Source organism: Eoetvoesiella sp., from assembly GCF_035555955.1.
Taxonomy (GTDB): domain Bacteria; phylum Pseudomonadota; class Gammaproteobacteria; order Burkholderiales; family Burkholderiaceae_B; genus Eoetvoesia.
Map to the genome: position 1 here is coordinate 1 of NZ_DATMGA010000013.1, position 57,055 is coordinate 57,055.

At 62.2% G+C, this 57,055-nt stretch carries 54 protein-coding genes (1 of these 54 cut by a window edge); 15 read left to right on the plus strand and 39 right to left on the minus strand.

What is annotated here, in order from left to right:
• Position 1: 1 nt before the first annotated feature.
• From VNT00_RS03075 to VNT00_RS03120, 10 genes are all read left to right on the plus strand, one after another.
• Entirely contained in the window at positions 2–1,186 is a 1,185-nt protein-coding gene (locus VNT00_RS03075) for an ABC transporter substrate-binding protein (protein ID WP_325584403.1), read from the plus strand.
• An 80-nt stretch (positions 1,187–1,266) separates the two neighbouring features.
• Positions 1,267–2,097 (plus strand): VOC family protein, encoded by an 831-nt coding sequence (locus tag VNT00_RS03080; protein ID WP_325584405.1) that lies wholly within the window; start codon positions 1,267–1,269, stop codon positions 2,095–2,097.
• A 178-nt stretch (positions 2,098–2,275) separates the two neighbouring features.
• Positions 2,276–3,130, plus strand: a complete 855-nt coding sequence (locus VNT00_RS03085) for a fumarylacetoacetate hydrolase family protein (protein WP_325584407.1) — start codon at positions 2,276–2,278, stop codon at positions 3,128–3,130.
• 22 nt (positions 3,131–3,152) lie between these two features.
• Positions 3,153–3,959 (plus strand): IclR family transcriptional regulator, encoded by an 807-nt coding sequence (locus VNT00_RS03090; RefSeq protein WP_325584409.1) that lies wholly within the window; start codon positions 3,153–3,155, stop codon positions 3,957–3,959.
• 84 nt (positions 3,960–4,043) lie between these two features.
• Complete coding sequence (locus VNT00_RS03095; RefSeq protein WP_414650875.1) at positions 4,044–5,582, plus strand: bifunctional 3-(3-hydroxy-phenyl)propionate/3-hydroxycinnamic acid hydroxylase; 1,539 nt, start codon at positions 4,044–4,046, stop codon at positions 5,580–5,582.
• A gap of 166 nt (positions 5,583–5,748) precedes the next feature.
• On the plus strand, positions 5,749–6,924 hold the full coding sequence (locus tag VNT00_RS03100) for an ABC transporter substrate-binding protein (protein WP_325584413.1): 1,176 nt from the start codon (positions 5,749–5,751) through the stop codon (positions 6,922–6,924).
• A gap of 157 nt (positions 6,925–7,081) precedes the next feature.
• Positions 7,082–7,591: a MarR family winged helix-turn-helix transcriptional regulator gene (locus VNT00_RS03105; protein ID WP_325584415.1), complete on the plus strand. Its 510-nt coding sequence runs from the start codon at positions 7,082–7,084 to the stop codon at positions 7,589–7,591.
• Positions 7,592–7,886: 295 nt separating this feature from the next.
• Positions 7,887–9,575 (plus strand): FAD-dependent oxidoreductase, encoded by a 1,689-nt coding sequence (locus tag VNT00_RS03110; protein ID WP_325584417.1) that lies wholly within the window; start codon positions 7,887–7,889, stop codon positions 9,573–9,575.
• A 141-nt stretch (positions 9,576–9,716) separates the two neighbouring features.
• Positions 9,717–10,781 (plus strand): maleylacetate reductase, encoded by a 1,065-nt coding sequence (locus VNT00_RS03115; protein WP_325584419.1) that lies wholly within the window; start codon positions 9,717–9,719, stop codon positions 10,779–10,781.
• 206 nt (positions 10,782–10,987) lie between these two features.
• Positions 10,988–11,548: a cupin domain-containing protein gene (locus VNT00_RS03120; RefSeq protein ID WP_325584421.1), complete on the plus strand. Its 561-nt coding sequence runs from the start codon at positions 10,988–10,990 to the stop codon at positions 11,546–11,548.
• 7 nt (positions 11,549–11,555) lie between these two features.
• Here the strand turns inward: VNT00_RS03120 and VNT00_RS03125 are convergent, their stop codons facing one another.
• The 11 genes from VNT00_RS03125 to mdlC all read right to left on the minus strand — a co-directional run bounded on the left by VNT00_RS03125 (position 11,556) and on the right by mdlC (position 23,916).
• The gene (locus VNT00_RS03125) at positions 11,556–12,263 is read right to left on the minus strand and encodes an ABC transporter ATP-binding protein (protein ID WP_325584423.1); all 708 of its coding nucleotides are present in this window, start codon (positions 12,261–12,263) and stop codon (positions 11,556–11,558) included.
• Positions 12,256–12,987 carry an ABC transporter ATP-binding protein gene (locus tag VNT00_RS03130; RefSeq protein ID WP_325584425.1) on the minus strand — a complete coding sequence of 244 codons (732 nt, stop codon included), beginning with the start codon at positions 12,985–12,987 and terminating at the stop codon, positions 12,256–12,258. The genes VNT00_RS03125 and VNT00_RS03130 overlap by 8 nt, the downstream gene beginning before the upstream one ends.
• Entirely contained in the window at positions 12,980–13,897 is a 918-nt protein-coding gene (locus VNT00_RS03135) for a branched-chain amino acid ABC transporter permease (protein WP_325584427.1), read from the minus strand. Before VNT00_RS03135 ends, VNT00_RS03130 begins: the two co-directional genes overlap by 8 nt.
• Positions 13,894–14,769, minus strand: coding sequence for a branched-chain amino acid ABC transporter permease (locus VNT00_RS03140; RefSeq protein WP_325584429.1), 876 nt, complete (start codon positions 14,767–14,769; stop codon positions 13,894–13,896). The genes VNT00_RS03135 and VNT00_RS03140 overlap by 4 nt, the downstream gene beginning before the upstream one ends.
• Before the next feature lie 12 nt (positions 14,770–14,781).
• Positions 14,782–16,002 (minus strand): amino acid ABC transporter substrate-binding protein, encoded by a 1,221-nt coding sequence (locus tag VNT00_RS03145; protein WP_325584431.1) that lies wholly within the window; start codon positions 16,000–16,002, stop codon positions 14,782–14,784.
• 20 nt (positions 16,003–16,022) lie between these two features.
• Complete coding sequence (locus VNT00_RS03150) at positions 16,023–17,141, minus strand: alcohol dehydrogenase catalytic domain-containing protein (RefSeq protein ID WP_325584433.1); 1,119 nt, start codon at positions 17,139–17,141, stop codon at positions 16,023–16,025.
• Between the two features lie 363 nt (positions 17,142–17,504).
• Positions 17,505–18,590: a TRAP transporter substrate-binding protein gene (locus VNT00_RS03155; protein ID WP_325584435.1), complete on the minus strand. Its 1,086-nt coding sequence runs from the start codon at positions 18,588–18,590 to the stop codon at positions 17,505–17,507.
• A 58-nt stretch (positions 18,591–18,648) separates the two neighbouring features.
• Complete coding sequence (locus tag VNT00_RS03160) at positions 18,649–19,983, minus strand: TRAP transporter large permease (protein WP_325584437.1); 1,335 nt, start codon at positions 19,981–19,983, stop codon at positions 18,649–18,651.
• The gene (locus VNT00_RS03165; RefSeq protein WP_325584439.1) at positions 19,980–20,540 is read right to left on the minus strand and encodes a TRAP transporter small permease; all 561 of its coding nucleotides are present in this window, start codon (positions 20,538–20,540) and stop codon (positions 19,980–19,982) included. Before VNT00_RS03165 ends, VNT00_RS03160 begins: the two co-directional genes overlap by 4 nt.
• A 275-nt stretch (positions 20,541–20,815) precedes the next feature.
• Positions 20,816–22,267: an aldehyde dehydrogenase gene (locus VNT00_RS03170; RefSeq protein ID WP_325584440.1), complete on the minus strand. Its 1,452-nt coding sequence runs from the start codon at positions 22,265–22,267 to the stop codon at positions 20,816–20,818.
• Between the two features lie 35 nt (positions 22,268–22,302).
• Entirely contained in the window at positions 22,303–23,916 is a 1,614-nt protein-coding gene (mdlC, locus tag VNT00_RS03175; protein ID WP_325584441.1) for a benzoylformate decarboxylase, read from the minus strand.
• 99 nt (positions 23,917–24,015) lie between these two features.
• Between mdlC and VNT00_RS03180 the strand changes: the two genes are divergently transcribed.
• The gene (locus tag VNT00_RS03180) at positions 24,016–24,978 is read left to right on the plus strand and encodes a LysR family transcriptional regulator (protein WP_325584443.1); all 963 of its coding nucleotides are present in this window, start codon (positions 24,016–24,018) and stop codon (positions 24,976–24,978) included.
• Here VNT00_RS03180 and VNT00_RS03185 read toward each other — a convergent pair.
• From VNT00_RS03185 to VNT00_RS03265, 17 genes are all read right to left on the minus strand, one after another.
• Positions 24,956–25,846, minus strand: coding sequence for a beta-keto acid cleavage family enzyme (locus VNT00_RS03185; RefSeq protein ID WP_325584445.1), 891 nt, complete (start codon positions 25,844–25,846; stop codon positions 24,956–24,958). The genes VNT00_RS03180 and VNT00_RS03185 overlap by 23 nt on opposite strands.
• Positions 25,847–25,991: 145 nt before the next feature.
• Positions 25,992–27,140 (minus strand): FAD-dependent monooxygenase, encoded by a 1,149-nt coding sequence (locus VNT00_RS03190; RefSeq protein WP_325584447.1) that lies wholly within the window; start codon positions 27,138–27,140, stop codon positions 25,992–25,994.
• Between the two features lie 247 nt (positions 27,141–27,387).
• A complete protein-coding gene (locus VNT00_RS03195) occupies positions 27,388–28,557 on the minus strand; it encodes an ABC transporter substrate-binding protein (RefSeq protein WP_325584449.1) in 1,170 nt (389 codons plus the stop codon).
• A 203-nt stretch (positions 28,558–28,760) separates the two neighbouring features.
• Positions 28,761–29,936 (minus strand): ABC transporter substrate-binding protein, encoded by a 1,176-nt coding sequence (locus VNT00_RS03200; protein ID WP_325584451.1) that lies wholly within the window; start codon positions 29,934–29,936, stop codon positions 28,761–28,763.
• Positions 29,937–29,979: 43 nt separating this feature from the next.
• Positions 29,980–30,921 carry a fumarylacetoacetate hydrolase family protein gene (locus VNT00_RS03205; RefSeq protein ID WP_325584453.1) on the minus strand — a complete coding sequence of 314 codons (942 nt, stop codon included), beginning with the start codon at positions 30,919–30,921 and terminating at the stop codon, positions 29,980–29,982.
• A gap of 19 nt (positions 30,922–30,940) precedes the next feature.
• Positions 30,941–31,318: a YciI family protein gene (locus tag VNT00_RS03210; RefSeq protein WP_325584455.1), complete on the minus strand. Its 378-nt coding sequence runs from the start codon at positions 31,316–31,318 to the stop codon at positions 30,941–30,943.
• A 1-nt stretch (position 31,319) separates the two neighbouring features.
• Positions 31,320–32,240 carry a VOC family protein gene (locus tag VNT00_RS03215; RefSeq protein ID WP_325584457.1) on the minus strand — a complete coding sequence of 307 codons (921 nt, stop codon included), beginning with the start codon at positions 32,238–32,240 and terminating at the stop codon, positions 31,320–31,322.
• 90 nt (positions 32,241–32,330) lie between these two features.
• Positions 32,331–33,215: an NAD(P)-dependent oxidoreductase gene (locus VNT00_RS03220; protein ID WP_325584459.1), complete on the minus strand. Its 885-nt coding sequence runs from the start codon at positions 33,213–33,215 to the stop codon at positions 32,331–32,333.
• A 91-nt stretch (positions 33,216–33,306) separates the two neighbouring features.
• Positions 33,307–34,215, minus strand: a complete 909-nt coding sequence (locus VNT00_RS03225; RefSeq protein ID WP_325584461.1) for a LysR family transcriptional regulator — start codon at positions 34,213–34,215, stop codon at positions 33,307–33,309.
• A gap of 107 nt (positions 34,216–34,322) precedes the next feature.
• On the minus strand, positions 34,323–35,039 hold the full coding sequence (locus VNT00_RS03230; protein ID WP_325584463.1) for an ABC transporter ATP-binding protein: 717 nt from the start codon (positions 35,037–35,039) through the stop codon (positions 34,323–34,325).
• Positions 35,040–35,049: 10 nt separating this feature from the next.
• Positions 35,050–35,805 (minus strand): ABC transporter ATP-binding protein, encoded by a 756-nt coding sequence (locus tag VNT00_RS03235; RefSeq protein ID WP_325584465.1) that lies wholly within the window; start codon positions 35,803–35,805, stop codon positions 35,050–35,052.
• Positions 35,802–36,797 (minus strand): branched-chain amino acid ABC transporter permease, encoded by a 996-nt coding sequence (locus VNT00_RS03240; protein WP_325584467.1) that lies wholly within the window; start codon positions 36,795–36,797, stop codon positions 35,802–35,804. The genes VNT00_RS03235 and VNT00_RS03240 overlap by 4 nt, the downstream gene beginning before the upstream one ends.
• On the minus strand, positions 36,797–37,714 hold the full coding sequence (locus VNT00_RS03245) for a branched-chain amino acid ABC transporter permease (protein ID WP_325584469.1): 918 nt from the start codon (positions 37,712–37,714) through the stop codon (positions 36,797–36,799). The genes VNT00_RS03240 and VNT00_RS03245 overlap by 1 nt, the downstream gene beginning before the upstream one ends.
• Positions 37,715–37,928: 214 nt before the next feature.
• Entirely contained in the window at positions 37,929–38,249 is a 321-nt protein-coding gene (locus VNT00_RS03250; RefSeq protein ID WP_325584471.1) for a non-heme iron oxygenase ferredoxin subunit, read from the minus strand.
• 13 nt (positions 38,250–38,262) lie between these two features.
• A complete protein-coding gene (locus VNT00_RS03255; protein ID WP_325584473.1) occupies positions 38,263–38,733 on the minus strand; it encodes an aromatic-ring-hydroxylating dioxygenase subunit beta in 471 nt (156 codons plus the stop codon).
• A gap of 3 nt (positions 38,734–38,736) precedes the next feature.
• A complete protein-coding gene (locus tag VNT00_RS03260) occupies positions 38,737–39,999 on the minus strand; it encodes an aromatic ring-hydroxylating dioxygenase subunit alpha (protein WP_325584475.1) in 1,263 nt (420 codons plus the stop codon).
• A gap of 100 nt (positions 40,000–40,099) precedes the next feature.
• Entirely contained in the window at positions 40,100–41,086 is a 987-nt protein-coding gene (locus VNT00_RS03265; RefSeq protein ID WP_325584477.1) for a 2Fe-2S iron-sulfur cluster-binding protein, read from the minus strand.
• 164 nt (positions 41,087–41,250) lie between these two features.
• On the opposite strand from VNT00_RS03265, the gene VNT00_RS03270 reads away from it, so the two are divergent.
• Positions 41,251–42,168, plus strand: coding sequence for a LysR family transcriptional regulator (locus tag VNT00_RS03270; RefSeq protein ID WP_325584479.1), 918 nt, complete (start codon positions 41,251–41,253; stop codon positions 42,166–42,168).
• 107 nt (positions 42,169–42,275) lie between these two features.
• Here VNT00_RS03270 and VNT00_RS03275 read toward each other — a convergent pair whose 3' ends face one another.
• From VNT00_RS03275 to glcD, 5 genes are all read right to left on the minus strand, one after another.
• On the minus strand, positions 42,276–43,439 hold the full coding sequence (locus VNT00_RS03275; RefSeq protein WP_325584517.1) for an ABC transporter substrate-binding protein: 1,164 nt from the start codon (positions 43,437–43,439) through the stop codon (positions 42,276–42,278).
• 195 nt (positions 43,440–43,634) lie between these two features.
• Positions 43,635–44,744, minus strand: a complete 1,110-nt coding sequence (locus VNT00_RS03280) for an aromatic ring-hydroxylating dioxygenase subunit alpha (RefSeq protein ID WP_325584481.1) — start codon at positions 44,742–44,744, stop codon at positions 43,635–43,637.
• Positions 44,745–44,920: 176 nt separating this feature from the next.
• Complete coding sequence (gene glcF, locus VNT00_RS03285; protein ID WP_325584483.1) at positions 44,921–46,138, minus strand: glycolate oxidase subunit GlcF; 1,218 nt, start codon at positions 46,136–46,138, stop codon at positions 44,921–44,923.
• A gap of 9 nt (positions 46,139–46,147) precedes the next feature.
• Positions 46,148–47,215 carry a glycolate oxidase subunit GlcE gene (gene glcE, locus VNT00_RS03290; protein WP_325584485.1) on the minus strand — a complete coding sequence of 356 codons (1,068 nt, stop codon included), beginning with the start codon at positions 47,213–47,215 and terminating at the stop codon, positions 46,148–46,150.
• Entirely contained in the window at positions 47,215–48,714 is a 1,500-nt protein-coding gene (gene glcD, locus VNT00_RS03295) for a glycolate oxidase subunit GlcD (protein WP_325584487.1), read from the minus strand. The genes glcE and glcD overlap by 1 nt, the downstream gene beginning before the upstream one ends.
• 166 nt (positions 48,715–48,880) lie before the next feature.
• On the opposite strand from glcD, the gene glcC reads away from it, so the two are divergent.
• The 3 genes from glcC (at position 48,881) to VNT00_RS03310 (ending at position 51,864) form a co-directional block, all read left to right on the plus strand.
• Positions 48,881–49,696: a transcriptional regulator GlcC gene (glcC, locus tag VNT00_RS03300; protein ID WP_325584489.1), complete on the plus strand. Its 816-nt coding sequence runs from the start codon at positions 48,881–48,883 to the stop codon at positions 49,694–49,696.
• 109 nt (positions 49,697–49,805) lie between these two features.
• The gene (locus VNT00_RS03305) at positions 49,806–50,546 is read left to right on the plus strand and encodes a TetR/AcrR family transcriptional regulator (RefSeq protein WP_325584491.1); all 741 of its coding nucleotides are present in this window, start codon (positions 49,806–49,808) and stop codon (positions 50,544–50,546) included.
• 346 nt (positions 50,547–50,892) lie between these two features.
• Positions 50,893–51,864 carry a LysR family transcriptional regulator gene (locus VNT00_RS03310; RefSeq protein WP_325584493.1) on the plus strand — a complete coding sequence of 324 codons (972 nt, stop codon included), beginning with the start codon at positions 50,893–50,895 and terminating at the stop codon, positions 51,862–51,864.
• Between the two features lie 27 nt (positions 51,865–51,891).
• Here the strand turns inward: VNT00_RS03310 and VNT00_RS03315 are convergent, their stop codons facing one another.
• The 6 genes from VNT00_RS03315 to VNT00_RS03340 all read right to left on the minus strand — a co-directional run.
• Positions 51,892–52,761, minus strand: a complete 870-nt coding sequence (locus tag VNT00_RS03315) for a polysaccharide deacetylase family protein (protein ID WP_325584495.1) — start codon at positions 52,759–52,761, stop codon at positions 51,892–51,894.
• Between the two features lie 67 nt (positions 52,762–52,828).
• Positions 52,829–53,467, minus strand: a complete 639-nt coding sequence (locus VNT00_RS03320; protein WP_325584497.1) for an isochorismatase family protein — start codon at positions 53,465–53,467, stop codon at positions 52,829–52,831.
• Positions 53,442–54,470 carry an ABC transporter permease gene (locus tag VNT00_RS03325; RefSeq protein WP_325584499.1) on the minus strand — a complete coding sequence of 343 codons (1,029 nt, stop codon included), beginning with the start codon at positions 54,468–54,470 and terminating at the stop codon, positions 53,442–53,444. Before VNT00_RS03325 ends, VNT00_RS03320 begins: the two co-directional genes overlap by 26 nt.
• On the minus strand, positions 54,467–55,432 hold the full coding sequence (locus VNT00_RS03330; RefSeq protein WP_325584501.1) for an ABC transporter permease: 966 nt from the start codon (positions 55,430–55,432) through the stop codon (positions 54,467–54,469). Before VNT00_RS03330 ends, VNT00_RS03325 begins: the two co-directional genes overlap by 4 nt.
• Complete coding sequence (locus VNT00_RS03335) at positions 55,429–56,937, minus strand: sugar ABC transporter ATP-binding protein (RefSeq protein ID WP_325584503.1); 1,509 nt, start codon at positions 56,935–56,937, stop codon at positions 55,429–55,431. Before VNT00_RS03335 ends, VNT00_RS03330 begins: the two co-directional genes overlap by 4 nt.
• A 14-nt stretch (positions 56,938–56,951) precedes the next feature.
• On the minus strand, positions 56,952–57,055 hold the 3' portion of the coding sequence (locus tag VNT00_RS03340; protein ID WP_325584505.1) for a sugar ABC transporter substrate-binding protein. The gene runs 880 nt beyond the window's last position; the window shows 104 of its 984 coding nt (coding positions 881–984); its start codon lies off the right edge, out of view — the gene reads right to left on this strand; the stop codon is at positions 56,952–56,954.

Here is a 57,055-nt window from a genome sequence, read left to right on the forward strand (position 1 = left end):
AATGAAACGCATCATCAAGACGGCCCTTGCGGCAGCATGCCTGGCAACCGCCGCGACCAGCCTGGTTGCCGCGCCCGCCTCGGCGGCCGAGCCCTTCAAGATCGGGCTCATCGTTCCCATGACCGGCCCCTTCGCCTCCACGGGTAAGCAAATCGACGTTGCCGTCAAACTCTATATGCAGCAGCACGGCGACGTGGTCGACGGCCGCAAGATCCAGGTCATCCTGCGCGACGACGGCGGCCTGCAGCCTGAAAACACCAAGCGCATCGCCCAGGAAATGGTCATCCAGGACAAGGTCAATGTGCTGGCCGGCTTCGGCCTGACCCCCCTGGCCTTCGCCGCCGCCCCGGTGGCCACCCAGGCCAAGGTGCCCATGATCGTCATGGCCGCGGCCACGTCGTCCATCGTCAAGAAGTCGCCGTACATCGTCCGCACTTCCCAGACGCTTCCGCAAAACACCGCGCCGCTGGCCGACTGGGCAGCCACGAAAGGCAATATCAAAACCGCCATCACCCTGATCACCGACTACGGCCCCGGCCATGACGCCGAGAAAGTCTTCATCAAGCACTTTACCGATCACGGCGGAAAAATCCTCGAAAGCATCCGTGTCCCGCTGCAAAACCCCGACTTCGCGCCGTTCCTGCAGCGCGTGAAAGACGCCAAGCCCGATGCCGTGTTCGTCTTCGTGCCCTCCGGCCCCGGCGCCGCCCTGATGAAGCAGTTCAAAGAAAAAGGCCTGGCCCAGGCCGGCATCAAACTGATCGGCACGGGCGACGTGCTGGACGACGACCTATTGCCAGCCATGGGCGACGAAGCGCTGGGCGTCGTCACGGCGCAGCACTACTCCGCCGCGCACAACTCGCCCGAGAACAAGGCCTATGTCGCCGCGTTCGAAAAGCTGACCAACAACAAGATGCGCCCCAACTTCATGTCGGTGGGCGGCTATGACGGCATGCATCTCATCTATGCCGCCCTCAAGAAAGCCGGCCCCAACGCCACGGGCGACCAGCTTCTGGCGGCCATGAAGGGCATGAGCTGGGTCAGCCCGCGCGGCCCGGTCAGCATCGATCCGCAAACCCGCGACATCATCCAGAACGTGTATATCCGCAAAGCCGAAAAGGTCAACGGCCAGATCTACAACGTCGAGTTCGAAACCATCCCCAACGTCAAGGATCCGGGGGTCTAACCCGGCTTGACCGGCGTGCCGGCAACGCGCAGTGCTTCCTGGCGCGTTGCCGGCGCCCAAACAACTTCCAGGAGAGCAGTATGAGCAAGCTGACGGCCCGGCTGGATCATCTGGGGGTCAATACCCCCAGCCCGGACTCCCAGGCCTCTTTTTATGCCAGCGCCATGCAAATGCGCACGACACCGCTGGATGACGGCGGCTTCATGTGCGAAGGCCGCGAACGCCGCATGGTGTTCACGCCCGGCCAGGCCAATACCCTGCGCTATTTCGCGCTTCAACTGCCCTCCGCCCAAGACTTGAAAACCTTGCGGCAACGCATTGCCGCCGCGGGAGTCGCCATCCAGCCCTCCCCTTCGCCATTTTTCGACGAGAGCGCGTTCTTGGTCGTCGACCCCGACGGCAACCGCATCGTCCTGGGCTACGACCCGCAAGACCGCCTGCGCGACGCGGGCCTGCCCGCCCGGCTGCAGCATGTGGCCTTCGGCACCACCGGCATCGACGCCATGCTGGCCTTCTACCAGAACGTGCTGGGCCTGCGCGTGAGCGACAACGTCTACGCCGACGACAACAGCCTGCGCTCGTGCTTCCTGCGCGCCGGCACCGAACACCACATCATCGCCATATTCGTGGCGCCCAAGAATTCCTTCGACCACCACTGCTACGAGGCCGGCGACTGGGATCTCATTCGCGACTGGGCCGACTACCTGTCCACCCACGACATCCCGCTCGACTGGGGCCCTGGCCGGCACGGCCCGGGCAACAACCTGTTCTTCATGATCCGCGATCCCGACCGCAACTGGCTGGAAATCTCGGCCGAACTCGAAGTGGTCAACGAAGACCGGCCCACCGGAAGCTGGGTGCACCAGGAAAAAACCCTCAATAGCTGGGGCAAGGCCTACCTGCGCAGCTGACACGCTTTTGCGGCCCGTACGCCGCCGTTTCATGCGGGCCGCCCGCATGGAACGGAGCCGTGCCCTGAAACACGGCATTCAATATATACGCTTATATATCCATCGCAAACGACACCGTAAACACCACGATCACCGCAACATCCACGCCATACTTTCGCAATTTCAAGGATCATCCATCATGCATCTGCTATCTTTCGTCGGCCGCAACGGCCAATCCGGCTACGGCGCCCAGCTCGACAACCAGCGCATCGCGCACCTCAGCGCCGTGCTGGGCAACCGCTACCCCGACCTGAAATCCCTGCTCGACAGCGGCCTGGCCGACGCCCAGGCGGCGCTGGCCACCGCGCCCGTGCTGTCGCGGCACGAAGTGCACCTGCTGCCGGTCATTCCCAACCCCAATAAAATCATCTGTGTGGGCCTGAACTACGAAACCCACCGCAAGGAAACCGGCCGCCCGGTCGAACAGCACCCCTCCATCTTCACCCGCTTCGCCGCCAGCCAGATCGCCGACGGCGACCCGATCATCCGTCCCCATGTGTCCACACAGCTCGACTACGAGGGCGAGCTGGCCCTGGTCATCGGCCGCCCCGGACGCTATATTCCCGCCGAGCGCGCTCTCGAACACGTGGCCGGATACGCCTGCTACAACGACGGCTCCATCCGCGACTGGCAGCGCCACTCGCACCAGTTCACGCCCGGCAAGAACTTCGTCGGAACGGGCGCTTTCGGCCCCGCGCTGGTCACCCGCGACGAAGTGCCGAACATCGAGGCGCAAACCCTGACCACCCGCCTCAATGGCGAAATCATGCAGCAGGCCAAGATCTCGGACATGATCTTCTCCATCGGTGAAATCATCGCCTACGTATCGTCGTTCACGCCGCTGGAAGCCGGCGACGTCATCGCCACCGGAACGCCCGGCGGCGTCGGCGCCAAGCGCGAACCCCAGGTGTGGATGAAGCCCGGCGACATCGTCGAGGTCGAAATCACCCAGGTCGGCCTGTTGCGCAACCCCATCGTCGACGAACTGGCCTGACGGCCTTTTCCGGAACAGCAATATGACTGCCGAACGCATCAGCTCCGTCGAGCGCATGCTGGCCATCCCCCGGCTGTTCACTGAAGAACGGCCGGTGTGGAGCGTCGAGGACGTCGCCAAAGAGCTGAACCTTTCCATCAGCACGGCATATCGCTATTTCCAAAGCCTTACCAAGTTCGAGTACCTGGACGAAGTGCCCAACGGCGGCTATTGCCTGGGCTCGGCGTTCATCGAGTTCGACCGCAGCATCCGCGTCACCGACCCGTTGTCCAAGGTTGCCGGCCCCATCATCTCGGGGCTGGCCTCGTCCATGCATCCTGGAACCTCGCTGATACTGTGCCAGGTCTACCAGAAGAAAGTCATGTGCATCCACCAGGAAACCGTGGCGCCGTCCAGCGCGGGCATCAGCTACGAGCGCGGCAAACCCATGCCGTTCTACCGCGGGGCCACCTCCAAGGTCATACTGGCCTATATGTCGTGGCGCCAGCAAAAACGCGAATACGAAAACCAAACCGAAGAACTGCGCCGGGCCGGCATGGGCGACGACTGGAAATCGTTCAGCGCCGGCTTGCGCACCATACGCAAACGCGGCTATTGCGTGTCGCGCGGCGAAGTCGACCCCGGCCGCATGGGCATCGCGGCCCCTATCTTCAATGCCGACGGCCGTGTCATGCGCAGCCTGAGCGCTGTGGTCTGGGAAAAATACGTCGACCAGGCTGGCGAAGACCGCCTGGTCACGGGCATCGTGATGGCGGCGGCGCGAATTTCCGAAGCCCTGGCCCGCATCGAAAACAGCCCGCGGCCCCAACAGCCCGGCGCCGAAAAGTAAAAACAGCTGGAGAATCCATTTATGCAGCCCCAAGGCGCAACCCCCGTCCCTGTCACCATTGTCGGCGCCGGGCCCGTAGGCCTGATGCTGGCCAATCTGCTGTGCGCGCAAGACATCCCGGTGGTGCTGCTGGAACGCAACCTGACCACCGTCAAGGCGCCCCGCGCTGTTTCCATCGACGACGAGTCCCTGCGCTCGCTGCAAATGGCGGGCCTGGCCGACAACGTGCGCGGCATCTGCGCCATGGACTACGGCTCGGTCTATCTCGGCCCCGACCGCCGGCCCTTCGCCTCGGTGTCGCCCACGGCCGCCGAGTACGGTCACCCGCGGCGCAGCGCCTTTGCGCAGCCCGAGCTGGAGGCCATGCTGGCCGACTCGCTGCGCCGCTACCCGCACCTGGAACTGCGCTTCGGCCACGAGGTTCTAGGCCTTGAGCAAGACGACGCGGGCGTGACCCTGGAGGTGCAAACGCAAGACGGCTCCCGCTATTCGCACCGCAGCCGCTACGTCGCGGCCTGCGACGGCGGGCGCAGCCCCATCCGGCACATGCTGGACGTGGGCATGAAAGGCTATACCTATGAAAAAAAATGGCTGATCATCGACCTTGCCGGCACGCGCGACAACTTCCGCGAAACCCGGGTCTACTGTGATCCGCGCAGGCCGGGCATCAACCTGCCCGGCCCCAACGGCACGCGCCGCTTCGAATTCATGCTGCTCGACGGCGAAACCGACGAACAGGTCACAGACCCCGCCTTCATCAGCCAGCTGCTGCGCGACCACGGTCCTGACGACGGCGTGGAGATCGTGCGCAAGCAGGTATACACCTTCCATGCCCGCATGGTGACCGAATGGCGAAAAGGCTCGGTTTTCCTGCTCGGCGACGCCGCGCACCTGACACCGCCCTTCGCAGGCCAGGGGCTGAACAGCGGCCTGCGCGACGCCTCGAACCTGGCCTGGAAACTGGCCGCCGTCGTCCAGGGCCGGCTGGGGCCCGCCGTGCTGGACAGCTACCAGGACGAGCGCCCCGAACACGCCTGGGAACTGATCAAGCTGGCCATTACCCTGGGCCGCATCATGATGCCCGACACCATGCTCAAGGCGCGCCTCATCCAGGCGGGCTTCCGGGCCCTGCAATGGGTGCCTCCCGCCAACGACTACATCACCCAGATGCGCTACAAGCCCAAGCCGCGCTTTTCCAAGGGTTACATTGTGCCGGACGGCACCGACCTGCGCCGCACGCGGGTCGGTCGCATGCTGCCCCAGCCCGAAGTGGAAACCCAGGATCGCTACACCCACAGGCTGGACGAAATACTGGGCATAGGCTTTGCGCTCATAGCCTTCCACGCCGACCCGGCCGAAGCCTTCAGGGGCCTGCCGGAACTGCCGTTCGAATCCCGGCTTGGCCTGAAGCGTGTTTGCGTCACACCGCGCTACTACAACGCCTTCCCCGACGCGCCGGGCGCGACCACTGTGCGCGATGCGCGCGGTGATTTCGAACGCCATTGCGCCGAAGCCAAGGACAGCTGGCTTCTGGTGCGTCCCGACCGCTACGTGCTGGCCCGCATCCCGCGCGACAACCCCCAGCATACCGTCGAGGCCTTGAGCCGGCTGCTGCAGGCCTAGGAAGCGTTGCTCCTCAAGCCTTGCATCCGTCACGACTGGAAGGCCTCTGATTTTGTAAGGTTTCTTGACAAGATAGTCAGGTAAATTTACCATCTTCGGCAAGACGGGACGGGAGCCGCCATGCGGCAATCCAGATCCGTCTTCAATAATCATCCCGGAGACGAAAATGAAAACCATCCATAAACTGGGCTGCGGCCTGGCACTGTTCGCACTTGGACTCGGCGGCGCGGCGCACGCGGCCGAGCCGCTTAAAATCGGCATGGTTCTACCCATGTCGGGGCCTTTTTCCGCCTACGGCCAGCAAATCCTGAGCGGCGCCAAGCTGTACCTCAACGAGCACGGCAACAAGCTTGGCGATCGCCCCGTCGAACTCATCGTCAAGGACGACACGGGCATCGCTCCCGAACTGAGCAAGCGCGCGGCGCAAGAGCTCGTCGTCCAGGACAAGGTTGCCATACTTGGCGGATTCGGCCTTACTCCACTGGCCTTCGCCGCGGCCCCCGTCGCCACCCAGGCCAAAGTGCCCATGATCGTCATGAACGCGGCCACGTCGTCGATCACGACCAAGTCGCCGTACATCGTGCGCACCTCCATGACGCTGCCGCAGGTCACGGCGCCCATGGCCACCTGGGCGGCCAAGAACGGCATCAAGAAAGTCTATACCCTGGTGGCCGACTTCGGCCCGGGCCACGATGCTGAAAAGCAGTTCGTCAAAACCTTTACCGCGGCCGGCGGCGAAATCGTCGGCCAGGTGCGCACCCCGCTTTCCAACCCGGACTTCGCGCCTTTCTTGCAGCGCATCAAGGACGCCAAGCCGGACGCCGTTTTCCTGTTCGTGCCCGCCGGCGAGCAGGGCGTCGCCTTCCTCAAGGGCTTCAAGCAGCGCGGCCTGGATGCCGCCGGCATCCGCCTGATCTCCACCGGCGACCTCACCGGCGAAGACGTCATCGACTCCATGGGCAATGAAGCCGTTGGCGTCGTGACCTCCATGCATTATGCCGAGGCCCATGACTCCGCGCTCAATAAGGCGTATGTCAACGCCTACTACAAGACGGACCCCAAAACGCGCCCGAACTTCATGTCGGTGGCGGGTTACGACGGCATGCACCTGATCGACGCCGTGCTCAAGAAAACCGGTGGCGACGCCAATGGCGACAAATTCATCGCCGCCGCCAAGGGCATCAAGTTCGAAAGCCCCCGCGGCCCCATCGCCATCGACCCCGAAACGCGCGACATCATCCAGACCGTGTACATCCGCAAGGTAGAACGCGTCGATGGCAAGCTGCAGAACGTCGAGTTCGACAGCATCCCCAACGTCAAGGACCCGGGCAAGGAAAAGTAAGCATCCAGGATCTGGCTGCATCAAACGGGACCGGCCCTTTCCCAAGCCGGCCCGAATGCGCCGTTCGGCGGATTCGCGCACCAACTTCCCGGCAGTGATAAAGTTCGCATAGGCCCGCCGCCTCACTTTGCGGCCGAAACACCGAGCAAGCGAACGCATGGAAAACACTCCCGTCCCGAAAAAAGCCGCTACCGCCCGCCGCCGGCCGCGCGCGGCGCGCGCCGTCGGCGAACACGAGAACATCCAGTCCTGGCGCCGGCACAACGTCGGACGCCTGCTGAACAATGCCATCAACCGGTTCGAAAGCCGCATCCTGGAATTGATGGATGACGCCGGGCACGGCGGATTCTCGCTCAGCCACATCGCGATCACACGCAATCTGGATATCGACGGCACCCGCGCCACCGACCTGGCCAAGCGGGCCGGCATCACCAAGCAGTCGGTGGGCGAACTGATCGTTCAGCTCGAGGCCGGCGGCGTCATTGCGCGCAAGCCCGACCCCAGCGACAAGCGATCCCGCATCGTCTTCTTTACGCCCTTGGGAGTCGAATGGCTGAACGCCTTTCGCACGGCGCTGCAGCAAGCCGAAGCGGAAATGGAAGATGAACTCGGCGCCCAGCGCCTGAACCTGCTCAAGCAGGCGCTGACCGACTACGGCGGCAAATAGCCGCGCACAAATAAAGTTAAGAAGCCCCCACGCTGCGCCGCTAGCGCGGCTTGCTGCCCCCCGAGGGGGAGCTTTTTGCCTTGGGGCGGCCCGGCGGCAAAAGGTAGCCCCCACGCTGCGCCGCTAGCGCGGCTTGCTGCCCCCCGAGGGGGAGCTTTTTGCCTTGGGGCGGCCCGGCGGCAAAAAACAAAGCCCATGCACAGCATCGTGCACGCCGTTAAAAACACATTGACGATTTAGTAAGGATAACTTACTATAAACGCATTCCTTCCATCAGATTCCCGGAGTGCGACACATGCTACCGAGCAAAACTTCCGTTGCCATTGTCGGCGGCGGCCCCTGCGGCCTGATGCTGGCCAACGAGCTTGGCCGGCGCGGCGTACAGGCCGTTCTCGTCGACGAGAAGCCCGGCACCGCCTTCAACCCCCAGGCAAACGCCACCCAGGCCCGTACCATGGAGCACTTTCGCCGCCTGGGCTTTGCCGACGCCATACGCCGCCTGGGCCTGCCCGGCGACTTTCCCACCGACATTGCCTATTCCACCCGCTATGCCAGCCATGAACTGGCCCGATTCCAGTTGCCGTCGGCGCAGGAAGCCCTGAAGAAAATCCACGCCTTGTCCGGCTCCTGGAGCGCCGCCGAGCTGCCCCATCGCGTTTCGCAAAAATACGTCGAAGCCGAATTGCGCAGGCAGGCCGAAAAGCTGCCCGGCATTTCCATCAACTACGGCTGGAAAATGACCGGCTTTCGCGATCTGGGCGATTCGGTTTGCGTCGACGTCGAACGTCTTGCCGACGGCGCCCGCCAAACCATCGAGGCCGCCTACCTCGTCGGCGCCGATGGGCCCCGCAGCCTCGTGCGCGAACAACTCGGCTTTCGCTATAACGGCGAGACCGGCATCGTCCGCGACTTCATGGGCGGGCGCATGTATGCCATCTATGCGCGCGCGCCCGATTTCTATCGCGCCGTGCCGCACGCCCCCGCCTGGATGAACGTATGCTTCAACCCCGAGCGGCGCGCCTTCATGGCAACCGTCGACGGCAAGGGCGAATTCGCGTTCCATACCCAGCTCAAGGCCCATGAACGCGAAGAAGACATCACCGACCAGCAGGCCCGCGAAATGTTCCAGGCCGCGGTGGGCCTGCCGATCGAGGTCGAGATCCTGTCGCGCGGTTCATGGACGGCCGGCCATTCGCTGGTCGCCGAACACTTCCAGAAAGGCCGCGTATTCCTGGGCGGGGACGCCGTGCATCTTTTCACGCCCACCGGCGGCCTGGGCTACAACACCGCCGTCGAAGACGCCGTCAATCTGGGCTGGAAGCTGGCGGCGGTTCTCAAGGGAAGCGCATCCCCCACGCTGCTCGACACCTACGAGGCGGAACGCCGGCCGCTGGGTATCCGCAACACCGGATACGCGCGCAAATTCGCCGACTCGCTGGGCCTGTTCAAGCCTGAAAGCAATATCGAAGACGACAGCCCCGAAGGCGCCGCCGCACGCGCCAAGGCCGGCGTCTACCTGGCCGCCCATGGCCGCGCCGAATTCAACATCCCCGGCGTCACCTTCGGCGGCCGCTACGACGGCTCGCCGGCCATCGTTGCGGACGGCAGCTCGCCGCCGCCCGACTCGGCCAACGAATACATTCCCTGCGCCGTTCCCGGCGGACGTCCCCCGCATATATGGCTCGACGACGGCCGATCGCTGTACGACGCCTTCGGCTTCGAATGGACACTGCTTTGCATGGGACCGAACGTCGGCGAAAGCCGTGCCTTCGCCGACGCGGCCAGCCGCAGGAAAGTCGAACTTGAAGTCGTGCATCTGCCGCAGGCCCGCGAACTCTACGAAGCCGACTACGCCCTGATCCGCCCCGATCAGATCGTGGCATGGCGCGGCGATTCGGGTTCGCAGGCCGGGCGCATTTTCGACCAGATACTCGGAACCGGCGCCGCCCTTCCCGACGCACCGGCAAAAAAAGCCATAGCCTGAAACCTGGAGACAAGCATGAGAGACCTCAACGAACACACCATCACCGCCGAAATCTCCCTACGCCAGCCTGCACTATGATTTCATCTTAAAATCCACGAACGACTAAACTAGTTCATACTTTCAAAGCACAAGGGTTCCGCCATGAATCACGACTTTATCTACGAAGCGCTTCCAACCCGGGTAATCTTCGGCCAGGGGAAGCTGCAAAGCCTTCCGCAAGAAGTCGAAAAGCTTGGCGCCCGCAAGGCTTTGGTTCTGTCCACGCCCCAGCAAGAGGCATGGGCCCGAAACGTTGCCGAGCTATTGGGCTCTACGGCTGCGGGCGTCTACAGCAATGCCACCATGCATACGCCGGTCGAAGTCTCGGAAGAAGCGGTCGCCTACGCCAAGCGCGTGGGCGCCGACTGCGTCGTGGCCCTGGGCGGCGGTTCGACCACAGGCCTTGGCAAAGCCATTGCGCTGCGCACCGGGCTGCCGCAAATCGCCGTGCCCACCACCTACGCCGGCTCCGAAATGACCCCCATCCTGGGCGAAACCGAAAAAGGCGTCAAAACCACGCAGCGCCAGCCGGTCATCCTGCCCAAGACCGTCATCTACGACGTCGACCTCTCGATTACGCTGCCGCCGGCGCTTTCCGCCACAAGCGGGCTGAACGCCATGGCGCACGCGGTCGAGGCCCTGTACGCCCAGAACCGCAATCCCGTCACCTCCCTTATGGCCGAGGAAGGCATTGCCGCCTTCGCCCGTTCCCTTCCCACCATCGTCCAGTCTCCCAAAGACATCGAAGCCCGCTCCGACGCGCTGTACGGCGCCTGGCTTTGCGGCATATGCCTGGCTTCGGCGGGCATGGCCCTGCACCACAAGCTCTGCCATGTGCTGGGCGGCGCCTTCGACCTGCCCCACGCAGAAACCCATGCAGTCATGCTGCCGCACACGGCCGCTTACAACAGCGTGGCCGCCGCCGATGCCATGCAGCGGGTGGCGCGCGCCCTGAACTCGACCGACGCCGCCACAGGCCTTTGGGAACTGTCCGGCAAGCTGAAGGCGCCGCAGTCCCTCAAGCAACTGGGCATGCCCGAATCCGGCATCGACCGGGCCACGGACCTGGCCATGAAAAACCCCTACTGGAATCCGCGCCCCCTGCAGGCCGAAGCCATCCGCGCCCTCATCGGCCGAGCCTGGGCCGGCGAAGCACCCCAGCCGTAAACAGCCTCCCCTCTCTGAACGTCAGGCGCCACGCCAGCGCGGCGCCGTTGGACGCACCACACCTGAAATGCCAGGACGGAGGCCGTTGCCTGATAAAAAGAGCAGCGTCGGCATGGCTGACAATCGTGGGCCAAGCAACGCGAATGCTTGAACGGCCTCCAATTATTATGCATAATAATTAAAAATACGCATAAAAGGAGACCCCTATGCCTCTCGCCAGCCCGGCCCCCATCCGCCGCGTCGTCATCGGCGCCCAAAACGGCAAACCCGTAATCCTCAGCGACGAGCGCAGCGTTCGCGAGTTCGATAATCTTCCGGGGTTTTCCAACACACTCATGTGGACCACGCCGGCGCAGCCGCAAGTCGGCCAGCCCGCCCTGGCCGCCGACCCCGTCCCCGCTGTCACCACGTTCGTTCCGCCCGTCGGCGAAACGCGCTTCATGATCGTCACTTTTCCTCCCGACGCGAGCATGGGCGACCCCGGCTTCAACGGCGAGGCATTCGGCAAGGAACTGGCCGAAAAAATGCCCGGCCTGGCCGAGCTGTTCGAACCCGAAGACCCCGCCATGCACATCACCGACAGCGTCGACTACGGCGTGGTGCTCGATGGCGAAGTCTGGCTCGATCTGGGCGCCGGCGAGGAAGTCCACTTGAAGCGGCACGACGTCGTCATCCAGAACGGCGCCCGCCACGGCTGGCGCAACAAAAGCGCCGGCATCGCCACCATGCTGTTCGTGCTCATCGGCGCGCAGCGCCAGCCCGCGTAAAACCGGACTAGCCGCCCAAATACGCCTTGCGCACGGCTTCGTCCTTCAACAGGGCGGCTGCGGAATTGGTTCCCACGATGCGCCCCTGCTCCAGCAGATAGCCGCGATCGGACAGCTCCAGGCTGCGCCGCGCGTTCTGCTCGACCAGCAATACGGTGACGTTGGCCTTGCGCACCTGCTCCAGCGCCTTGAACAGCTCGGACACCATAAGCGGGGAAAGCCCCAACGAAGGCTCGTCCAGCAACAGGACGTCGGGCGCCGACATCAGCGCGCGGCCGATGGCCACCATTTGCTGCTCACCGCCGCTCATGGTGCGCACCGCCTGCGGCATGCGCTCGCGCAACTTGGGGAAGAGTTCGAGCACCTGTTCCAGATTGCGCCGTTCGTTCGGCCTGGCCCGCTTGGGGTAGGCCCCCATGAACAGGTTTTCGCGCACCGTGAGTTCACCGAATATACCGCGTCCTTCGGGCACCAGCGCTATTCCGGCTTCCACCCTTTCGAAGTCCTTCAGCGCCGACAAAGGTTGGCCGTTCAGGACGATGGCGGCGTCGCCGGCAACCGGCATCAGGCCCGAAATGCTGCGCAACAGCGTGGACTTGCCCGCACCATTGGCGCCCAGCACGCTGACGACCTCACCCTTGTCCACGTGCAGGGAAACGTTGTCGAGCGCCTTGTGCATGCCGTACCAGGCGCTAAGCCCTTTGATCTCAAGCATGTTCGTCCCCCAGATAGGCGCGGATCACTTCGGGATCGGACAATACTTGTGCCGGAGTACCGTAGGAAATGGGCACGCCGGCCGTCATGACGACGCAATGATCGCAAAGCGAACGCACCGCCTCCAGGACATGTTCAACCATGAGTATGGAAATATCGTCGTCTTTAAGGGAGCGCACCAGGGCGATGGCATCGATCAGCTCGGTGGGGTTGAGCCCGGCCAGCCACTCGTCCAGCAGCAGCACCTTGGGCCGGCCGGCCAAGGCCCGCGCAAGCTCCACCTTTTTTTGATCCATATAGGTGAGCCTGCCGGCTTCTTTGCCCGCATAGCCCGCAAGCCCGACTCTTTCAAGCAGAGACTCGGCCTGTTTTGCGGCTTCGCGGCCGAACAGCCGGCCATTGGTGAACGCCATGCCCGCCACCACGTTCTCGCGCACCGTCATGGTATTGAACAGGCGCACCAGTTGAAACGTGCGCCCCACGCCATGATGGGTGATGCGATAAGCGGGCGAACCGGCGAACTCGTGGCCGTCGATTTTCACCGAGCCCGAATCGGGAGCCAGCACGCCGCTGATGAGGTTGAGCGCCGTGGTCTTGCCCGAACCATTGGGGCCAAGCAGGCCGACGATTTCGCGCGGCCGGATCTGCAAAGACAAGCCATCCACGGCCTTGAGTCCGCCGAAGCGGCGCGACAGGCCTTGCACGTCAAGCAAAACGCTACTCACGAGCCCCCCTCAGCCTTTTCGGCAAAGCCAGAAACCCGCCCGGCAGCAAATAGACGACGCACAAGAAAATAGCCCCCAGCACCAGGCTGAACTGGTCGGGAAAATACTTGGAAATGACTTCGAAGGCCAGCACCATGGGAATCACGCCGAGAACCGGGCCGAAGTACAGTGCAATGCCGCCCAACAGCGCCATGACCACCACCTGGAACGACACCAGGGAGTTGAAGGCGATGGAGGGTTCTATATAGGTCCAGCGCGGCGACACGATGGCACCGACAATGGCCATGATCATGGACGTGGCGACGAACACCACGAGCTTTACCGCCACCGTATTGATGCCGCAATTGCGAGCGGCGGTTTCGTCTTCGCCGATGAGACGCAGCGCAAAACCCAGCCGCGAACGCACCAGCCAGGCGCCCAGCGCCCATACCACGGCCAGCAGCGCCAGAAGCTGCCAATAGATTTGCGCCGGCGTGACCTCCAGGAAAATATAGCGGCCCACCGAACCCTGCACGGTGGACTCGTACCAGGTGACCAGTTGGCGGATCATCTCGGCCACGCCGAAGGTGAAGATGACGAAGTACATGCCCGACAGGCGCAAAGTGCAAACCCCGATGATCAGCGCCAGAACACCGCCCGCCAGCGCGGCGACCACCAGAAGAACCGGCCAGGGCAGGAAGTCGGACAACACCGCCACGGCATAGCAGCCCACGCCGAAGAAGGCGGCGGTGGCCAGGGAAACCAGGCGCGTCGTACCGCAGAAAATACCCCATACCGTGGCCAGGTTGGCATACAGCAGCAGGTTGATCATGAAGGACGTGGTGTAATCGTTGCCCATTTCCGGCGCAAACGCCAGCACCACCAGCAAGACGACCGACACCACGGCAAACAGCGTATGGCGTTTATTCACCGTGCCACCCTCCCGAACAGGCCCGCGGGGCGGAAGATGAGCACCAGCAGGAAGATCGCGTAGTTGGCCGCCAGCGTGAGGCCCGGATCGATATAGGCCGATACGAAGCTTTCGACCAGGCCCAGCAACAGGGCCGCCACCACGCAGCCCGCGAAATTGCCCACCCCGCCCATGATGACGACGATCAGCGCCTTCATGGTGAACAGCACGCCCATCGTGGCATTGAAGGTGGAGAACATGCTGATGAGCACGCCCGCCACGGCCACCAGCGCCGTGCCCAGCGCAAAGCCCAGCATGGCGATGCTGATGACGTTGATGCCCACCAGGGGCGCCGCCGCCGGGTTGACGGCCACGGCACGCAAGGCTGTGCCCACCCGCGTGCGGGTAAGCAGCAAATACAGCAAGCCGCTTAGCGCCACCGCCACGCCCAGAACCAGCAGGCGGTTGGCCGCGATGGTCGTGCCGATGAAATCGACGGGCAGCGACAAGAACGAATAGCTAAGATAGTTGCCGCCGAACAAGGCCAGCATGATGCCCTGGATGACGAACAGCAGTCCGAATGTGGACAGAATGCTGTCGGCTTCGAGTTCGTCGCGGCTGCGGGCGCGGCGCACCAAAGGCAAAAAGGCGTAGCGGTACAGCACCGCGCCCAGCGCGGCGCCGATGGGCGCCAGCAATATCGTGGAAATCAAGGGGGATATTCCCAGGCGGGTAAACAGAACCAGCGCAGCCAGCGCGGCCGCAATCAGCATCTCGCCATAGGCAAGGTTGAGAATGCGCGCCACACCGTACTGCAGGTTCAGGCCCAGCGCCACCAGCGCGTAGGCCCCGCCCAGGGTCAGCCCGAAAATCAAGGCATCGGCAATAGGCATAAAGGCTCCGAATCAAGCCTTCCAGGCCGGCTTCGCAATGACCGGCTTTACGCCTTCCTGGTTGGGAGCCACACCGTGGAAAACGCCATCTTGCCATTGCCCGACCAGCCAGCCGCCCTGCATGATGTGATCCTTGAACGCCAGCGGGCCCATGACGGTATCGAAGGTCGTGGAGTTGAGCACCTTGATGATCGCCGGACGGTCGACCTTGCCGACTTTTTCAATGGCCTGCTGCAGGGCCTGCAAACCCGAGTAGCAAAGCACGCTGACCCAGTGGTCGGGCAATGTGCCGGTAAGCGCCTTGTGCCGGGCAATGTAGTCGGTCACGGCCTGGGAATGCGGATTCCAGCCGCCCGGCCCCATGACGCCTTCGAGGGTAGCGGCGCCGAACTTGGCCGGGTAGATGGACAAGGCCGTGCCCACACCAGCGTAGAACACCTTGGGATTGAAGCCGCGCACCCGGGCCGCTTCGGTCAGCGCGAAGGTGTCGGGCGGATAGCTGAACGCCAGGAAGGTGTCGGGATTCTTTTGCTGCGCGGCCGCGATGATGGGTGTGAGGTCTTGCGTGGCGATGGGATAGCCGGCATCGTAGACGATTTCGAATTTCGCCTTGGCCAGCGCCGTGCGCGCCGCCTTGGAAAGCTCGAGGCCGAACTGGTCGGTCACGTTGACCACGGCCACCTTGTTGCCGATTTTTCCGTCGGTGCGCAGCTTGCTGAGTATGCCGACAATGGCTTCGCCGTACGGCGTTGCGGGCTCGAGCAGCGAGAAAATATTGTCCCAGCGCTTGACCAGCTGAGGCATGCGGTCGGTGATGAAGCTGGGCGCGATCATGGGGAAATTGCCGCGGTGAAAAGCCGGTGCCACCGCCAGGTTCATGCCGGTGCCCCACGGGGGCAGCAGAAAATCGACCTTGTCCTGGCTGATGAGGCGGTCGACCGCCCGCACCAGTTCTTCGGACTGGCTGCGGTCGTCGTATTCGACGACCTCGATGGGCAGCTTCTTGCCGCCCAGGTTCAGGCCGCCGGCCTTGTTGACGTCGTCGACCCACAAACGGTAGTTGGGGATTTGCGATGCATTCGCGCCGCCGGTGAAGGGCCCCGTCTTGGAAATGGCCCAGCCCACCTTGATGGATTTGCGCTCTTGGGCATGCACGATGGAAGGGGCTGCCGCCACGGCGGCCACGGCGCCTGCGGTACGGACAAAATCTCGTCTGCTGATGCGAACTGTCATGTGTGTCTCCTTGAATATTATTAGGGGTTTATCACGTAGTTGCTGAAACCGCCGTTCCGGTTTTCTATGCCCGAAATCGCTTCGTTCACCTGATCCAGCGGAAATCCGACCTGTTCGAACACGGACATGTCAAGCAGTCCGGATGCCGCCATGTCGGCCATGTCTTGTCCCTCGCCGGGGGTAAACCAGCAAGAGCCTATCACACTTTGTTGCAAGTCCATCATGGTGTGCAAATCCATCGGCACACTGCCCGCCGTGGCGCCGATATCGATGGCCGTTCCGCCGCGCTTGAGCGCCCGCATGCTGGCCAGCAGGGTTTCGTGCCCGGCGCCGGGCCCAAGGCAATCGACGTAGATATCCACGCCTTCGCCGCCGGTAAGGCGCTGGATCCAGGCGTCGATGGGTTCGCTGTCGTTCAACGACTTGACTTCGATGCGGTGGGGAGCCAATGCCTTGACTCGATCCAGCAGAACCTGGTTGCGGGCCGTGCCGAAGATGCGGGTGGCGCCCATGGCCAGGCCGAACAACGCGCCACCCAGCCCCAGGGTGCCGCTGATGCCGTTGACCAGCAGTGTTTTGCCGGGCCTCACCCCCCCTTTGCGCAAGCCGGCATACGCCGTGCCCAGATAGCCGAAACGCGCCGCCTGGTCGTAGCTGAGGCTGTCGGGCAGACTGACCAGCGAGTACTGAGGCGCGGTCATGTATTCGCACAGGCCGCCATAGGGATAGTCGTCGAAAATCTTCATGGACTTGTCGGAAAAACCGAAGTAACCGTTGAACGTCCAGTACTCGCAATTGGTGTGCTGGCCGTTGCGGCAGGCCCTGCAGCCGCCGCAATAGCGGCCCGGATTCACGTATACGCGGTCGCCCGGCTTCCAGGCATGCACCTGGGAGCCCACGGCCACGACCTCGCCGGCCGGATCCAGCCCGAAAATGGCGGGCAGCGGCGGCAGCGGCCTTTCGGGAAACCAGGTTGTCCAGTTGCTGAGGATGTTGCCCAGGTTTGGCACGATACCGCAGGACTTGACCCGCACCAGCACGTCATTGGAACGGGGCTCGGGCACGGGAACCTGTTCGATTTTCATGGGCTCGCCCACTTTATGCATGCGGGCGGCTTTCATGGTTTTCGGCAATGCCATCTGGATCTCCTTGGTTATTGTGATTTGCCCTGGCGGCATCCTGGAAACAAGCCCCGGAAACGCCGGCCGGCAAACGCGCGCGGCAGGCTTGCCGCGGTTGCGAATGTAGCCATTCTAGGCACCCAGGATGCGTTTGAGCATAGGTGTTTGCACTAAATTTTATGCCTAAAATTAAATAATGTGCATAATTTATCACAAAGGAGAAACGTGGCGCTGGACAAGGCGGCCCAGGTTGAAAGCGCAACGACACTACGGCGGCCGAAAAGCCACCGCGGATCGTCAGGAGCCGCAAAACAAAATCCTCTTATCGGCCACGACCCGCGATCACGCAAACCGAATCGCGGATCGAGCCATGCCCGCCGCCTACTTCTTGTTGGCAGCCTGCGCCATGAGTTTATGGATGATGGCTTCCGCCTCGGCATAGAGCTTTGCGCCGTTACCGCCCTTGGCGTCGACATCCTTGATCCATTCGTTGCTTACGTTCTTGGTGGCGTCGATCCAGCGTTTGTATTCAGCATCGCTCATGTAATGGAATACGCTGCCATTCGCTTTGGAGACCTTCATGAAGTCGGCTTCCCGCTCGTCGAAGACTGTGCGCCCAGCCCAGGCCGAGACCTCTTCGCCGCTGTTGTCGTCGATGACCTTCTTGAGATCGGGCGGCAGGCTGTCGTAGCGCGCCTGGTTCATACCAAAAAGAAAGATGGAATTACCCATGCGAGGCTGGCCCTTGGGCACATCGAAATGGTAGTGGGTGATCTCGTCGAGCTTGATGGCCGGCACCCCTTCCCAGGGCACGGCGGCGCCATCGACCACGCCCTTGGACACGGCATCGGGAACCGCCGGCAGCGGCATCTGCACCGGCGCCGCGCCAATGGCCGTCAGCATTTTGGAGTTGACCCGGTTGGCCGAGCGGATCTTCAGGCCCTTGAAGTCATCCAGGGTCTTGGGCTGCTTATCGACAAAGTGCAGGAGGGTGCCGCCATGGGTATGCATGAAAATGGGATGCACGCCCTTGTATTCGTCCATGGCGTATTTGTGCGTGAACTCCCACAGCGCGCGGCTGCCGATTTCGGCATTGGGCACCAGCCACGGCAGTTCGTAGACCGCGCTTTTGGTGAAGCGGCCCGACGCCTGCGTCGACAAGGTCCAGACGATGTCCGCCACGCCATCCTTGGCCTGGTCGAACAACTGGCCCGGCGTGCCGCCCAATTGCATGGCCGGGTAGATCTGGCACACCATTCGCTGGTTGGACTCCTTGGCGATCTTGTCGCACCAGGGCTGGATCATGTTGACCTGGGCGTTGGAGGTGGACGGCAGGAAATGGGAAACCCTGAGCACTATCTTGTCGGCGGCCTGCACCGAGGCGGCCATGCCCAGCCCCAGGGCCAGGACGGCCAATCGGCCGAGAATCGCTGTTTTTTGCAACGGCCGTTTTGTCATTGTTGTCATGTTTGTCTCCTTGTGTGTGCGGGATTCGAGTCCCATATTTTTGCGGCGGAGCCGCAAATCAAAGCGCCCCGAAGGCCCTGACCAGAACCAGGGTGATGCTCGGGAACAGTACCAGGGCCGCGATGCGGATGAAGTCGGACGCCAGGAAAGGCATGACGCCCTTGAACGTTTCGGTCAGCGGCACATCCTTGGCCATGCGGTTGATGATGTAGACGTTCATACCCACGGGCGGATGCACCAGGCCGATTTCCACCACCATCAGGGCGAGAATGCCGAACCAGATGGATTTGTCTTCGAGCCCCATGCCCCAGAAATCCAGCCCCATGATCATGGGATAGAAAATGGGAATGGTCAGCAGGATCATGGCCAGCGAGTCCATGACGCAGCCCAGCAGGATGTAGACGATCAGAACCGCCACGATGATGAGGAACGGCGACAGCCCGCTGTGCTGAACCCAGTGGGCCAGCTCGGTCGGCATTTGCGACAGGGCCAACGCGACGTTCAGCATGTCGGCCCCCAGCAATACCAGGTAGATCATGGCCGTGGCCTGGGCGGCGCCCAGCGCGCTGGCCAGCAGCCCCTGCCAGCGCAGCCCGCCGGTCACCACCGCGATAATGCCGCAGGCCGCCGCGCCGATGGCCGCCGCCTCGGTGGGCGTGGCCCAGCCCGCGTAAATACCCACGATGACCACCACGAACACCGCCAGCACGGGGCCGACCTGGATCAGCGCCCTGATGCGCTCGGGCCAGGCGGCCCGCGGCCCGGCCGGCCCTTTCTCGGGATTTCGGCGCACAATGATTTGAATGACCACCATATAGCCCAGCATGGCCAGCACGCCGGGAATGACGGCGGCCATGAACAGCTTGCCGATGGATTCCTGGGTCAGGATGGCGTAGATGATGAGCGGCACCGAGGGCGGAATCATGATGCCCAGCGTGCCGCCCGCCGCGAGCGTACCCGTGGCCAGGCTGCCGGCATAGCCGTAGCGGCGCAATTCGGGCAGCACCACCTGCCCCATGGTGGCCGCAGTGGCCAGCGACGAGCCGCAGATGGCGCCGAACCCGGCGCAGGCGCCCACCGCAGCCATGGCGACTCCGCCCCGGCGATGCCCGATAAACGCACTGACGAAACGGAACAGGCTGCGGCTCAAGCCCCCATGGGTAGCGAACTGCCCCATAAGAAGGAACAAGGGAATCACCACCAGGTCGTAGTTCGACAGGCGCGCGTACGTCAGATTTTTCAAGGAAGCCAGAAGCGGCGTCCAGTTGCCGCCCGTCAAATAGACATAGCCTCCGGCCCCCGCCACGAACATCGAGATGCCGATGGGTATGCGTATGACCATGAGCGTGAGCAGCACCGCGAACATGATCAGGCCAACCGTAATTCCCGTCATGGCTGTCCCCCCGCCGCGTAAACATGGCTTACCTTGACATGCAGGAAGCACATGTACAGGCCGGCGATGGCCAGGAGTATGAAGCCGGGCACCATGGAGGCCTGCACCACCCAGATGGGCCAGGCCAGGATGGGCGAGGTTTCAGCGGCTTCGCGCAGAGACATGGCCCCCACCCAGCTGCGCCATGCGATCACCACGCCGAAAAGGCCGACCAGCAAAGAACCCAGGGCGTCGAGCCGGTGCACGGTTTGCGGCCTGGCGTGGGCGGTGAAGAAATCGACCTTGACGTCGCCGTTTTCAAGATGGCAGTAGGCAAAGAAAGTGGCCGAGGCAAAAGCGGCCACCATCATGAGGATTTCCATGTCGCCGGGCACCGGCATGGAAAACAGCTTGCGCCCGACAATGGAAATCAGGGACATGATGACCAGCGCCACGAAGGCCAGGCTGCCCACGGCAGCGAAGAACTTAGACACGGCCAGCAAGCGATGGCCGAACGGGCCGAACTGATCATGCAAGACAGACGCGGCGACGGCCTCGTCTTCCAGGGGGGATTGCATAGAGTCTCCAGGGATATATATTTTTATGGAGTGAATCGGGCATTCGGGGGGACGCCGGGGCGGGCGCGCCCCGGAACTCCGCCCGTATCCCGCCACCCTTTACCGCTTTTTCTTTACTTTCTTTCAGTACAGTGTGTCGTGCATGGATGCGTACCGCAATGTCGTTTTCGTACTAAACCATTATTAGCTTGGCTTATAGCGACGGGCCTGCGGAACCAGGAAAGCGCAATGAAAAAGAGCATCCACTACGCCAGCCTGCCAGCCAACGCGCAGCGTCAGAAGGGATAATGGCGCGGCGTCGTTTGCACCGTGATCCAGCGCAGCGTGGTAAAGGCCTCGATGCCCGCCATGCCGCCAAAGCGTCCGTAGCCGGAATCCTTGACGCCGCCGAAAGGCATTTGCGCCTCGTCGTGCACGGTTGGCCCATTGACATGGCATATGCCGGACTCGATGCGCTTGGCAACCTGCCATGCCCGGCCGACGTCGGTGCCGAACACCGCCGCCGAAAGCCCGTAGCTGGTGTCGTTGGCGGCCGCGACGGCTTCGTCCACGCCATTGACTCTAATGACGGGCTTGACCGGGCCGAAGCTTTCCTCGTGGTAGATGCGCATGTCGGAAGTCACGTGGTCGAGCAGCGTGGCGGGGAAAAGCGTGGAATCCGCCTTGCCGCCGCATATCAGCTTCGCCCCCTTGGCCAGGGCATCCTCGATGAGTTCGTTGCAGCGATTGACGATGCTGGCGTCCGCCACGGAGCCGAGCACCACGGGCCCCTTGCGGGGATCGCCCAGCGGCAGGGCCTTGGCCTTGGCGGCGAGCTTGTCGATGAAGGCGTCGGCGATTTTATTGTCGACGATGAGGCGCTCGGTGCTCATGCAGACCTGGCCGGAATTGGCGAATGCGCCAAAGGCGGCGCCGTTGACGGCTTCGTCGAGGTTGGCGTCGTCCAGGACCACGAAAGGCGCTTTGCCGCCCAGTTCCAGAATAACCGGCGTGAGGTACTTGGCGCAGGTCTGGGCGATGAGCTTGCCGACCCGGGTCGACCCGGTGAAGTTGACGCACCTGAGCATGGGATGCGAAACCATGGCTTCGACGACTTCCGCGGCATCGGCGGGCGCGTTCGTCACGAAGTTGACCACCCCTTCGGGGAAGCCGGCTTCCTTGAAGGCCTCGACGATGATCCCGTGAGTGGCCGGGCATAGCTCCGAGCCCTTGAATATGACCGTATTGCCGCAGGCCAGGGGCGTGGCGATGGCCCGTATGCCCAGGATGACCGGCGCGTTCCAGGGCGCGATGCCCAGGATGACGCCCGTGGGCTGGCGCACGGCAAGCGCCAGGTTGCCGGGCACGTCGGAGGGAATGACTTCGCCGCTGATACGGGTGGTGATGGCCGCGGCCTCGTGCAGCATGCCCGCCGCCAGATGAACATTGAACCCGGCCCAGGGCGCGGCGGCCCCGGTTTCCGACGCCATCGCGGCGATCAGCGCTTCCGCCTTGCCCTCGAGCGCATGCGCCGCCTTCGACAACAGCGCCCTGCGCTCGCCGGGAGTGGTTTCGGACCAGGCGGCGAACGCCGCGGCGGCCGCCTCGACCGCCGCCCTGGCGTCTTCCGGCGTGGCCGCCGGCGCGACAGTGGCAACGCTGCCGTCCAACGGATTGCAGCGTTCGAAAGTCTGCCCGTTGGATGCCTGCACGGACTTATTATTGATAAGCATGGAAATCTTGTTCATTACCTTCCTCCTTTAATGCATTTTGTGAATTCAGATCAGGCCACTTCCACCTCGACGAGCGTGGGCACGCTGGCGTTGAGCGCGCGATCGAGCGCGGCGCGCAGTTCCGCCGCGTCGGAAATCCGCTCGGCCTGGACCCCCATGCCCTTCGCCAGGGACACGAAGTCGATGTCGGGCAAATCGGTGCCGGTAAGCGGCGTGGCGGGGTCGTAGCCGAAGATCCCGGCGAACTCTCGCAGTGCCGCGTATTTGCGGTTATTGAGAATGACGAAAGCCATCGGCAGCTCGAACTGCGCGGCGCTCCAGAGCGCTTGTATGGAATACATGGCCGAGCCGTCGCCAATCAGGGCGATGACCTTGGACTCGGGCCTGGCCAGCGCCACCCCGACCGCAGCCGGCAGCCCGTAGCCCAGACCGCCGCTGCACATGGTGTAGAACGTTTCCGTCTCGTAGATAGGCAGGTAGTCGTGCATGGTCGACCGCGAGCTGGGTGCCTCTTCGACGATGATGCTGGAACGGCTCCGGGCCTGATCCAGGGTCTGCAATGCAAAGGCGACCGACATGCGCTCGCCGCGGCCGGGCATTTCGACGACAGGCTTGCGGGGCACGGGCGCCAGCGTGGCGCGCGCGGCGGGGCCGCCCAACGCAACGAGATCCCGGACACCCTGCTGAATGCTGCAAATAATGGAGACGCCGGCTGGCGCCCACGCGGCGACATTGGGATCCTCGGTTAGCTGGATCAGGCTTGCGCCTTCGGGCAGGTGGGGCCCCTTGCCGTCGATATGGTAGGTAAACACCGGCGCGCCGATGGCAAACACCAGGTCGTGCCCGTCCAGAATGCTGACGATACGCTCGCGTATCGCGGGCAGAAAGCCCCCGAACAAGCGGTGATCCTCGGGAAAACTGCAACGTCCCGACATCGGCGCCACGTAGACGCGCGCTTCGTGCAGCTCGGCCAGCTTCACCACATCGTCCCAGCCCTGGTCGCGATCCACCGCAGCCCCGACCACCAGCGCCGGGCGGCTGGCGCCGGCCAGATCCTTGGCGGCCTGGGCCAGCAAGGCAGCATCGGGACGGATGTTCCGGCTGACCTGATGCGGCGCCACTTTGTCTGTCATGACTTCCCAGTCGTCGGAAGGAATCGACACGAACACCGGCCCCCGGGGATGCGTCATGGCGATTTGATAGGCGCGGGCCAGGGCCAGCGGCACATCTTCGGGGCGGGCCGGCTCGATGCTCCATTTGACGTAGGGCTTGGGCAGCTCGGGGGCCTGCATGGATCCCAGGAACGGATCGTAGGGCAAAATGGGCCTGGCCTGCTGGCCCGCCGTGATGACCAGAGGCGTCTTGTTCTTGAACGCGGTAAAGATATTGCCCATGGCATGGCCCACCCCCGCCGCAGAGTGCAGGTTTATGAACGCCGCGTTATGCGTGGCCTGGGCATAGCCGTCGGCCATCCCCACCACCACCGACTCCTGCAGTCCCAATACGTACCGGAAGTCGTCGGGAAAATCGAAAAAGAAGGGAAGCTCGGTGGAGCCCGGGTTGCCGAATATCGAGGTCATGCCCAGGGAGCGGAGCAGGTCCAGGACCGCCTCGCGTACCGTGACCTGGCCCGAGTCGCGTGCGATGGATGAAGGTGTCGTCATGAAATGTCCTAGCCTTTGATTGCCGATGGTTCATTATGGTTGACGCACCATTATCTGGCTATAAAATAACTTTACTAATTGATTATTAGGTATGCGAATATGGTTCTGCCGGACCTGAATCTGCTGCGACTTTTCGAAGCCATTTATCGCCTGCGCAATGTCAGCCGGGCCGCCGAGGCGCTGCAGATGTCCCAGCCGGCCGCCAGCCAGGGGCTGACCCGGCTGAGGCTGGCTCTTGGCGATGCCCTTTTCGTGCGCGCCCCGGGCGGCATGCGGCCCACCCCAAGGGCGCACCGCCTGGCCAACGTCGTCCAGGCGGCCATCATCTCCATCGAGGGCGCGCTGAACGAAACCACGTCGTTCGACCCCGCCTCGGCGAAAATGACGGTGCGCATACACATGAGCGATATCGGGGAAGCCCGCCTGCTGCCAACCCTGATGACGGAACTGAGGCGGCTGGCTCCGGGCATAAAGGTGCAAACCTACCCGCTGGCGTACGAGCAGATCGTCAATGCGCTGGACACCGGCAAACTGGACTTTGCCTGCGGCTTTCTGCCGTCCATCATCGACACGCCCTGCATACCCTTGTTTCAGGAAAAATACGCGGTCGTCGTGCGGCGCGGCCACCCCCTGGAGCAGCACTTTCGCAAATTGCCGGCCCATTCGGCGACCCAGGCCCTGTCGCAACTCAATTACGTTGCCGTGCGATCACACCCCGAAACCGTGCGCATCCTTCAGCAACTGGGCCTGGAAGATCACCTGGTGCTTACCTCGGCGCACTTTCTGGCGCTGCCCGAAATCGTAAGGCATACCGACCTTGGGGTCATCATGCCCTGCGATATCGTGGAGCGCTTTTTTTCTTATGCGAACAAATACCATGTCCTGAAAGCCGAGCTGCCGCAAAACATCCTTACCGTGTCCGTGTACTGGAGCAGGCGCTTCGAGGCCGACCCGGTGCACCGGTGGCTGCGGGAGTTCATTGTCGAAACCTTCCAGCACCCCGATCTCAGGGGCTTGCGCGAAGCCCCCAAGTCGATGATTACAAGGGGCGCAGCCCCATGATCTCGCGGGCTTCGGCGGGCGTGGCCGGCTCGAAGCCCAGTTCACGGATAACGCGCACGAAACGCTCGACCAGCATGACGTTGGTGGCCAGCACGCCGTGCTCGTAGTACAGATTGTCTTCAAGGCCCACGCGGGCGTGGCCGCCCAGCAGCACGGCATGCACGGCGGCGGGCAATTGGGCCTGCCCGATGGCGCTGACGTTGAACACGGTGTCCTGCGGCAGGTGCTCGACCATCATTTGCAGGATCTTGGGGGTATAAGGCAGCGCTCCCTGGAAGGCATTGACACCCAGCACGATATTGATGAAGTAAGGCGCTTTGTCCAGCCCCTCTTTGATGGCGCCGCCAACATCCTTGATGATGTCTTCCAGACTGAAGACTTCCCACTCGGGCTTGATGCCGCGCTTCATCATTCCCTGAGCCAGCTTGCGGATGCGCGACGGCGTCGTGGGCACCAGGATTTCCTTGTCGCCGAACGAGGCGCAAATCGTCTGCGCATCGAGCGTGCACATTTCGGCGCCCGGCGCCTCCATGCCCTTGAGGCGCTGTTCGAAATTGATTTCCCACAGCCCGTTGTTGAGCTGATGGATCATGTCGCCATTGATGCCGCCGCCCGTGGAGTTGTTGAGCACGATATCGCACTTGGCGCGGATGAGTTCGTTCATCTGCGCGTACACCTTGGGATCGCAAGTGGCCTCGTCGTCGGCGGCTCGGCGGGCATGCAGGGCCACGACGCTGGCGCCGGCGTTGTAGCAGCGATAAACATCGTCGGCGATTTCCTGGGGCTGCGTCGGCAAATTGGGATTTTGCTTCTTGCTGGCCATCCCGCCCGTGGGGGCGACGGTGACGATGACTTTACGTGCGCTCATGAGTGTATCTCCTTGGTATGCATGGCTTGGCGACCATGACTCTTGGTTGCCGACGGCTTTGCCTGGTTATCGTAGCAATTAATCGCCCATCTGAATAATGGAATAACGCGCCTGGGCTATGAGCGCTATCCATGAATCCGTGTACTTATTCCTGAGTAGCCGCTTCGGGATGGAGCTGCTCATAGGCCGCCGCCAGCCCCGGATCGCGCTTGCGTATCTCGGCGTGATCGACCCGCCCGGTGCGAGTCATGTAGCTGTAGGCAAACTCCACGGGTGTCAGGCTGGGAACGAGCTCGTCCATTTTTTCGTACCAGGCGATGCTGGTGTTGGCGGCCGTCCATATTTTTTCCATGGGCGGCAGGCGCAGCTCTTGAAAACGCTGCAAGGCGGCCGGAATGTCGCCCCGCGTTTCCTTGAAGGCCTTGAAAAGCGCCACCGAATCCTCCATCGCCAGCCGCGTACCCGAGCCGATGGAAAAGTGCGCGGTGCGCAGGGCGTCGCCCAGCAAAACGATATTGTCCTTGCTCCAGCGTTCGTTCCAGATGACCGGGAAATTGCGCCAATACGAATGATTTGAAATGATCGGATGGCCTTCCAGCTCGTTGGCAAATACCTCTTCGCAATACTTGACGGTGTCTTCGGGGCTCATGGTTTCAAAGCCCGCGCGTTTCCAGGTGGCCTCTTCGACTTCCACCAGAAAAGTGCTCATGTCGGGTTTGTAGCGGTAGTGGTGCGCGCAGAACACGCCAGCGCCGGTCTCGCGAAAGGTCAGGGTCAGGCTGTTGAAGGCCTTGCTTGTGCCGTACCAGATGAACTTGTTGGGCCGCCAGTCGACGGTGGTGCCGAACACGGCTTCGTTCTCGCTGCGTATCCAGGACGACGCGCCGTTGGCGCCCACGATCAGATCGGCCTCGCCAAGCTGCTCCAGGTTGTTGATTTCGGTGCCGAACCTGATTTCGACCCCCAGCTGCTCGACATAGTCGTACAGCAGGGTCAGCAGTTCCAGGCGGCCAATCGAGGTAAACCCGTTGCCGGCCACCGGCACCCGCGTGTCGTTGTGGGCAATCGTGATCTCGGGCCAGTTTTCAAGATGCGGCGTCAGGTACTGGTACAAGGTTTCGTCGTCCGCCCTCAGAAACTCCAGCGCCCGGTCGGAAAACACCACGCCGAACCCGAAGGTCGCGCCGCGCGGGTTCCGCTCGAACACGGTGATTTCGTGCCGCGGATCATGCTGCTTCATGAGCGCCGCAAAATACAGCCCGCCGGGCCCCGCCCCGATAATCTTGATCTTCATGAGTCCTTCCCGCTCGTCGTGCATGGCTTGCGGCCACCCACGGTTTTATTCAAAAAAGAATTCCGGTCAACCGTCATTGCATGATACGCGGCAAACACCGGCCCGAATAATGCTTACCCTATATAGTCGTTATGCAGATTCCGTTCAAGCTAAAGCCTTGGTATGCGTATTTACGCCAACAGCCATTCGAAGCGCCCATGAAAAAAGGCGGCTTGCGCCGCCCCTTTCTCCAGCCCGAACCCTGACCTTACTTCAGGGGGCAGGCTCCCACGTAGACATCCTGCCTATCCTTCAACGGCGTGGCGACGTACTGGGGAACGATCTTGTCGCCTTGCCTCACGTATTTGAAGGCGTAGTAATTTTGTATGGGCATGTTGTTGCGATTGAACTTGAACGGCCCGCGCACCGACTCGAAGCTTTCGCCCGCGGCCTTGACCGCCGCCGCCAGCTTCGCCTTGTCGTGAAGGTCCGGGCCCATCGCGCCAAAAGCCGTCTTCAGGATATTGGCGGCATCGTACCCGGCCGCCGCGTAATAGCTGGGCAGGCGCTTGTATTTCTGCTGGAAGGCGGCGACGAATTTCTTATTGGCGGGATTGTCCAGCGCGGCATCCCACATAGCCCCCGCCGTAACCCCGACCGCCGCGTCGCCGATGGCGGGCAAGGTGGTCGGGTCTACCATGAACACCGAAAACACAGGCATTGCGGGCAGGACGCCGGCCTGCTTCAACTGCTTGGCAAAGTTTATGCCCATGCCGCCCGGGTAGAACACGAAAACCGCGTCCGGCTTGTCGGCCTGGATCTGGGTGATTTCCGTTGAATAGTCCGCTTGGCCGATCTGGGTATAGACCTCGTCGACCACCTTGCCCTTGTAGAAGCGCTTGAAGCCGGTCAGCATGTCCTTGCCCGCCTGGTAATTGGGCGCACCCAGGAACACCCTTTTATAGCCTTGTTCCTGCGCCAGTTTTCCCATGGCCTCGGACGGCCCGTCGGACTGCCAGGCCGCCACGAACAGGTTGGGCGAACATTGGGCGCCGGCAATGCTCGCGGGCCCGGCGTTGGTGGCAATGGCGACCGTTCCCGACTCGACGATGCGCGGCCGGGCCGCCATGAGGACATTGGTGGCGCTTAGCCCGACGATGGCATCGACACGATCCCTTTCAATGAACTTGCGGGTGATCTGCGCACCCAACTCGGGCTTGATCTGGTCGTCCTCCTTGAGCACGGTGACGGGTTCGCCGCCCATCTTGCCGCCCGCCATCTCGACGCCCAGCATGAAGCCGTCGTATTGATCCTGGCCCAGCACGCCCTGGGGACCCGACAACGGGCCCATGAAACCGATCTTCACCTCGGCCAACGCGCCCTGCGACGCCAACACCATCAGACCCGCAAGCAGGCTTGCCGCATGGGTTCTCCTCATGACTCAGCTCCTTGTATGATTTTTCTGAAAACGGCCAGCCGGCGCGGGGCGCGGGGGTTGCGCCCTGCTCCGCCGAACTGCGCCAAACATCAGCCTTTCATGCTAAAGAGAGCAGATATCAAGTCAATAAAAATCCGGATATAACAGTTAACCGGCATTTGAATAACCGGGCTGGCGGCGGTGCCGCGCCGCCGCACACGGCTCTAGGACATGGTGCACTGCTTCGCGTAGGGATCCGCGTAGTCCTTCAAGACATCGGGGGCGACCATCTCGTAGGCGATGTGGCCCGCCGCGTCCTTGGCGATGCGGAAGATGTGATAGCTTTGCACCGGGTAGTTGTTGTTGCCGAAGCGGAATGCCCCGCGCACGGAATCGAACTTGGCGCTCTTGATGGCTTTGGAAAGCGCCTTGTGGTCCGATACCTTGCCGTCCAAGGAGGCAATCGCGGCATTGAGCATGACGGCCGCGTCGTAGCTGAACGCCGCATAGGCCGACGGCGAACGCTTGTACTTGGCCTTGAACGCCGCCACGAACTGGCGCGACTGCGCATTGGCCATGCCCGGCGTCCAGGTGTCGCCCGCCACGGCGCCGACGGCGGCATCGCCCATGGCGTCGGCCGACGCCCCTTCGATCGAGTTCGCGGAATAAAGCGGATATTTTTCGCCAAGCCCCGCCTGCTTGTACTGGCGCACAAAACTCACGGCCAAGGCGCCCGGATAGAAAATGAAAACGGCTTCTGGCTTGGAGGCGTTGACTTGCGTGAGCTCCGCCGAGAAATCCAGCTGGCTCAGCGGCGTGTAGATTTCGTTGACGACTTCGCCTTTGTAGGCCCGTTTGAGCCCCGCTATCTTGTCCTTGCCGCCCACGAAGTTGGGCGTAAGCGTGCTGATGCGCTTGAATCCTTTGTCGTTCATGTACTTGCCCACGGCTTCGGCCGGCACATCGCTTTGCCATGACGTAATGAACAGATTCGGCTTGCACTGCGCGCCGGCCGTGGGCGACGGGCCCGACACCGTGCCCACGAAGGGCACGTCGGTATTGGCGATCTTGGGCTGCAGCGACATCAGGATATTGGCGAAGGTCAGTCCGACCACCACATCGACCTTCTCGCGCTCGAGCAGCTTGGACAAGGAATTCTGCGCCACCTCGGGCTTTTGCTGATCGTCCTCGACAAGCACCGTTGCTTTCACGCCTCCGAGCTTGCCCGAGAACTGCTCGACCGCCAGGTTGAACCCGTCCAGCTGGTCCTGCCCCACGGCGGCGGACGGCCCCGACAACGTACCCAGAAAACCCACCTTGACGTCGGCCGCCGCCATCGACGGCCATGCGGACGCCAGCATCAACGCCACGGTCGCAAAACCAAATTCCTTATTCATCATTTTGTCCCCCTTTTCGTTTTCGTATGAAACTGATTGATGTTGCTCAGACAATGCGGGTTTCCAGCACACCCAGGCCATGGATGCCCACTTTCACAACATCGCCGCGTTTGAGAAACACGCCGGATTCCATGCCCACCCCAGCAGGCGTGCCGGTAAGCAATATGTCGCCAGGCAGCAAGTCGAGCCGGTGGCTTAAATAGCTGATCTGATCGGCCACGCCATACATGTGATTGCTGGTGTTCGAATCCTGCTTGAGTTCACCATTGAGCCAAAGCCGGATGCCCAGGTTCTCGGGCGAGCCGACGAATTCCGCCGGGGTGATCCAGGGCCCCATGGGGCAAGAGCCCGTGAAGCATTTATGGCCTATCCAGTCGAACCGGAACGGCGAGCTGGCGTCGACCTTGTCGCGCTTCAGGTTGTCGCGAGCCGACAGGTCGTTTGCGCAGGAATACCCCGCCACATGGTCCAGCGCCTGTTCAACCGGGACCCGCGATGCCCGCCGGCCAATGACCACGGCCAGCTCGGCCTCCCAGTCCAGCATGTGCGTGTGCTCGGGATAGGGCACGCCCTGTCCATGGCCGGCCAGCGTCGCCTGCCCGGCCTTGATGAAGTGCCAGGGCGCGATGCCCTCCGACTTGGGGTCCAGCACCAGTTTCATATTGAGCGCGCGGCCCATGGCCTCGACGTGATCCCGGTAATTGGCGCCGGCCGCGTAGATGGTGCCGCAACGGGTCTGTGGCGACAGGAACTGGATGCCGGAGGACTCCAGCGCCGCGGCATCGCGGGCGCCTGCCGCAATATCGGCCGCCAGCCGGCCAAGAACCTTGCGGGCTTCGTCCCAATCCAGCAGCAAGTCGTCGACGCAGCGCCAATGCGCATGATCGGGCCCCAGCAGGCGCCGCAGATCGTACAAGGCTTCATTGACTGCAATGCCTGGGCGCGCGCCGCCCCCACGCTCACGATACGTGAACATCCGATACATCATAGGAAGAATTCCTGTCAGGTTAACGAAGCAGATAGGACTGGTCGGAGAAACGCAGCGACACGGTGACGCCGCCCTCCATCAATACCCATTTCTTGATTTCGACCGTGTAAACGCCTTCACGGATGAACGGATCGCCGGCGAGAATCTCGCGCACCTCGGACTCGGAGGCAGCGCGAAAAATAGACATGCCCCCCAAGGCGCCAGGCGTCCCGCCTTCGCCGACGAACGGCCCGGAGGCGAACAATTCGCCACGCTGCTCGCATTGAGCCGCCCACTGGAGATGCGGCGTCAGCACTTCGGTGAACCGGGAAAGATCCGCGGGAACCCGCAAGGCCACGAACAGCGGCTTGCCCAGCATCCTGGCCATCATGGCTTGAGCATCGACGGGAAGACTCATGTCAAGGCTCCTCGAAATTGACAATGAAATCGGGCGGCGGCGGCGAGCTGGCCCAAACGGCGGTCAGTTCGTCGGGCGGCACATTGAACGGCACCCAGCCGCTGTCGTCTTCCGGGATGACGTCGATATCCCAGAAATACTCGGCCAGACTGCCCCAGGGATCGCGGATGTAATGGAAATAATTCGAACCGGCCACATGGCGGCCCAACCCGAACCCGTCCTTATAGCCCGCGCGCAGCAACGTCTGGGCTCCGACCTCGATTTCGTCCAGATCCGACACTTCGAAGCTCATGTGATGCAAGCCGGTATGCGTGCTTTTGGCAAGCCCCACCACGTGGTGATCTCCACCGCCCGAGCCGCGCAAAAAGGCAATGAGGTCGAAGGCCCGGTCTGAAACCTTCATACCCAGCACATCGGTATAGAACGCCACCGACGCATCGACATCTGGCGTGAATTTGATGAGATGCCCAAGACGCAGCGGCACCGCCTTCTTGTGGCGGGTGGCGGGCACGCAGGCCCGTCCGACCCGGCGGTATCGGCCATGGGCGTTGATCTCGGGCGGCAGGCTGCCCGTTGCGGGGGCCGGCTCGGCCACCTGCACATTGAGCCAGTCGCCATGCGGATCCTGGAACCAGATGCCGCCGAAAGGTACATCGAAAGGCGGCGAAGCAACCGGAACCGCCGACTTCTCCAGCCTGCGCCGAAGTTCGGCCATGCCGGATTCGTTGGTGCCCAACGAGACATAGGCCAGCTTCTTTTTGGTGCCGGGCATGAGCCGAACCTGATCCTGCGCCCGGCCGGGACAGCGGAACACCAAGTCGCTGCCGGAGGCACGCGCCTGCAATCCGAACAACTCGTAGAAGGCGCGCCCCACTTCCAGATCCGGAACGACGATGCCGACATGCAAAAGCGAACGTATCATGACTACCCTTTCAATGACTTGATGCAAAGCGTGTCGCAGAGGCCGCGCAACGTGCCAGGCCGCCGCGCATGGCTTCAGCGGAATAAAAATTCAAGACCTGGAATCGGCCTCGATGAGCTTGATCACCGCCGCGATATCCTCGCCGCCCATGCCGCTGGCAAGCGCGCGTTCGAAGTACGGCGTGGAAACCGAGAACAAGGGCGTTGCGCAGCCCAGCTCGTCGGCCATGGCGCGGCCCAGCTTCAGGTATTTTTCCAGCGTGTTGAACGGTCCCGGCGCCGGCGAGAATTTCCGGGCGGCCATCAGCGGCGCCCTCACACCGAACATGGCGGAGCCGCCCGCCCCTTTCTGGATGACCTCGGCGACCAATTGCGGATCGAAGCCCGCCCGGACGCCAAGGTTCATAGCCTCGGCCGCGGCCAGGGTATGGATGGACAACAGATAATTGGCGATGAGCTTCATGGCGACGGCGGAACCATATTCGCCCAATTGGAAAACGGCGGGAGTAATGGCTTCGAGCAACGGCAGACACGACTGGAACACCTTGGGGTCGCCGCCGGCGTAGATGGCGGCCTTGCGGCTGACCACCATGGGCGGGGAACCGCTGATCTCGGCCTCCAGAGCCCGCGCCCCCTTGGCGGCGATCTTGGCCGCCTGCTCCAGCTTGAAGGCCTTTCGGTAGGTGCCCATCTCGATCACGGTATGGTCGTCGGTAAGCACCTGCAATATGCCGTCGCGGCCCTCCAGGACTTCGAGTTCGGCGTCTTCGCCGGGCAGGCACAGCAAAATCACCGAGGCCGCGCGAGCCACCTCTGCGGGCGACTCCAGGGCCTTGCCGCCCTGGCGCACGAACTCTTCGCGGTCATGGCGCCGAAAACCCACTACCGGGAAGCCCGCCTGCATAAGATTGACGGCAACCGGCAGGCCGAGCTGCCCGATGCCTATCATCCCCACGGTTTGATTCTGTCTGGCCACAAAACCTCCTGCGCGATCTGTTTTTTCAATTCTATCGAGCACGCCATCGTTAAACCATGGCAATTCATTAATAACAATGTATTAATGAGATTTATACTTTTGGGGAAACCGCACCTTCGCAGGCGGCGAAGATCAGTTCGCGCAGCCATATATTGGCGGGATCCCGGTGGAATCTGTCGTGCCAGTACAGGGCGATTTCAAACGACGGCAGATCCAGCGGCATGGGCTTGATGGCCAGTGGATAGTGCTCGGAGAGCTTCAGCGCGAGCTCTACCGGCGCGCACCACACCAGATCGGAGGAGATGATGAGGTGCGGGGCGGACAAGTACTGCGGCAAGCGTATTTTGATCTGGTTGCGCGCGCCGGCATCGACAAGCGCCCTTTCGATGATAAGGTGGCCGCTGCCCGAATACTCGACCAGCAGGTGATCGAGGGTGCGCAGCATGTCGTAGGTCAACTTGCGGCGGGCAAGCGGGTGCTGCGCGCGCATGACGCACACATAGTGCTGCATGAAGAGCGGCCGGCGATGGATGGAGGTTTCCAGCGACGGCAGGAAGCCCAGCGCCAGATCCATGCGCCCGCTGGCCAGGCCCGCAAGGGTGTCCTCGATGGATTGAAAGGCGGTGCGAAGGCGCACCGACGGAGCCTGCCTGGCCACCTCGTGGAATATCCTGGGCAGGCACACCACCTCGCCCACATCCCGCGTGCGTATGGTGAACTGGCGTCGCGATGTCTCCGGATCGAACGGGGTATGCGTGTTGGAGGCCGTGCGTATCATGGCCAGCGCCGTCAGCAACTGGTGCGAAGCGCCCACCGCGTAGGGCGTGGGCTCCATGCGGCGCCCCACCTGCGTGAACAGCTTGTCGTTGTGTTCCAGCCTTAATCGTTTCAGGGCGCTGCTGACCGCCGCCTGGGTCAGCCCGAGGTTCTCGGCGGCCAGCGTCACCGAGCGGTCGCGCCACATGGCCTCGAAGACATACAGAAGATTGAGATCTTTCATTCATGCTCCGCCGATGGGCGCTGCCGGCTCCGCGCCCATGGCCACGCTCCGTTCAAGGCACCGGCCGGGTGCGGCGCAACCGCCTTGCGCGTCCGGCGCCGTGGAGTCTACACACCCAGATACTGATGCACGATGCGATCGTCGCCGCGCAGGTCGTCGGAACTGCCGTCCCACACCACCTTGCCCTTTTCAAGCACGTAGTGGCGGTCGGCGAACTCGAGCAGGGCGCCCACGTTCTTGTCGATGACGATCTGCGAGAGGCCTTCGGCCTTGAGCGCGGTAAGTGCCTGCCAGATTTCCGCGCGGATCAGGGGAGCCAGGCCCTCGGTGGCCTCGTCCAGCACCAGCAGGCGCGGATTGGTCATGAGCGCGCGGCCGATGGCCAGCATCTGCTGCTCGCCCCCCGATAATTGGGAACCCAGATTCGAGCTGCGCTCTTTGAGTCGGGGGAAAAACTGGTACACACGCTGCAGCGTCCAGGGCTGGCCCTTGCCGCCATGGCCGGCCGCCCTTGCGGTTGCCACCAGGTTTTCCTCGACCGACAGATTGGGAAACACCTGGCGGCCCTCGGGCACCAGGCCCAGCCCAAGCCGGGCGATACTGTACGACGGCAGGGCGCTGGTGATCTTGCCGTCGAAGGAAATTTCGCCTTGCCCCACGGGAAGCAGCCCGAACAGGCATTTGATGGTGGTGGAGCGGCCCATGCCATTGCGGCCCAGCAAGGTCACCACCTGCCCTTCATTGACCTGGAACGATACGCCGAACAAGGCCTGGGCATGGCCGTACGACGCATGGAGATTACGGACTTCGAGTAATGCAGTCATGATCTTTACCTTACGCTTTGGCTTCGTCGCCAAGGTATACAGCCCGAACCTCGGGGTTGTTGCGGATTTCATCGGGCGTGCCGGAAATCACGGCCTTGCCGTACACCAGAACGGTGATCCGGTCGGCCAGCGCGAACACCGCATCCATATCGTGTTCGATCAGCAATATGGAGTAGGTTCCCTTCAGCCGCTTCAGCAGCTCGACCACGCCGGCCGACTCCTGCACGCTCATGCCCGCCATGGGCTCGTCCAGCAGCAAGGCCTTGGGCTGCGCGGCCAGGGCCATGGCCAGCTCCAGCTGGCGCCGCTCGCCATAGGCCAGCTCGGCGGCCAGGACGTCGGCCCGGGGCAGCATGGTGGTAACGCCAAGGGCTTCGCGCGCAATGGCGACCAGGTCCTCGCGCCCCAGCATGGGTTTCCAGAAGCGGAAGGCGTGCTCTTTGGCGCCCATGGCCGCAAAAACCGTGTTCTCCAGAACCGTGAAGCCCTCGAAAATGGAGGTGATTTGATAAGACCGCAGCAAGCCTTTGCGCGCGCGTTCATGGATGGGCAGGGCCGTGATGCGTTTATTCATGAACTGCACCTCGCCCGAGTCGGCGCGCAGTTCGCCCGACAACTGGTTGATGAGCGTGGTCTTGCCCGCACCATTGGGGCCGATGATGGCGTGCAGCTCGCCGGGGCGCACGTCGATGGAAACCGCGTCGGTAACCAGCAGCCCTCCATAGCGCTTGGTGAGGGATTCCGTTTTTAATAGAAACTCGCTCATGACGCCGACTCCTTTTTGACCGCCGGCGCCTTGCCGCGCCAGGCTCCGCCGCGCGACGACAGCAAGCCGACCAGCCCCGCCTTGCCCACTAGCCCGATGACCACGATGGCCAGGCCGAATATTGCCATCCAATGGTCGGTGATGGACTTCATGACTTCTTCCAGCCCCAGGAAAGCGATGGCGCCCAGCATGGGCCCGAAAACCGTGCCGATTCCACCCAGCACTACCATGACCACCAGGTCGCCGGAAACGACCCAGGAAAGCGTGCTGGGCGAGGCAAAGGCGGTAAGATTGGCCAGCAGCAGGCCCGCCACACCGCACAGCATGGCCGACAGCACGTAAGACATGAGCAGGTACTTGCGCGCCGGGAAACCCACGGCATTGACACGCCGGGCGTTTTGCCGGGCGCCGCGCAGCACCATGCCGAACGGCGCGACGCGCACGCGGGCCATCCACCACGTAGCCAAAGCCAGCACCAGGAATGCGGCGATATACACCGTGTAGGTGTCGCCAAGATCCAGGCCGAAGAAGTGGCTGGTGTTGCTGACGCTGGTGCCGTCGTCGCCCCCGTACTGCTTGAGGCTGACGAACAGAAAATACCCCATCTGGGCAAAGGCCAGCGTAATCATGATGAAGCCGATGCCGGTGGTGCGCAGGCTGATGGCGCCGGTAATGTACCCGACGATGCCGCAGGCTACGATGGTGGCCAGCAGATGCACCCAGCCGCTGTCGATGCCGTAGAAGCTCGGCAGCGCCACACTATAGGCGCCAAGACCGAAGAACAGCGCGTGCCCGAGGCTGATAAGCCCGCCATAGCCCAGCGCCAGGTTGAGCGCCAGCGCCGCAATGGCATAGATGATCATGCGCGCAAAGAACGCCACGTAGAACGACTGGTCCATCCAGTAGCCCCATACCGGCACCAGGGCCAGCAGTACGAAGATCGCCAGCGGCACGATACGGCCGGCATCCCACTTTATGCTTCCTGGCTGCATTATTTGCCCCCCGCGAACAGGCCTTGGGGACGGATGGCCAGCACCACCGCCATCAGCACGTAGATAAGCATGGAGGCAATGGCCGGGCCCGCCGCGTTGGCGAGGTCGCGCGCCATGAACTGGTGCAGCATGATGGGCAGGAAGGCCCGCCCCAGCGTGTCGGCCACGCCCACGACCAGCGCCGCGTAGAAGGCGCCGCTGACCGACCCGATGCCGCCGATGACGATGACCACCAGGGTGGTGATGAGCACGGGCTCGCCCATGCCCGACTGCACCGAGAGAATGGGGCCGGCGATGGCGCCCGCCAGCCCGGCCAGCATGGCGCCCAGCGCAAACAGCAAGGCATTGAGCAGTTTTATATTGACGCCCAGCGCGCCGACCATTTGCGGGTTCACGGATCCCGCGCGTATCAGCATGCCAAGCCGCGTCTTATGGATGAGCCAATGCGCGCCGATGGCCACCAGCAAGCCCACCACGATGATGGCCACGCGATAGGCGGGGTAGGTCATGCCGAGGATGCTGACGGTGCTGTCCAGCCACGACGGCACGGGCAGGAACAAGGGTTGCGAGCCCCAGATGATTTGCACCATTTCATTGAAGAACAACACCAGGCCGAAGGTGACCAGGACGTGATCCAGATGGTCGCGCCGGTACAGGCGCGAAACCGCGGTGCGTTCGAGCACCACGCCCACCGCCAGGCAGCCGACCAGGGCGGCCAGCACCGCCAGTATGAATGAATTGGTGTGCCGGAAAACGGTGGCCGCGAAATACGCGCCCAGCATGTACAAGGAACCATGAGCCAGATTGACGAAACTCATGATGCCGAACACCAGCGTCAGCCCAGCGGCCAACAGAAACAGCAATACGCCGTACTGCAGGCCGTTGAGCAGTTGCGACAGGATCAACGTTAGACCCATGGACTACCCTCCTCGGTTGTGTCTTTGCTTCTTTGTCTTTGATTCTTCCGGGCCGGTTTTTCTTTTATGCCCGGCCTTTATTTCCATAACCCACCATACTAAAGGACGCCGGCCTCAAGTCAATAAGAATCGAGGCATGGTGGCTAATCGGGCCATGGATAACCGCCCCCTCCCGGGTAATCCCCAATAAGAGAAGAGGCGCGGCAAGCCGAGGTCAGGCTTCGTCCAGCTCCACCCAGACCCGGCCATCCTCGATCTTCAGGGGATAGCTGCGGATGTCCTCGGTAAGAGGCTCGCACAGCGCCTTGCCGTCGCGCACGTCGAAGCGGCCCTGGTGCAGCGGGCATTCGATTTCGAAACCTTCCAGGAAGCCGTCGCAAAGCCGCGCATGGCCGTGCGTACAGATATTGTCGGTGGCGAAGAATTCGCCTTCCACGCTGTAGATGGCCAATTGCCTGCCGCCGGCATCCACGCCGATGACGTCGTCCTCGGGCACGTCTTCGGAAGCCAGTACGTCTATCCAGTTTTTCGTCATGCTGCCGCCTCGTTCAAATAGGGTAAATAATGGAGTTGGGGATCATCTCGGAGTCGTAGATGCAAAAGCGCGACTCGAACTTCATGCCCTCTTGCCCGACCCGGATCCTGTCCAGGTAGCGGCCCACGTTGAATACGGTGGACTCGCCATCGAGCTTGGTGCGGAACACGGCATAGTTGGCCTCGGCCTGGATGATGCCGCCCTCGTGGGAAACGACGCGGGGCGCGCCGACGACGTGGCGCTGGTAGTAGGGATCGTGAAACAGGGTTTCGCGTATGCCGTAGGCCCTGTCCTTGAGCATGTTGCGGCTGATGAACCACATGGTGGACAAGGGGAAGCCGCGTTCGTGGTTTTCGCGCGGCTGCACCTTGTATTCGCAGTCCTCCACGAAGAAATCCGCCCATTTTTCCCAATCGTAGGCATCCACCGCCGCCGCATAGTCCGAATACAGCGTCGTCAAGTCGAAATAGGTTTGAAAGTCCATTTTTTAGATCTCCATGACTTTGCGCCAGTAGTTGTACATGCCGCGTATCAGTGTTTCGGTCACCATGTGGTCGGTGTCTTCGACGCCGTAGCCGCCCAGCTCGGCCACCGCGCGATGGTAGGGTTTTTGCTCGAACCCGTGCTGCGAGAATTCGATGACTTCGCCGTCGTCGGCCGACACGAAGCCGGCCGGGCCGAACAGATTGGCCTGCACCAGGCGGCGCTGCGTCATTTCGGGCGTATCGTCCTCGAAACCGAAATGCGTCCAGACGAAATCGAAGGTGCCATTGCCGTTGGGCTGGATGTGGCGGGTGGAAACACTGTTGACCTGCTGCTGGAAGATGACGCTGGGGAATACGGTGAGCATGACGGCCGTGGGCTCGCCCCACCAGTCTTCGTGCACAATGTCGAGCAGCCGTTTGTCCTGGATTTCCATGCTTTCCTTGAAGCTGGTGACGCCGCTGGTCACTTCGTTCTTCTGGCCGCTGTTGCCGCGCGTGGAAATCATGGCCGCGTGGCGGAACTGCTCGTCCATGCGCAGGGCCGACTTGTTATCGGCGCGCCACAGGCCGTAGGTGATGAACCAGGTATGCAGCAGCCCAGGATGGTAGGGGTCCTTGATGTTCTCTTGCATGAGCTTCCAGTTGCCCGGAATGCGCTGGCGGTTGTAGCCCAGTATGGTCAGCTTGCGCCCGTTGAAAAGGCGATCGAAATAGCCCAGGATCTCGGGACCGAGATAGTCCTCGAAGCTTTGCACGTCGTGGTCGAACGAGGCGAACACCACGCCGCCCCGCGTGGCGACCTTCAGCTTGTTCAGGCCGTTCTCGCTGGTCTTGAATTCCTTGGGCATGCCGCCGTTGACCTTGCCGTTCTGCTTGACCCCGCGCAAGAACGGCACACCCTGCAGGTCGCCCTTCAGGCTGTAGTTCCACTGATGGTACGGACAGACCAGCTCTTTCTTGTTGCCGGTGCGCGCGCGGCAGAACTGCATGCCCCGATGCGCGCAGACGTTCTCGACGACATTGATGCCGCCATCCATGTCGCGCGTCAAGATGACCGAACGCTCGCCGATGACGGTGCGCTTGAAGTCGCCGGGGTTCGGGACTTCGGCCTCGAGGCCCACATAGCACCAGTGCCCGTGGTAGAAGAGCCGCTCCAGCTCTTTTTTATAGACGTCGTGGTCGGTATAGGCCCAGAACGGGATCCGGCTTGTGCCTTCGGCCTGCCACTGGGGGTTCGTGGGAAAAACAACAGGAATGTCACCCATGACTCGTCTCCTTGTTCAAACTATTGATGGCCCCGCGGGGCGCAATTTCCATGATTTCCATGCATCGGACGGCGTCGCGCGGCGCTGCCCGGCTTTCTTGCTACGTGCCGCTGGCGTAGAACGCATCGGCATATATGTGCTCGGCAGGCAGGCCCTTGCCGGTCAGCAGCAGGCTGGCCGCCTCCACCATGGGAGGAGCGCCGCAGACATAGGCGCGAAAGCCTTCGAGGCTTTGCCAGTCTTGCGCCACGGCATCGGTAACCAGCCCTGTGCGCAGGCCCGCGCCGGCCGGCCCGGACGCCACCACGATATGGACGCGAACGTTGCGATGCGCCTTGGCAATCTGTTCCAGCACGTCGGCTTTGTAAATATCATCCTCCGAACGCACGCCGAAATAAATATGAATAGGGTTTTCCATGCCTTCGGCAAGCGCGCCGCGCACGATCGACAGCACCGGGGCAAGGCCCGTGCCGCCGGCGATGCACAAGATTGGCCCTTCGTGCTTGCGGCGCAGATACGCCGTGCCCAGCGGGCCGCTGACGCGCACCGCATCGCCTTCCTTGAGTTCGCTGTTCACATAGCCGCTGACACGCCCATTGGGCACCACGCGGACATGGAACTCCAGTTCGCCGTCCTCGGCCAGGCCGGCCATGGAATAGGGGCGGATGTGTTCAGGGCTGAATTGCAGCGTGGCGTACTGGCCGGGCGAGTACTCAAGAGGCTTGGCGGGCTTGAGACGCACGCACTTGATGTCGTGGGTCATGTCCTGCACGGACACCACCTTGGCCTTGATGATGCGCGCCGGATGCGTGACCACCTCGTCGGGCTCGGGGATTTCCACCGTACAGGCCCCGGTAAGCACACTCATGCACGCCAGCACGTAGCCGCCGTCGTTCAGGCCGGTGCGCTTGATTTCGCGGCCCGACTCAAGCACTTCGCCATCGACGACCTTGCAGCGGCAGGTGCCGCAGCGGCCCGCCATGCAACTGTACGAAATAGGCACGTCGTTGGAGCGCAGAACCTCCAGCAGATTGGCGCCGGCCTCGACCATCAACGTCTGATCCAAAGGCTGTACTAGTAATTCCATGACTCGTCTCGTGTTTTATGCATCCGCGCATCGTTCGCCGGCGCGGCTGCGATCCATAAAAACTTGAATCGCGTTCAGTATAGGCACGGGATTAAAATAGATAAATAGAATATGATGAATTAACTGTATAGATTTCCTGAATATCATTATTCCGGACGGCCTCCATGGACCTCAAAGACATCGACCTGAACCTCATGGTCATCTACCACCATTTGCTGACCGAGCGCAGCGTCTCGGGCGCCGCCGAAAAGCTGGGGCTCACCCAGCCCACGGTCAGCAATGCGCTCAAGCGGCTGCGCATCCTGCTGGGCGACGAGCTGTTCCTGCGCACCTCGCGGGGCATGGAACCCACTCCGTACGCCATCCAGCTTGCCGAGCCCATTGCCTACGCGCTCAGCACCCTGCACAACACACTCAACCAGCAAACGGTGTTCGACCCGTCCACCAGCAAGCGCAAGTTCATCCTGGGCATGACCGACCTGGGCGAGATCGAGCTGCTGCCCAAGCTCATGAATCTTCTGGAGGAAATCGCTCCGGGCGTCACGCTGAGCACCGTGCGCAACAGCTCCGACAACCTGCGCGACGAAATGGAAACAGGCCGCGTGGATCTGGCCATCGGCCTGCTGCCCCAGCTTAAAACAGGCTTTTTCCAGCAAAGGCTGTTCATGCAAAGCTATGTCTGCCTGTTCCGCAAAGAGCACCCATTAAGCAGGCACAAAGGAAAGATCACCCAGCGCCAGTTCTTCGACGCGGATCATGTGGTCGTGGTTTCCACCGGAACGGGCCATGCGCACGTAGACGAAATCATCGAAAGCAAAGGGTCGAAAAGGCGGGTGCGCTTGCTGGTACCACATTTCGTGGCCGTGGGACATATTCTGGCGACCTCAGACATGATCGCCACCGTGCCCGAACGCTACGCCCGACGCTACGCCGAGCCCTTCAATCTAAGCTACGTCAGCCACCCGATTGCCCTGCCCAAGATCGGCATCAACCTGTTCTGGCACGCCAAGTACCACAAGGAGCCGGGCAATCAGTGGCTGCGCAACGTCATCTTCAACCTGTTTTCGACCTCGTTAAATTAGGGCCTGTTAACACGCGGCCTGAGCGGACGCCGGCGTGAACGGAAGGGAAGTTGCGGGCCCTCCCGGAAACCCTGGCCGCCCTCGGGGCGGCAGCCAGCACCGCCTCGTCACGGCAACGGGCATTGCCCGTGATACGCATCCTGGTAGCTCTTGAACGGCGTGGCGATGGTCTTCAGGTTCAACCGCCCCTGCCCGTCCTTGACCACCTCCATGATGTGCATGCCCTGGATGGGGAAATGGTTGTTGCCGAACTTGAAGTCGCCGCGCACCGATTTGAAATCCGCCGCCTTCAGCGCCGCCATGAAGGCCGGCTTGTCGCCGACCTTGCCATCGACCTTGGCAATGGCCGAATCCAGCAGCAGCGCCGCGTCATAGCTTTGCGCCGCATAGTTCGAGGGAACGCGCTTGTACTTGGCTTCGAAATCCTTGACGAACTTGCGGCTTTGCGGGTTGTCGAAATCGGGCGCCCAGAAGCCGCCGCTTATGATTCCCATGGCCGAGTCGCCGATGGCCGGCAACGACAGCGCATCCACCACGAACGTCGTCAACAAAGGCTGCTTGCCGCTCAATCCGGCCTGGGCATACTGCTTGGCAAACGCAATACCCATCCCGCCGGGGAAAAACGCGAACACTGCGTCGGGCTCGACTGCCGTGACCTTTGACAGCTCGGAAGAAAAATCCATTTGCTTCAGCGAGGTGTACAGCTCGTCGGCCAGCGGCTCTTTGTAATAGCGCTTGAAGCCGTTGACGATATCCTTGCCGGCCTGGTAATTGGGCGCCAGAACCACGACCTTCTTATAGCCTTTCTCCTGGGCGTACTTGCCCACCGCCTCGGCGGCCTGGTCTCCCTGCCACGAAGTAATGAACTGGTACGGCGAGCACTGCTTGCCCGCTATCTGCGATGGCCCGGCATTCGACCCCACAAGAAACACCTCGTGATCGGTCACGTACTTGTGGATGGCCATCATCACGTTCGAGAACGACACCCCCGTGATGATGGGCACTTTTTCTTTTTCAACCAGGCTACGCGCCGCCTGCCTGGCCACGTCGGGCTTCAGCTGGCTGTCCTCGCGGATGAGCTCGATGGCATGGCCGCCGAGCTTGCCGCCCTGCTCCTCCAGCAGCAGGTTGAAGCCATCCAGCATGTCCTGCCCCACCGCCGCGGCCGGGCCCGAAAGCTCGCCGATAAAGCCGATTTTGATTGGATCGGCATGGGCCGCCGCCGCAAACGACAACGACAATGCCGAAGCCGCCAACGCGGCATGAATCATTTTCTTCAAGATTTGTCTCCTGGGTTTTCAAGTTTCTAATAATGAACTGCGGTACTGCACACGAAGAGCTCCCGATCCAAGACCCGGAGCTCCCCCGCAACAACCGCTGGAGCCTTCGGCTCCGGCAATGATTTCGGGCCGCGTCCTGAGGCGCAAGTCTCGGCCTGCGCACGCGGCTTGCGCTTTGGCGCGGGTTCAGTGCATCTCGGCGGCAACCGGGTCGGGCGCCGCCACGGCGCCGGCCGCGCGAGCTCCGGGCGCAGCGGCTTTCTCCGCGCTGCGTTGCGCCTCTTCCTTGAGCATGCGCTCGATGCTGCGGCGCATGCGCACCGGCCCCGCATCAATGCTCAGCAACACCGGCTTCATCGCCCAGAAATCCGAATCGCCGATCGCCTCCTGCTGAGCGTCGATCATGGGCAGATCCTGCATCTCGAAGGCATAGCGCCGCATTTCCCGGAACTTCTTGTCGGCTTCAGGGGGAAGGCTGGTGCCGGCCGGCATGGCGGCGGCAAAATGGTAGTGGGTGGTCTTTTCGGTTTCGGGGGTCAGAATATGCACCCCGTAGTACCAGCCATGGTCTTCACGCTTGCCGCCGACCTCGTGCACGCCGGTATCCAGCAGGAAACAGCTTGGCGGAATCCAGCGCATATTGGTCCACATATCCACCGGCTTGCCGTCGCGGCGGTACAGCATGTCGAAGATGCCCGGCACCGAGATATTGGGCATCCAGCGGTTGCACTGCAGGTTGTCGCCGTCCTCGACCAGCTCCTGGTCGGCGCCCACCTGCTCCGGGCTGCCCAGGTAGCCGTCGTGCACGTAGGTGATATGGCTGAGATCCAGCAGGTTCTCGCCCATGAGCTCGTAATGCGCCGGAATGTTCAAATGGCCGAAGCTCGTGCCATAGCCCGAGCCTTCGTCCAGTACGCTGTAGTCGGGGATCTTCGCCGGATCGGCGGGCTCGTCGCCCATCCAGATCCAGATCATGCGGTGCCGATCGGCCACCGGATAGCTTTTCACCTTGGCCGCCGCCGGGATTTTTCCCTCGCCGTGCGGGTTCTTGACACACTGCCCCGTACAGTCGAACTCCAGGCCGTGGTAGGCGCACTGCACGCCATCGTTCACGATCTTGCCCAGATGCAGAGGCACGAAGCGGTGCGGACACCGATCCTGCAACGCCGCGACGTCGCCGTTTTGCTTGCGGTAGAAAACCACCGGCTCGTCGAGCAGCTTGCGATGAAACAGCTCGCCCTCTTTGACGTCGTCGCTCCAGCACGCCACATACCAGGCGTTTTTGATAAATGCCATTGTCGTCTCCTTGATCGAACAAATGCTCGCGCCCGCGGCCTTTGGCGCCGACCCCACCCGGACTCGGCCCGCAAGCGATCTTGCTCATTCCTGCTGATTGATTTTCCGTAAAATTATCACAAACAGAGTAGACGGTTTGTTTTTATTTGTATCAACAGCGTAACTGAACCGCCTTTTTAGAGCAGGGCTTCCTCGACAAGCTCGATCCAGTGCCGCACGGGTGTGCGCGCCGCGCTGCTCAGGTGCGTCTGGCAGCCGATATTGGCCGTGGCGACCACGTCAGGCTTGTCGGCCTCCAGAGCATCCAGCTTGTTGTTGCGCAGCGTCGTGGCCAGTTCGGGTTGGGTTATGGAATAAGTACCCGCCGACCCGCAGCACAAATGCGCATCCCGCACGCGCGCCAGGTCGAACCCCAGCGACGCCAGTATGCGTTCCACGGAGCCGCCAAGTTTCTGGGCATGCTGCAATGTGCACGGGCAGTGGAAGGCCACTTTCATGTGCGGATCGGCGCGCAGTTCGGTCAGCGGCTCGGCGGCGATGACTTCGGCCAGGTCGCGGGTCAGGCTGCTGACGCGCCGGGCCTTTTCCGCGTAGGCGGGGTCGTGGCTTAGCAGATCCGCGTATTCCTTCACAAAAGCGCCGCAGCCGCTGGCTGTCATCACGATGGCCTCGGCGCCACCTTCGATGGCCGGCCACCAGGCATCGATATTGCGCCGCGCGCGCGCCAGCCCTTCTTCCTGCGCGTCCAGGTGATAGTCGGTGGCGCCGCAGCAGCCGGCGCTGGCGGCCGCCACAACACTGATGCCAAGCCTGTCCAGCACACGGGCGGCCGCCGCGTTCGTATTGGGCGACAGCGCGGGCTGCACACAGCCCTCGAGCATGAGGACCCTGCGTCCATGCCGCGCGGGCGGCCTCGCCTTCGCCACAGCCGCCCGCGCCGGAATTTTTGCCTGCCAGCCTGCGGGCAAGCAGGGACGAAGCCAGCGTCCGGCCTTCAAGGCCGCGCCGAACGCGGCACGCCGGGGGACCAGAAGCCGCAGCCAGCCTCGCAACAGCCTTTGCTTCCATGGCCTGGAAACGTGCTCCGCCATCTGGGCGCGCCCGATATCGAGCAGCGAGTGATACCGGACGCCCGACGGACAGGTCGTTTCGCAGTTCCTGCATGTCAGGCAGCGATCCAGATGCCGTTGCGTCTTTTCGCTTGCCTGCCCGCCTTCGAGGAACGACTTGATCAGATAGATGCGCCCGCGCGGACCATCCAGTTCGTCGCCCGTGATCTGGTAGGTTGGGCAGGTTGCGTTGCAAAAGCCGCAATGCACACAGGACCTCAGGATGCTTTCGGCCTCTTGGGCACGTCGCAGGCCTTTGATGTTTTCGCTTAGATTGGTTTGCATTGCCGCTCTTCAGATTTCGGGGTACATGCGTCCCGGATTGAAAATACCGTGCGGGTCCATGCTGGCTTTCAAGCGCTTCTGGATGCGCAGCATCGCCTCGGGCAGCGGATGGAACGGCTCGATGCCCGGGCCGGGGGTGAAGCACGTGGCATGCCCTCCCAAGGACTGAGCCAGCCCGCGTATTTCCTGGGCATGCGCATCGCTCTTGAGCCAGCGCTGGGCGCCGCCCCAATCCAGCAGGCTCTCGCCGGGCAGTTCGACGACAGGCGCATCGACCGGAACCGAAAGGCGCCATAAAGGCCGGCCGTCCCCAAAGAACGGCAAACGCTGTTCGCGCAGGTCGCTCCAGATTTGCAACGCTTCGTCTTCGCCCCCCATCTGGCCGCAGGCGGCCTGCACGGAGCCCGCCCCGCCCTCGAGCCGCACATGCAGCCTGCCGGCCATGTACAGCGCGCCAGTCAGGGGCAAAGCGGCACGGCGCCAGCGGGACAACGCGGCCGGGACCTCGCCGGCTTCCATATCGAAATACAGGCAGTGCGATTCACGCGCCTTGGGCAGCACCTTCAACGACAACTCGGTCAGCACGCCAAGGCATCCGAAACTGCCCGCCATCAGCCGCGAAACATCGAAGCCGGCCACATTCTTCATGACTTCGCCGCCGAACCGCAAGTGCCTGGCCTGGCCGGTGACAAGGCGGCAGCCCAGCACGAAGTCCCGCACCGAACCCGACCATGGCCTGCGCGGCCCGGCAAGGCCGCTGGCCACCGCCCCCCCTACCGTTGCGTTTCCCGCGTATTCGGGCGGCTCGCAAGGCAGCATCTGCCCTTGAGCATCCAGAACCGCATTCAGCTCGGCAAGCGGCGTGCCCGCGCGAACCGTCACGACCAGTTCGCTTGGATCGTATTTCACGATGCCGCGATGACCACGGACGTCGAGTTCGGCCGCTTCCACCGGACGGCCCAGCATGGCCTTGCTGTTTCCACCGCGGATACGCAGCGTCGCTCCGTCCGCAATCGCCTGTCGTACCTGGTCCACCAGGCGGCCGGCGATATCCGCCGAACGATCGCCCCCGCCCATTAAAAACGCTCCAGTTCTGGATGCGCCATTTTTCCCGCGTGCACGTGCATCGACCCGAACTCGGCGCAACGATTCAGTGTCGGGATATTCTTGCCGGGATTCAACAGCCGATGCGGGTCGAAGGCTTCCTTCAAGGCATGAAAGTATTGCAGCTCGTCGCTGTCGAACTGCGCGCACATCTGGTTGATTTTTTCGCGGCCCACGCCATGCTCACCCGTAATCGTCCCGCCCACTTCCACGCACAGTTCGAGGATCTTCGCGCCGATGTCTTCGGCCCGCTGCATCTCGCCCGGCATATTGGCGTCGAACAGGATCAATGGGTGCATATTGCCATCGCCTGCATGAAACACGTTGGCGACCCGCAGGCCATATTCTTCGGACAGCTCGGCAATTCGCTTCAATACACGGGGCAGCTCTTTGCGCGGGATGGTGCCGTCCATGCAGTAATAATCGGGAGAAATCCGCCCCACCGCCGGAAAGGCGTTCTTGCGGCCGGCCCAGAAGCGCTGGCGCTCTTGCTCGTCTTTGGCCACACGCACCTCGACGGCGCCCGCCGCGTGCAGGACGGCGCCGACCCTGGCGCAATCCTCGGCGACGTCGGCCTGCGCGCCGTCGAGTTCGCACAACAATATGGCCTGCGCATCGACGGGATAACCGGCGTGGACGAAGTCTTCCGCCGCCCGGATGGCAAGGTTGTCCATCATTTCCAGGCCTGCGGGCACAATGCCCGCGCCGATGATCATGGCGACCGCGGCGCCCGCCTTCTCCACATCGTCGAAGCTGGCCAATAGCACCTTGGCTGCTTGCGGCACGGCCAGGAGCTTTACCGTGACCTCGACCACCACGCCCAGCAGGCCTTCCGAGCCGGTGAACAGGGCGACCAGGTCGAACCCGGGGCAGTCCAGCGCCTCCGACCCCAGCGTCAGGATGTCGCCGTCGATGGTCACGACGGTAACCTGGAGAATATTGTGCAGTGTCAGGCCGTACTTCAGGCAATGCACCCCACCGGCGTTTTCGGCCACGTTTCCGCCGATGGAACAGGCTATCTGGGACGAAGGGTCGGGCGCATAGTACAGCCCGAAATCCGCCGCCGCCTGGGAAATCGCCAGATTGCGCACCCCCGGCTGCACCCGGGCGACACCCGCGGCGGCGTCGATGGAAAGAATGCGGTTGAAGCGCGCCATGACCAGCAGGATGCCCTTTTCCAGCGGCAGAGCGCCGCCCGACAAGCCGGTTCCCGCCCCGCGCGCCACCACCGGCACGCCATGGGACGAGGCAAATCGTAATATGGCCTGCACCTGCTCGACAGTTTCGGGCAGTACCGCCAGCATGGGAACCGTGCGGTAAGCGGACAAGCCATCGCATTCGAAAGGCCGCAGGTCTTCCAGTTCGTGCAGGATGCGCAGGTCTGGCACGGTGGCCCTCAACACCCGCAGGACCGCCTGCTTATCCACGTTCGGCAACTCGCCGTCAACCCGCTCGTCGTACAGTAGGCTCATGCCTCAACACCTCTTTTCATATGGCTCCCAGGGCAGACAGCACGATGCTCCACCAGAAACCGTGCCTTGTCCATATGAAAATCAACTGGACAGACCACTTTTTAAAAGCTATCTTCCGTATTTAAAAGAAATTTACTTATTAAAAACAAATACATGATTAAAATTCATGAAGCAAGAAATTCACATAAAACCATCTGGTCATACCAGTTTTAGTCACGAATTGGAAGCCGATAGGAATCGAACCGTCGCTGACGCCGTCGCCGAGAAAATCGAACGCCTGATCGTCGACAACGTGCTCAAGGCCGGCCAGATGCTTCCCTCGGAAAGGCGCTTGACCGAAAAGCTGGGCGTGTCGCGCGCGGCGCTGCGCGAAGGGCTCAATCTATTGCGGGCCCGCGGCCTGATCACGACCTCCCACGGCAAAGGCTCGTTCGTCGCCAACCTGATGTCCGAAGCCGTACAGACAACGCCCATGTTGCATCTTCTGGACTCCCAGCCGCGCACGCTGTTCGACCTGCTGGAAGTGCGGGAGCTCCTAGAGGCCGAATCGGCCCGGCTGGCCGCGCTGCGCGGCACGCAGGCCGACTATGCGCTGATCGCGCGCCGCTATGAGCAACTGACCGAGGCCCAGGGCCGCGAAACCACCCCGCAGGCCCATGCCAGGCTGGACCACGCTTTCCACCTTGCCATCTACGAAGCCTCTCACAATCCCGTGCTGGTTCACACCTTGGGTTCGCTGACCAATCTGCTGCTAAGCTCGGTCTTCGCCTCGGTCAACAACCTTTACCACCGCGAGGCACAAAAAAAGCAGATCGACCGCCAGCATGCCCGCCTGTTCCAGGCGGTAACCGGGAAACTGCCCGAGCAAGCGCGCAAAGCCGCGCAAGACCATATCCGGGGCATCAGAAAAAACCTGGAAGAAATCGAACGGGAAGAACAGCGCCTGATCCGCGCCACGCTGAGGCTGGAAGAATGGACCTAGCCTTGGCGCAAACACCGTGCCTCGGCGGCGCAGCAACGTCACCGCCGCGAGCGAAACACCCCTGACGATATAATCGGCTCGACCAGTCTCAATCCGAACCCCACCGCGCATGGCTTCCAGAAAGAACCCCTCCATCGATCAAGACACCACGCCAGAGCCGGAATCGTCCGACGCTTTGCCCTTGCTCGATGGCCGCGTTCCCGAGCCCGTCAAGGCACAGCGGCGCACGCAGGAGGATCGCAGCCGCGACGCCAAAGAGCGTCTGCTGGCCGCCACCATAAGCGTCCTGCGGCGCAAGGGCTACAACGGGTTGACCACCAAGGAAGTCGCCAAGACGGCCGGGCTTTCCAACGGCGCCCTGATGCATCACTACGCCAACAAGGCCGAACTCGTCATCGCGGCGACGGCCGCGGTGTACGACGAATGCATCATCCGCGGGCAGCGTCTGGCCCGCACCCCTCAAGCGGTAAAGAAACCGATCGAAAGTTTCATCTCCGACCAGCTAAGCGTGTATTTCGACTGGCCCTTCCACACCGCGCTGGAAGTCATCGTCGTGTCGCGCACCGACCCCGAGCTCATGGCCCGCATCTACCCGGTCATGGATCACTACCGCAAGACCACCAACGCGCTTTGGCTGGAAGTCTTCAAGAAGGCAGGCCACTCGCCGCAGCAGGCCCGCACCATACTCAACCTTTCGCTGAACATGGTGCGCGGCATGGCCGTCAACCGCATGTGGGCCAAGGACGAAACCTACTACGACGACTGCCTGAAAGACTGGATAAAAATCGTCAACGAGAAGTTTCCGGTGGGCAAGCCCTCGAGGCAGGCAGGCAAGCTCCCTGGCCCTTGAAGCGAAACAAACTACCGGCCCGAAGCACAAATCCACAGAGCTGTTCCTTATTGACAATAGCCGCGAAGCGCGGCAGCATGTCTCCAAACAAGGGGCTTCGGTCGGAGACAACTCACAAGCGCCGCGCGGGCGGCAAAAAACGGCCCAAGCCGTCAGCCATGCCGCACCCAAGCATCAGCAACGCCCCAACGTTTCCCCGGCTGCCGCATAACGCTGACGAGCATGTCCAGCGTATCCGGCATTCACGCCGTGAAGCTATTCCTTCTCATCCGTAGTGCCCACATAGCGGCACGCGGCGCTGGTACACGCTGTTTACATGTCCCGAGGACGGACACACGAGGCAAGCATGAAAGAGTCCCTGCTCAATATCAGACAACTGCGCTACTTCGCCAAAGTCGTTGAAACCGGCAGCATCACCCGGGCCGCCGAACAGCTCTATATCGCCCAGCCGGCTCTCAGCCTGAGCATACGGCAACTGGAAGAAACCGTCGGAGTGCCGCTGTTGCAGCGCCACTCACGCGGAGTCGACGCCACCCCCGCGGGCGAACTGCTCTATTCGCGCACCTGCGCCCTGTTTGGCTATATGGAGCAGATGCGGACCGACGTGTCGCGCTTTGGGCAACAGCCCCGTCAACTGCTGAACCTGGGCATGCCTTCCAGCCTCGTCATGCTGATAGGCACCGAAGCCATAGTCATCGGCCGCGAGCAGCTTCCCAATGCCTCGGTCTGCCTGCGTGAAGATCCCAGCTTCGTCCTGGTGGATGCCGTGGAAAACAAGGAAATCGACATTGCATTCGCCTACTCGGTTGCCGAACGCCCCGGCATCCATCTAACCCCGGTGCTCCGCGAAGAGCTTCTGCTCGTAACTCGAGCGGATCAGGCGCCTAAAGAAGAAATCGTGACACTGGAACAAGCGCTTGACCGGGACATGGCAACAGGAGGCAAGCGCGACGCAGGGCGCTGCATCATGGAACATGCCGCCGGAGAACGCGGGCTGCCATGCGAAATCATGTACGAAATGCAATCCATTGCCGGCCTGCGTGAAATCATGCTGCGCGGCATGGCGGCCAGTGTCCTGCCCTACGGCTCCGTGGCGCGTGAGGTTGCCAGCGGCAAACTGGTGGTACGACGCATCGACGACCCACTGATGACCCAGACCATGTACGTCGTCCGCTCGGCACGCACGCCCGGTTCTCCCTTCCTCGACGAGGCTAGTGTCATGCCGTATTTGTCGGATCTGATCGACATGATTGTCGACCGTCAGGACGGTCTGGCTCGTAGAATCGATGCGCGCGCGCCAGTGGCGGGCTATATCTAGGGTCGGGAGCCCGCCCAGGCTCAAACATCAACTGCGCGCCGATAGATACCAATCGAGAATTTCAGAACCTGTGGCGAACCAGGCACCACCGGTATCGCGGATATGCTGCAGAGCCCGGTCGAAGGGCTTGCTACGATGCGGATGGCCGATCAGGAACGGATGTATGGAAATCGCCATGACCCGTGCACTGTCCGCCGCATCCTCATGCAGCACATCGAATGTGTCGCATATCATTTTGGCAAACTGCTCGCCGCTTTGCTTCAGATCCAAAAAGCAGGGAATGTCATTGATCTCGATCGCATAGGGCAAGGAAATCAAAGAGCCGCTCTTTACCTTGAACGGATAGGGCTGTTCGTCGTTCACCCAGTTGGCCGTATATTCTATGCCCGCCTCGGCCAGCAAGTCGGGAGTATTGGCGGTTTCACTCAGTGCGGGGCTGAGCCACCCCCGGGGACGCTTCCCGGAGGCTTCATGGATGGTGTCGATGACATGCTTGATGAGCTCGCGCTCTTCATCCATTTCCAGCTTGGTGATCAACTGAGAATTGTTCTTGCCATGCGCCATCCACTCCCAGCCGTGTTCGTTGCCGGCCTTGATGAGCTGGGGATAAAAGCGGCAGACATCCGAATTGAGCGCCGCGGTTCCCCGAACACCGTGCTTGTTCATGATGTCGAGCATACGCCAGAACCCGACGCGCGGGCCGAAATCGCGCCATGAATAGTTGAGAACGTCGGGAACCAAGCCCGCCGTGACGCCCGTCAACGAGGTAGAAGGTCGATCGAATAAAAAATGCTCGACGTTGGGTATGACCCAAACCGCAACCCGTGCACCGTTGGGCAGTTTAAGCGGCGGGCGCTCGGTAATGGGCGAATAATCGAATCTGTTTGGCTCTTGCATTGATAAGTCTCCGTCTTTTATATGTCGGGGAAAATCGCCTGGGATCCCCCCGGAGAAAACCTGTCGTTCAGGCGACCCTCAGGTAGTCCAGCGTTTCGCTCAGGCCGACGACATCGCAGTACTTTGCCTGTAGGTCGAAAAGGCTTTGCTCGTGCGCGGCGCGTGACCGATCTCCGACGGCCTCGCGCACGATGATGGGGCGGAATCCGTTTTGCACGGCGTCCACCGCCGTGCCGCGCACACAGCCGCTGGTCGTGCAGCCGACGATGATGACCGTATCCGCGCCGTGCGCCACCAGCCGCGACAGCAAGTCGGTGCCGAAAAAGCAGGACGCGTATTTCTTGATCAGCAATGAATCGCCATCCTGGTAGTGCAGTCGCGAATCCAGTTCCACGGCGGGCGTGCCGCTGCGCAGTGTGGCTGACCCGGTCTGCTTGAGCACCCAGATCCCGCCGTCCTTCAGTCCCGCATCGTCGTAGGCGGTCGTCGTGAAGAAAATAGGGGCTTTGGCCGACCGGCAGGCGTCGATTACCTGGTTCGCGACGATGATCTCGTCATCCAGATTCGATCCCAAGGGCATGTCCGGATCGGTGAAGGCCTGGATGATGTCGACCACGATAAGCGCCGCGCGCTTGCCAAAGCCGATGGCCTGCCCGAATCCGCGCTGCCGGAAAAACTCTTCATCTGAAATCGTTTGGTTCTGCACGTAAATCTCCTTGATGATGCAACCACTGTGCTTTTCGCCCGCAGCCAAGCTGATAGAGCCGCATGGCCAGGTGCGGGCCATCCGCAATGGCAACGGCCAGCAGAATTGCGCCCGTTGCCACGTCGTGCACGTAAGGCTGCACCCCCAGCGAGGTCAGCCCCGTACGCAAGACACATAAAATCAACACCCCGGCGGCAATTCCAAGCGGCCGCCCCACGCCGCCCGACAAGGACACCCCGCCCAGAATCGCGGCGGCGACGGCCGGCACCAGAATGTCCGCCACCGCGCCCGACGGCGATGCGGACAGCAGGCCGAAACTGAGCATGGCGCCAGCCAAAGCAGCCAAGGCCCCCGAGCAGGCAAAGACGCCCAGTTGTATGGCATGGGGATTGACGCCGGCCACCACAGCGCCCTGCCGGTTGCTGCCTGCCGCGACCAAGTCGCGGCCGACCCTGGTGTACCCAATGATTGACGCTGCGACAAGGAACAACACCACCACGACCAGCGCCCTCAAGGAGATAAAACCCAGGACCGGTGCATTGACGGCAATGGCGACTTCCATGTTCTCGAAAGGAATGGTCTGGTTGCCCGTAATGACATACGAGGCGCCGATGAAGGTAAGCAGTCCCCCCAGGGTGACCGGAACCGACCCCAGCCTTAGCCAGACCATGATGGCCGCCTGCGCGAGACCGCCAAGCGCGCCGACGCACAATGCCGCCAGCACGCCCAGCACGGCCGAATCGTTTCCCGCTAGAACAGCCACGCATCCGCCCAGGCCCATCATGCCCGCCACGGACAGATCGAATTCACGCATGAGCATCGTCAGGCCCAGTCCCAAGGCCACCAGACCGATTGTGGCGAAATGCTGGAATATGCTCGATGCGCTGCGCATCGACAGGAAATTACCCGCCCCCAGCAGAACGCTGAAGACAATGACGACCAACGCCAGCAATAAATAAGGACGCAGCACGGGACGCGCCAGCAGTCGATGGATGCTCTTCATCGCCTTCCCCTCCGGGACTGCAGCAGAATAGCCGCCAATACGATGAGGCCGATGAACAGATACTGATACTGGACATCCAGCCCATGCAACAACAGCAGGCTCTGCAATACTCCGATGAATACGACGCCGGCCATGGTGCGCAACACCGAGCCGTGGCCGCCGCCGATGGCGGTTCCTCCCACAAGGACCGCGGAAATCGCGGAATAATCGAAGCCCACGCCGAACTCCATGGAGCCCGATCCGTAGCGCGCGGCAAGCAATATCCCTGAAACTCCGGTAAAGAGTCCGGCGGCAAGATAACTACCGGCCACCGTGCTCCATGGCCGTATGCCGGCCACTACCGCCGCGTCGATGTTGGCTCCCACGAGAATCACGTTCTGGCCGAATTTCGTCAAACGCAAAACGGCTTCTCCGGCAACGACCGCCCCCAAAAACACCAGAAGAGGTATCGGTACGCCCGCCAAGCGGCCTTTGAGCAGATTCAGGGCGTCTGCATGAACGTAGATGCTTTGCCCGCCGGCGATGTACTGCGCCACGCCAAGCATCAGGCTGAGAAACGCAATGCTGACAATCAACGGATTGGCCCGAAACACCCCGATCAACAGGCCCTGAGCCGCTGTGAGCGCCATCGCCAGGACGAGCCCGGCCCCGGCGGCCAGGACAAAGCCATGGCCAGAAAGATAAGCGACCAGCATCGCCGTCGCCGCGCATGTAGCGCCCAGCGAGAACGACATGATATTGCCCGACAACGTAATGAACGTCATGCCCACCGCCACGCAGCCGATCAGCGACAGCGTGCCGGTAAGAGCAATGAGGTTGGGCAGGCTGGCAAAGCCCGAAGTCGTGAAAGCCGCGATGACAAGCACGGCCAAAGCTGCGCACGTGACCCAGGTTTGCATATCGGGGGAGCCCGCCCGCTCGAGCCGGCGCCTCGGCATGCTGGAAGATGCAGAGACGCTCATACCGCCTTCTCCAGGGGCTGCTCGCTGTGCGTGATGTCGGACAATAGGCGGTTGCGCGAAATATCCGGCCGCGCATACCGCGCCACCTGCCGGCCTTTGAACATCGTGATCACCACATCCGCCATGCCCGCCACCTCTTCAATATCCGTCGACATCATGACAATGCAAAAACCTTGATCGCAAACCCGGCGCATGAGCCCATAGATTTCGGCGCGAGCACCCACATCGACTCCCCGCGTTGGCTCGTTCAGCAACAGAACGCCAAACTCGCTATCCGTCAAGGAACGGGCCACGGCAATCTTCTGCTGGTTGCCGCCGCTGAGATCGCCGGCGGTCGAGCTCAGCCTGGCGGGGTCCAGCGCCACCTTGACGCAGGCGTCATGCGCCAGTTGATCCAGTTTCCGCTGCGAAATGAAGCCCGCCGTTGCGATACGCTCCAACTGGGAGGCCAGCAGATTGAGCCGTACTGGCAGATCCAGGAAAATTCCTTCGCCGGCCCGGTCCTCGGACACGAACCGGACATTGGCCCGCACCGCCTCGCCGACAGAGCCAAGACGCATGGGACGACCGCCCACCATGACCCGTCCGGTGGCGTTGTAGACCAGTCCCGCCAGCGCTCGCACGGCTTCCGCCGCCCCCGAGCCTATCTGGCCCGAAAGACAGACGACCTGCCCCCGCAGCGCCTGAAAGGAAAGGGCATGCACGATGCCCGGCACGGCAAGATTCGAAACCGCCAAGCCCGTTTCGGCGCTCGGGCTTCCGGCCGGCGGATACATCTGTCCCAAGGAGCGGCCCAGCATCATCTCGATCAGGCTTTCCCGATCCACCTGGGCAATCGGCAGGGTCGCCACCTCGGCGCCATTGCGCAATACGGTCACGTTGTCGCAGATCTCGAAGACTTCCGCCAGGCGATGAGTAATGAAAATAACGGAGCAGCCCAGGCCTCGGACACGCCTCAGCGCTGCGAAGACCCGCTCGATTTCGCCATCGCTGAGCGTGGCCGTCGGTTCGTCCAGCAAAAGCACACGTGCCTTGCGCGCAAGCATGCGCGCGATTTCAAGCAATTGCCATTCGCCCAGTGAAAGCTCGGCAGCCAGAGTCCCCAGGGCAAACTGATCCAGCCCGACCACTTCCAATGCCTCGGCCGCTTGCCGGCGCAGGCTTGCACGCCGATGCAGGAACGGCACGTCGCGATGGCCGAGCAAGACGTTGTCCAATACAGAGAGATGAGGAATGATGCTCAGCTCCTGGGACACGAAGGCTATTCCGTCGGCTTGCGAATCTCGAGAGCTTTTGTAATGCCTGGCTACGCCATCGACCAGGATTTCACCGGCATCGGGACGATGGATTCCCGTCAACAACTTGACCAAGGTGCTTTTGCCCGCGCCATTCTCACCGCACAGGGCGCGAATTTCGCCCTGTGCAACGGAAAACGAAGTAGGCCGTAGCGCCTGGATCGTGCCGAATGCCTTTTGAACATTGCGGGCTTCAAGTACCTGCGTCATGCTGACTCGTCCGCTTAATACGTGCAGGCGTCCGCGTACTCGGCCAGATTGGCCTTGGTAATGGCCGCCATCTTCAGATAGTTGTGCTTTTCGACAGGCTTGCCATTCAGGAAGTCGA

What these genes read in the sequence shown, in the direction of transcription:
- VNT00_RS03140 (WP_325584429.1), bottom strand. Translation starts at nt 14,769, where the DNA reads ATGCCTATTGCCGATGCCTTGATTTTCGGGCTGACCCTGGGCGGGGCC.
- VNT00_RS03155 (WP_325584435.1), bottom strand. Translation starts at nt 18,590, where the DNA reads ATGACAACAATGACAAAACGGCCGTTGCAAAAAACAGCGATTCTCGGC.
- VNT00_RS03230 (WP_325584463.1), bottom strand. Translation starts at nt 35,039, where the DNA reads ATGACTGCATTACTCGAAGTCCGTAATCTCCATGCGTCGTACGGCCAT.
- VNT00_RS03085 (WP_325584407.1), top strand. Translation starts at nt 2,276, where the DNA reads ATGCATCTGCTATCTTTCGTCGGCCGCAACGGCCAATCCGGCTACGGC.
- VNT00_RS03120 (WP_325584421.1), top strand. Translation starts at nt 10,988, where the DNA reads ATGCCTCTCGCCAGCCCGGCCCCCATCCGCCGCGTCGTCATCGGCGCC.
- VNT00_RS03125 (WP_325584423.1), bottom strand. Translation starts at nt 12,263, where the DNA reads ATGCTTGAGATCAAAGGGCTTAGCGCCTGGTACGGCATGCACAAGGCG.
- VNT00_RS03325 (WP_325584499.1), bottom strand. Translation starts at nt 54,470, where the DNA reads ATGAAGAGCATCCATCGACTGCTGGCGCGTCCCGTGCTGCGTCCTTAT.
- VNT00_RS03190 (WP_325584447.1), bottom strand. Translation starts at nt 27,140, where the DNA reads ATGAAGATCAAGATTATCGGGGCGGGGCCCGGCGGGCTGTATTTTGCG.
- VNT00_RS03210 (WP_325584455.1), bottom strand. Translation starts at nt 31,318, where the DNA reads ATGAGTCTTCCCGTCGATGCTCAAGCCATGATGGCCAGGATGCTGGGC.
- VNT00_RS03105 (WP_325584415.1), top strand. Translation starts at nt 7,082, where the DNA reads ATGGAAAACACTCCCGTCCCGAAAAAAGCCGCTACCGCCCGCCGCCGG.
- VNT00_RS03275 (WP_325584517.1), bottom strand. Translation starts at nt 43,439, where the DNA reads ATGATTCATGCCGCGTTGGCGGCTTCGGCATTGTCGTTGTCGTTTGCG.
- VNT00_RS03200 (WP_325584451.1), bottom strand. Translation starts at nt 29,936, where the DNA reads ATGATGAATAAGGAATTTGGTTTTGCGACCGTGGCGTTGATGCTGGCG.
- VNT00_RS03215 (WP_325584457.1), bottom strand. Translation starts at nt 32,240, where the DNA reads ATGATACGTTCGCTTTTGCATGTCGGCATCGTCGTTCCGGATCTGGAA.
- VNT00_RS03100 (WP_325584413.1), top strand. Translation starts at nt 5,749, where the DNA reads ATGAAAACCATCCATAAACTGGGCTGCGGCCTGGCACTGTTCGCACTT.
- VNT00_RS03280 (WP_325584481.1), bottom strand. Translation starts at nt 44,744, where the DNA reads ATGGCATTTATCAAAAACGCCTGGTATGTGGCGTGCTGGAGCGACGAC.
- VNT00_RS03250 (WP_325584471.1), bottom strand. Translation starts at nt 38,249, where the DNA reads ATGACGAAAAACTGGATAGACGTACTGGCTTCCGAAGACGTGCCCGAG.
- VNT00_RS03090 (WP_325584409.1), top strand. Translation starts at nt 3,153, where the DNA reads ATGACTGCCGAACGCATCAGCTCCGTCGAGCGCATGCTGGCCATCCCC.
- VNT00_RS03165 (WP_325584439.1), bottom strand. Translation starts at nt 20,540, where the DNA reads ATGCAATCCCCCCTGGAAGACGAGGCCGTCGCCGCGTCTGTCTTGCAT.
- VNT00_RS03245 (WP_325584469.1), bottom strand. Translation starts at nt 37,714, where the DNA reads ATGGGTCTAACGTTGATCCTGTCGCAACTGCTCAACGGCCTGCAGTAC.
- VNT00_RS03235 (WP_325584465.1), bottom strand. Translation starts at nt 35,805, where the DNA reads ATGAGCGAGTTTCTATTAAAAACGGAATCCCTCACCAAGCGCTATGGA.
- VNT00_RS03145 (WP_325584431.1), bottom strand. Translation starts at nt 16,002, where the DNA reads ATGACAGTTCGCATCAGCAGACGAGATTTTGTCCGTACCGCAGGCGCC.
- VNT00_RS03330 (WP_325584501.1), bottom strand. Translation starts at nt 55,432, where the DNA reads ATGAGCGTCTCTGCATCTTCCAGCATGCCGAGGCGCCGGCTCGAGCGG.
- mdlC (WP_325584441.1), bottom strand. Translation starts at nt 23,916, where the DNA reads ATGACGACACCTTCATCCATCGCACGCGACTCGGGCCAGGTCACGGTA.
- VNT00_RS03110 (WP_325584417.1), top strand. Translation starts at nt 7,887, where the DNA reads ATGCTACCGAGCAAAACTTCCGTTGCCATTGTCGGCGGCGGCCCCTGC.
- VNT00_RS03095 (WP_414650875.1), top strand. Translation starts at nt 4,044, where the DNA reads ATGCTGGCCAATCTGCTGTGCGCGCAAGACATCCCGGTGGTGCTGCTG.
- VNT00_RS03195 (WP_325584449.1), bottom strand. Translation starts at nt 28,557, where the DNA reads ATGAGGAGAACCCATGCGGCAAGCCTGCTTGCGGGTCTGATGGTGTTG.
- VNT00_RS03225 (WP_325584461.1), bottom strand. Translation starts at nt 34,215, where the DNA reads ATGAAAGATCTCAATCTTCTGTATGTCTTCGAGGCCATGTGGCGCGAC.
- VNT00_RS03075 (WP_325584403.1), top strand. Translation starts at nt 2, where the DNA reads ATGAAACGCATCATCAAGACGGCCCTTGCGGCAGCATGCCTGGCAACC.
- glcF (WP_325584483.1), bottom strand. Translation starts at nt 46,138, where the DNA reads ATGCAAACCAATCTAAGCGAAAACATCAAAGGCCTGCGACGTGCCCAA.
- VNT00_RS03315 (WP_325584495.1), bottom strand. Translation starts at nt 52,761, where the DNA reads ATGCAAGAGCCAAACAGATTCGATTATTCGCCCATTACCGAGCGCCCG.
- VNT00_RS03170 (WP_325584440.1), bottom strand. Translation starts at nt 22,267, where the DNA reads ATGAACAAGATTTCCATGCTTATCAATAATAAGTCCGTGCAGGCATCC.
- VNT00_RS03180 (WP_325584443.1), top strand. Translation starts at nt 24,016, where the DNA reads ATGGTTCTGCCGGACCTGAATCTGCTGCGACTTTTCGAAGCCATTTAT.
- VNT00_RS03160 (WP_325584437.1), bottom strand. Translation starts at nt 19,983, where the DNA reads ATGACGGGAATTACGGTTGGCCTGATCATGTTCGCGGTGCTGCTCACG.
- glcE (WP_325584485.1), bottom strand. Translation starts at nt 47,215, where the DNA reads ATGGGCGGGGGCGATCGTTCGGCGGATATCGCCGGCCGCCTGGTGGAC.
- VNT00_RS03080 (WP_325584405.1), top strand. Translation starts at nt 1,267, where the DNA reads ATGAGCAAGCTGACGGCCCGGCTGGATCATCTGGGGGTCAATACCCCC.
- VNT00_RS03115 (WP_325584419.1), top strand. Translation starts at nt 9,717, where the DNA reads ATGAATCACGACTTTATCTACGAAGCGCTTCCAACCCGGGTAATCTTC.
- VNT00_RS03305 (WP_325584491.1), top strand. Translation starts at nt 49,806, where the DNA reads ATGGCTTCCAGAAAGAACCCCTCCATCGATCAAGACACCACGCCAGAG.
- VNT00_RS03260 (WP_325584475.1), bottom strand. Translation starts at nt 39,999, where the DNA reads ATGGGTGACATTCCTGTTGTTTTTCCCACGAACCCCCAGTGGCAGGCC.
- glcC (WP_325584489.1), top strand. Translation starts at nt 48,881, where the DNA reads ATGAAGCAAGAAATTCACATAAAACCATCTGGTCATACCAGTTTTAGT.
- VNT00_RS03205 (WP_325584453.1), bottom strand. Translation starts at nt 30,921, where the DNA reads ATGATGTATCGGATGTTCACGTATCGTGAGCGTGGGGGCGGCGCGCGC.
- VNT00_RS03270 (WP_325584479.1), top strand. Translation starts at nt 41,251, where the DNA reads ATGGACCTCAAAGACATCGACCTGAACCTCATGGTCATCTACCACCAT.
- VNT00_RS03310 (WP_325584493.1), top strand. Translation starts at nt 50,893, where the DNA reads ATGAAAGAGTCCCTGCTCAATATCAGACAACTGCGCTACTTCGCCAAA.
- VNT00_RS03255 (WP_325584473.1), bottom strand. Translation starts at nt 38,733, where the DNA reads ATGGACTTTCAAACCTATTTCGACTTGACGACGCTGTATTCGGACTAT.
- VNT00_RS03185 (WP_325584445.1), bottom strand. Translation starts at nt 25,846, where the DNA reads ATGAGCGCACGTAAAGTCATCGTCACCGTCGCCCCCACGGGCGGGATG.
- glcD (WP_325584487.1), bottom strand. Translation starts at nt 48,714, where the DNA reads ATGAGCCTACTGTACGACGAGCGGGTTGACGGCGAGTTGCCGAACGTG.
- VNT00_RS03150 (WP_325584433.1), bottom strand. Translation starts at nt 17,141, where the DNA reads ATGGCATTGCCGAAAACCATGAAAGCCGCCCGCATGCATAAAGTGGGC.
- VNT00_RS03265 (WP_325584477.1), bottom strand. Translation starts at nt 41,086, where the DNA reads ATGGAATTACTAGTACAGCCTTTGGATCAGACGTTGATGGTCGAGGCC.
- VNT00_RS03240 (WP_325584467.1), bottom strand. Translation starts at nt 36,797, where the DNA reads ATGCAGCCAGGAAGCATAAAGTGGGATGCCGGCCGTATCGTGCCGCTG.
- VNT00_RS03335 (WP_325584503.1), bottom strand. Translation starts at nt 56,937, where the DNA reads ATGACGCAGGTACTTGAAGCCCGCAATGTTCAAAAGGCATTCGGCACG.